Genomic DNA, 57,671 nt, shown 5'->3' on the forward strand with positions numbered 1-57,671 from the left:
TATCTGGTTGATTTACAGATTTTACCTGAGGCAATCAAGAAAACAATCAAAGTTAAAGAATTGTTAAAAGATGGAACTTGTGGTTCTATTAATGAGGCAGTGAGAAAAGTTGAAATCAGTCGTAGCGCTTATTACAAATACAAAGATCATGTAGTATCAGCAAATAGTGACAAGGAGGATCATTTTGTAGTATTATTTATAATCATGCAGGATGATACGATTTTGTACAGTCGGATACTTCGCCGGCTATTAAAAGATCGAAATGAACTTATTTCTTGCACTAAGACGAGAATGTCAGGGAAATTTGCCTCTCTTGTAGTCAATTTTCGCACAGAAGAATCGGATCTCAGTCTGCAATACTTGAAAGAATCTCTACTGGATTTGAAAGGAATTCAGTCATTGCTCATGAAATCAGGAGGAGAATTTAAATGAAGAATATCAATGTGGCACTCCTTGGATTTGGTACAGTGGGAAGTGGTGTAGCTGAGACTATAGCACGGAATGGCAAATTGATAGAAGATGTTATCGGTTGTCATTTTCAGATTACACATGTGCTTGTACGTCATCCGGACAAGTATAAAAATCTTGCGATTTTAAACCAGGTTAATATTACTGATTCCTTTGCTGATATTATTTCAGATAACACCATAGATATTATGATAGAGGTTATGGGAGGAATTCATCCGGCAAAGGAATATATTTTTGAGGCACTAAAGCATCATATCAATGTAGTTAGTGCTAATAAAGATCTTGTCGCATTGTTTGGACCGGAAATTATGCATACGGCTATGGAAAATTCTGTAAATTTCAGCTGTGAAGCCAGTGTTGGCGGAGGTATACCGATTTTAAGGCCTTTGCATGATTCGCTGGCTGCCAATGAAATTGAAAGCATTATCGGTATTGTGAATGGTACGACAAATTTTATGCTCTCAAATATGGATGATGCCGGCATCAGTTACAATGATGCACTCAGGATTGCACAGAAGAAGGGATATGCGGAGGCTGATCCGACCAATGACGTAGCAGGATATGATGCAGCCAGGAAGCTTGCGATTCTTGCATCAATCGGGTTCCATGCAAATGTGACATTTGATGATGTTTTGGTAGAGGGAATCGAAAAAATTTCGCAGAATGATGTCCAATATGCAAGCGAAATGGGATACACAATTAAACTTCTGGCTGTGGCAATCCGTCAGGAGAACGGGATTGCACTGAATGTGTATCCCGCATTCGTTCCCAGAAGTCATCCTTTGGCTTCTGTAAAAGGCTCATATAATGCAATTTATGTGACAGGAAATATTGTTGATGATGTTATGTTTTATGGACGGGGGGCTGGATCTTTACCAACTGCCAGTGCGGTTATGGGGGATGTCATCAGTACGGCAAAACATATTCTGAACCATTCTACTGGAACCGGTATGATGTTGACGGAAACAAAGAGAATTCCATTTTATTCTTCTCTAAAACTTAAAAATTCTTATTACTTCCGCCTTATCGTTGATGATGTGACGGGTGTGCTTTCTCAAATTGCCTCTGCATATGCAGATAATGATATCAGTATCAAGGAAGTTGTGCAAAAAAGCCGTATAGAAGATGCTGCAGAATTAATGATTATTACGCAGCAGACACCAAGAGAAAATATTATTCACGTTGAAAAAGCATTGCAGGTTCTTCCGTGCATGAGACAGGTAGCAAACATAGTGAGGGTTTTGGAAGATGACAGAAAATAAAACTTACATCGTCAGAGTTCCTGCGACAACGGCTAATATAGGGAGTGGATTTGATACGCTCGGCATGTCTCTGGGATTATATAATGTAGTTCAATTTGTGCCGATTCCGGGGAGAGCCCTTGTTGATACGGAAATTAAGGCAGAAGGTGAAGGAGTAGATCAGATTAGTTCCGGACTTGATAATATGATTATTAAAGCAATGTCTGAAACTGCCGAAAGAGCAGGGAAAAACATTCCGGGCGGCCATATGTACCTTATTAACCGTATACCTTTTGCCCGAGGACTGGGAAGTAGTTCTGCTGCCCTTGCTTCTGGTGTATTTCTCGCCAATATGCTTATGGGGGAACCTTTTGAGAGAAAAGAAATTCTGGATATTACGGCCGAGATGGAGGGACATCCTGATAATGCGGCACCTGCTATTCTAGGCGGATTCTGCATGGCTTTGCTGAAAGAAGGAAAAGTTACCGCTGAACGGATAGATATACCTTCTCATTGGAAAGCCGTGGTTACTATTCCTGATTTCGAGTTACATACTGAAAAGGCCAGAGCTGTTCTTCCTAAAAATTATTCCAGAAATGATGCAGTTCATAACATTGGTGCGGTTTCCTTCCTTATGGCTGCCTTCATGTATCAGAAACCGGAATATCTTAAATTTGGTCTTGATGATGTGATTCATGTACCTTATAGGCTGGGCTTGATTCCCGGAGCTGTAAATGTTATTTCTAATGCAGAAAAAGCTGGCGCTTATGGGGCAACAATCAGTGGTTCTGGTCCAACTATTATTGCTTTTTCGCCAAAAGATAGAGCAGAAGAAGTTGGGAAGGCCATGGTTCGTGGATTTGCAGAAGAGAACATCATTTCCCGATATCTTATTCTTGATTTCGATCAGTCTGGCATTATGGCAGTCTGACTTGACAAAAACTTAATTATTGTGTATTCTATTACTTGTAGCAATTGTCGGGACGTAGCTCAGTTTGGTAGAGCGCTACCTTGGGGTGGTAGAGGTCGCATGTTCGAATCATGTCGTTCCGACCATTTTTTTATTTATACATATTCATCTTTTTCTATGGGAGGGAGCGGTTCTATTGAATAGAGTTAAATCTGTAATTCTTTTAACACTCCTCAGTATTGTCCTGATGGCAGTTGGTGGGGCAGTTGGCGGCAGTCAGGGCGCTTTCATGATGCTGATTTTTTCCTTTGCTATGAATTTTTACACATACTGGAATTGTGATAAAATGGCACTAAGAGCCTATAATGCCCGGGAACTCAGTGAAAATGAAGTACCTGAACTTTTTGAACTGGTACGTGAATTGACGGCCAGGGCTCATATGCCGATGCCAAAACTTTATGTAATACCGACTGGTGTTCCGAATGCTTTTGCAACAGGAAGAAATGAAAACCATGCGGCCGTGGCAGTGACAGAAGGAATTCTTTCCATGCTGGACCGTGATGAACTGGCAGGAGTTATAAGTCATGAGTTGTCACATATCCGTCATCGTGATACACTGATTATGACACTGGCGGCTTCTATAGCTACAGCCATCAGCTACATCGCCAATATTGCACAGTGGACTGCTATATTTGGGGGAGGACGGGATGAGAATGGCAATGGAACTAATCCAATTGCTCTCCTTGTCACTGTTTTTGTAGCTCCTATTGCGGCCACACTTATACAACTGGCTTTATCGAGATCCCGCGAATTTATGGCTGATGCTTCCGGAGCGGCAATTTCTGGAAAGCCGATGGCTCTGGCAAGTGCCCTGATGAAACTTGATGCCTATGCCCGCCACAGGGTTATGGCCAATGCAAAACCTGCCACATCCGGTTTGTTTATTATTAACCCTTTAACCGGTGCAGGCGGTATGGCAAATCTGTTTTCAACCCATCCATCTACGGAGGAACGGGTAGAGAAGCTGCGTGAAATTGCAGCAGAAATGCATTCTTATTAAGGAGGTTCATATTTATGGCTAACATCGAAAAAACTCTTGTACTTGTTAAACCGGACGGCGTAAAAAAACACATCTGCGGTGAGGTTATTTCCCGTTTTGAAAGAAAAGGACTGACTATTCACGCAATCAAGATGATTCAGGTTCCGGAAGAACTGGCCAAGAAACATTATGCTGAACATGAAGGCAAAGGCTTCTTCAAAGACTTAATCGCTTTCATTACTTCCGGCCCGGTACTGGCTATGGTTATTGAAGGCGAAAATGCAGTTGCAGCAGTCCGTCAGATCAATGGCGCTACCGATCCGCTGAAAGCAGTTCCCGGATCCATCCGTGGAGATTTCGCTACCTCCATTGATGAGAATGTGGTTCATGCTTCTGATGCTCCGGAAACCGCTGCAAGAGAAATCGGTCTCTGGTTCCCTGAATTAAGCAAATAAGGAGTTTGTCATGGCAAAGGTATATACACGTACAGGTGATAAGGGTAAAACAAGTCTTTACACTGGTGAAAGAGTATCAAAAGGCAGTCTTCGCGTTGAAACTTATGGTACTGTGGATGAAGCCGATTCTGTATTAGGTGAGGCTCGTGCTTTTGCTTCTCATGACAATGTGAAAGAAACTATTTTCAAGCTTCAAAAAGAGCTCTGGCTTCTTATGGCGGATATTGCCAGTGTTGGCAAAGAACCGAATATCACGCCGGAACATGTGACCAATCTTGAACATATCATCGATCAGTACACAGATTCTCTTGCTCCACTCAATCATTTTATTGTCCCGGGAGACACACAGAGCGCAAGCTTCCTTGATGTGGCCCGCACTGTTGTCCGTCGTGCTGAAAGAGATATGTGGCGTCTCAGCGAAAATGAAGATGTTCATGAAGTGGATATCCGCTATCTGAACCGTTTGTCTGATTTATGCTTTACTCTTGCAAGATATGAAGCCGAGGTAAAATAGTTATTTTACAAATGTTGAAGACATTCATCTCATTGAATGTCTTCTTTTTTTATCTTATAATTTTAAATAGATGTTGTGCAGAAGGTTTATAATAAGGTTTGATTACATTTTAAATCGGGAGGAAATCATGGAATTACTGGCACCGGCCGGTTCACCGGCCCATCTTAAGGCGGCGCTTGATGCGGGAGCGGATGCTGTTTACCTTGGCGGTAAATTGTTCAGTGCCAGGAAATTTGCTGGAAACTTTACAGATGAAGAGTTGAAATCTGCAGTTCGGGAATCTCATTTGCACGGTACCTGCGTCTATATAACTTTGAATACGCTGATTGGCGATGTAGAAATGGATAAACTCAGAGATTATCTCTTGTACCTCAATACGATTCCTGTGGATGGACTTCTAGTGCAGGATTTCGGTGTTGCTGCCATGGCCCGTGAATATGCTCCCCAGATCCCTCTTCATGCAAGCACCCAGATGACGGTATCCAATGAAGATGAAGTACGTTTCTTAAAAAAGCTGGGATTTCAGAGAGTTGTTTTATCCCGTGAATTATCTCTGGATGAAATCAGCCGCATTGTTCGTTCGACCGATGTGGAAATCGAAGTTTTTGTTCACGGTGCTCTCTGTGTGTGCTATTCTGGTCAGTGTCTTATGAGCAGTTTCATTGGTGGACGAAGTGGAAACAGGGGAGCCTGTGCCCAGCCATGCCGTATGCCTTATAAGCTTGTCAACAAAGAAGGCTTGATATGTAACCGGAAAGGCGATTATATTTTAAGCCTTAAGGATATGCTTGGTATTCATCGCATTCCGGAATTTATGAAAGCCGGGGTAGCATCACTGAAGGTAGAGGGAAGGATGAAGAGCCCGGAATATGTTTATAATACGATTTCTGCCTACAGGAGAGTCATAGACCTTGTGGAAAGGGGACTAAAGGCCGATACAGATTTACTGGAACTTTCCCTGAAAGAAGAATTTAATCGCGGATATACGTCCGGATACCTTGATGACCACATCGGTAGTGATATGTTTACAGGAAAGGCTCCCGGGAACCATGGTATAGATGCAGGAAACATCGGGACCATTAATAATGAATATTTCATTTTCCAACCTAAATTCACCCCGCATAGGAACCCGGCCGGTGTTTCCTATGAAACGCAGAAGGAAACGATTGCTTTTATTCCTTCCGACGATATAAGACAGGTCAGAAACCTTTCTATAAAAGTCTTTTATTCCGGGGAAAAACCTGCAAAAAACGGCAAGGTATACTGGGTGATGAAACCGGAGAAGAAATCCTTCGAGTTCAGGGACCTCAGGAGAAAAATCCCTTTGCACCTGCAGTTCAATGCTTTTCCAGGAAAACCATTGAGTCTTGTCCTGACGGATGATTTATCAAATGTTGTAAGAATCTGTTCTGAATATATAGCGGAAACCGCTATTTCCAGAGTGACTTCGGACGAAGAAATTAAAATGCAGCTGTCCCGTCTTGGAAATACCTGGTTTACGGTTCAATCTGTTGAAATCAGGAATGAGGGCTGCATGGTTCCCAAAAGCCTGTTAAACCATATGCGGGCTGAAGGAATTGAAAAAATACAGCAGCTTCGTGCCCGGCTTCATGAAGAGACTATTCCCGGAGTGAAGGACGGCCATTTCAGCCTGTCTGCTCCAAAAAAGCGGCTGGGGGAAAAGTATCCGCATATTCTGCTTCGAACATGTTCTCTGAGCCAACTGGAAGAAGCCTGGAAAGAAGGCATTCGTCATTTCATTTTCGGCGGGGAATCCTATGACCATCGGGTTGTTTCCAATGCACAGTATGAGGAGGCATTAGCATTTGCCAAAAATAAAGGATGCCGTCTTTACTTTGCCACCCCCCGGGTTGTACGCCAGAAAAATTTCGAAAAAACAGCATCGATTCTCCCATTTCTGGATTCGTTAAAACCGGATGGAATCATTCTGGAGCATCCCGGCTTTCTGCAGACTATTGAAAATAATCGAATCGAAGCACCAATCATAGCAGGTTCGTCTTTTAATATTTTTAACAGCAAAGCACTCAAAGCGGCAGATGAGTGGGGGATGAGCGGTGCTATAGTGTCCCAGGAAGCGACACTGCCTCAGATTCGGGATATGATTTCCGGAGCTTCTATACCTCTGGCTGCTGTCATTTACGGAAATCAGGAAATGATGATTTCAGAGTATTGTGTAATTAATGCCGTTATGGGGGATAAGGATAAAAATCATTGTCCCGGTTATTGCATGCATGATTCTTTCAGCCTGAAGGATTCTGAAGGAAGACTTTTCCCTATCAAAACAGATGAATGGTGCCATATGCATATCTTAAACTGTAACCGGCTGGATATGCGTCCCTATTTAAAAGAATTGACGGAAGCAGGCCTTACCTCTCTAATTATGGACGTAAGAGGTATCGGGGAACCTCTTCATGTGATTCTGGGAGATTCAGAAAAGTTCCCGAAAGGAAAATATACACGTGCTAACGCGTTTAGTCCTGAACAAAAAGGAGTTACAAGAGGACACTTTTTTAAAGGGGTTTTGTAATGGATAAAGATGTACTTGAAATCCTTGAATTTGACAAAATAAAGAGAATGCTTTCAGAAGCGGCGCCATCCGCACTCTCTAAAGAAGCAGCACTTCAGTTGAAACCTTCTTATGTACCGGAGGAAGTAGAGAAACTTTTAAAGGAAACCGAAGAAGCTTTCCTGCTGCTTCAAAGAGAAATCACGACACCTCTTGGTGAAACCTGCGACATCAGGGATATTCTCCGAAAAGCAGGAAAAGACAGTATCTTGATGCCGAAAGAATTTCTGGACCTTGCCAGTTCTCTGGATACTTATAAAAAAATGCACCATTATTTCGAAGGGGAACGACACCTGCTTTATCCTGAGCTGGAAGGGATAGCCTCTTTAATTGTCACACAGGACAGTTTGATTGGACATATTTTCCAGGTCTTTGATGAGCATGGTGAAATTAAGGATCAGGCATCTCTCAAGCTTTATAGAATTCGAACGCAGAAAGAAACGGTAAAGGCAAGAATCCGCCGGTCTTTTCAGAGAATCATTCAGGACAGGGATACGGCAGGGTATCTGCAGGATTCCATTATTACCCAGAGAAACGGAAGGTATGTAGTACCGGTCAAGGAGGAATATCGTTATAAATTCAGCGGGATTATTCATGATCGCTCTTCAACGGGCCAGACGCTTTTCATGGAACCTATGATATCTGTACAACTCAATAATGATCTTGCAGAATTACAGGCTGCTGAAAAGCAGGAAATTCAGGAAATTCTCCGCCGGCTGACAGGAGAGGTAAAGAAATCCGTTTCCATTATTCGAGATAACTGTCGTATTGCGACAAATATAGAATTTATTTTTGCCCGGGCAAGGCTGGCATTAGCCATGAAAGCGGTGAAGGCTGTGATATCCGGGAAAGGAGTTCTGGACCTGAGAAAAGCTAGGCATCCTCTTATCCCCTCTGACAGGGTAGTACCTGTATCTTTGACTCTGTGCAAAACTTTCCGAATTCTTATAATAACCGGTTCCAATGCAGGTGGTAAGACCATTGCTATTAAAACAGCAGGACTTCTTGCGCTTATGAACCAGGCTGGCCTTTTCATACCGGCGGAGGAAGGATCTGTTCTTCCGATATATGATCATATCTACGCGATTATTGGAGATGAACAGAGCATTCAGGATAACCTGTCCACTTTTTCCAGCTATATCACGCAGATGGTGTCATTTTTACCGACAGCCGGGTCAAACGATCTTGTTCTGCTGGATGAACTGGGATCTGGTACTGATCCAGTTGAAGGGGCTGCTTTGGCACAGGCAGTTACGGAATATCTGCAAATGAACAGTGTTCCCTCTATTATTACATCCCACTTCAGCGAAATGAAAAAGCTTGCTTATGAGACGAAGGGGATTGAAAATGCTTTTGTGGAATTTGATGAGGAAACACTGGCTCCCACTTATCGGCTGATTATCGGAGTGGCGGGAAACAGTAATGCATTTAAAATCTGCAGGCGGTTCGGTATGCCTGATGTGATTCTGGGTCGTGCTGTTATGCTCAAGGAGTCATCACCTCTTCATAAAATGGATGAGATCATGGAAAAGCTGAATATCCAGAGCCGGCAGATGGATGAAGAAAAAGAAGAAGTTGATCATCAGCTGCAGCAGGCGGAAAAGCTCCATAAACAGCTGGTCATCGAACGGGATGACTTATTCCGGAAGAAGGACTCCATTCTTGATAAAGCACGTCAGGAAGCGGAAAATATGAAGCGGGATTTACGAGTCCAATCTGAATCTATTATCAAAGAACTAAAGAAAAATGCTGCAGTTCTGTCAAAAGAACAACTGGGAATGAAAATCTCTTGTGCTCGAGACCGAATTAATCAAATATCTATTCCGTCAAAAGATAACAGGCGTAATCCTCTGCCGGCAGACAAAATAAAAGCAGGCCAGTGGGTTTATATTGATACTATTGACAGCGAAGGTGTAATTGTCAGCGTTAATCGGAATACGGTTTCTGTTGAATGTGGGATGATTAATGTAAAAGTGACAAGAAATCATCTCTTTGAGACAGAAAAACCTTCTAAATTGAAGAAGACAATGGTACTTCCACAAAAATCAAAAAATATTGCTTCTACTGTTGAAACTGTTTATACGAGCCTGAACATCATAGGAAAAACTGTTGACGAGGCTATTCCCGAGGTTGACAGGTTCCTTAATGACTGTTTTATGGCTGGAATCTCTCCTGTTCAGATTATTCATGGCAAAGGTACCGGCAAATTGAGGAAGGGAATTCGGGAGTATTTATCCGGTATTAATTTTGTGCGGGAGTATCGTGAAGCAAATCCAACAAATGGGGGAGCTGGTGTAACAGAAGTATATTTTTAATTCAATTCAAAGATATAAAAATTTTTGCTTATTTCGTTATATTCTTATGGTATAAAACTTGACCAAAGCTTTATTGAGTTATATATTTAAGAAGTGGGAAAATGTAAAATTACAGGTGATACTATGTTTAATTTGCCAAATAAATATGTTGAAATTGACGGATTCAGAATTCCTGCGAATAAAGCAGATGAATACAAACGAATCCGCAATAGTATGGAAAAAGAAGCGGAACGCTTTTTCAGGACTTTCTGCGAAGTTGTTAAAAAAGAAAAACTGGTGGATCTTCTGGGCGAAGGAATTGTGGGATATTCTTCCACCGGAGAAATGCTTGCCCGCATATCACTAGATCCTTTTGAGCTTTCCGCTATGAACGTAGCTCTTCAGAGAAGGAAAATCAAGGAATACATTCTGGCAACCAATGGATATGATGAAGACGACTACCAGCAGCTTTTGAAAGAGTTTGCTGATAGAAAAGCTAAAAGGAAAGCCGGAGAAAAATAAAATAACAGGAAGGACTCTTTTGCTATGATTCATTTAGTCGTGGATAGCACAGCTGCTATACCAAAGGATTTTCTGGATTCTCACAAGAACATCCGGATTATTCCATTATTTATTTCCATTAATGGGGAATATGTTTCGGAGTATGAAGCCACTATTGAACAAGTGATTGACTATTCTGAGAGGACGAAAAAGGCCATTCAGACCAGCCAGCCCAGCACGGGAGATTTTATTAAGATTTTTAATGAAATCGCTCCGGAGGACCCGATTATAGTCATATGCCTCACATCCGGGGTCAGTGGCGCCTATAATGGCGCAGTACTGGCTGCGCGGCAGTCCGGCAGAAAAAATATTACGGTTATCAATTCCAGGACGACTGCTATCGGGATGATGCAGCTTGTTGAAGACGCGGTTGAATTGATTGACCAGGGGCTCACTTTTGAGGAAATTTCAGCAAAGCTTCTCGATGCAGCCGACCATATGCGGACTACCTTTACAGTAGATACTCTTGATTATCTCAGAAGAGGGGGAAGAATCGGCAAGGCGGCAGGTCTCATTGGCAGTATACTGAAAATTAAACCGGTGATTTACCTTAATGATAAAAATGAAGTCGATGTGCTGGCCAAAGTCAGAACCGGTAAAAAGGCGGCTGCGGCGATGATTGATTACCTTCATAAGAATTCCCCCTGCAAACGGATTGGAATCGTACATCTTGAAAATGAAGAGGGCGGCAGGGCTTTACAGGCTAAAGTCCAGGAAGAATATCCGGACGTTGAAGTAACTTTATCAACCGGTACCCCTGTTTTGGCATCTTATCTGGGACCTGGGTTGACGGGAATTATTTTTGAAAGTGCCAAATAATGGGGGACATAAATATGTATAATGTCATTGATGGAGTTTATTTCAAGAATATGCTGACCGGGGCATATCAACTGTTTCAGGAGAAATACGAGATTATTAATCAGCTGAATGTATTCCCTGTACCGGATGGTGATACGGGAAACAATATGCTGAATACATTGAAATCCATGTACAGCATGATTGCTGAAGAGAATACAGATCAGCCGGTGGGAATCCTGGCTGAGAAGGCTGCTGCCGGTGCTATCATGGGAGCCAGAGGCAATTCCGGCGTTATCCTTTCCCAGATTATTCATGGCATCAGTCGCGGACTTCATGGTAAAAAAACCGCATCCTGCGGGCAAATGAGCAAAGCTTTCCAGTATGGCATTCTTTATGCATATCGTGCGGTTACAAAACCGGTAGAGGGGACCATCCTTTCTGTTGCAAGAGGCATAGCCAAAGGCACAAGAGAATTTATCCGTACAGAAACGGATTTCAGTAAAATTCTCGAAGCATCTATTGCTTGCGGCAATGAAGCATTGGCCAGGACTCCTGAACAGCTTCAGATTTTAAAGGATGCCAATGTAGTAGATGCCGGCGGTCAGGGATTGATTTTCTTCCTCATGGGCTGTCTCAATGGGCTGACCGGTCAGGTTGAGGACATCAAAGTCGAAGTAAAACCTGTAATTAGCCGGCTGGAAGCAAAAGGGGAATCCTTCTCCATCGAATATCCTTACTGCACTGAATTTATTATCAGCCCATGCAAAGTAAGAGCAAAAGAAGTACGCAAGAAGCTGAGCGCCTGGGGCGAATCCATGATTGTTGCAGAAGGCGATAATCTTGTAAAAGTCCATATTCATGCCCAGCGCCCCGGTCATGTCCTTGACATGGCAGCAGATTGGGGCACGCTTCATGATATCAAATGCGATAATATGGTTGATCAATTCCATAAGAATAAGGAAAAGCAGCAGAAGCTCGTTAAAAAACCGCTGGGAATACTTACTGTTGTTTCTGGCGACGGGTGGACAGAACTGTTCAGGAAATTGGGAGCTGATGTCGTTTCAGGCGGACAGTCCATGAATCCTTCCGTACAAGAATTAAATAATGGCATGGATAATGGGAATTATGATAAATATATCATCCTTCCCAATAATAAAAATATCATTCTGGCAGCTCAGCAGCTCCAGAAGATGCTGGGCGAAAAGGTCCATATTGTTCCTTCAACCAACCCGATGGAAGGGCTTGCGGCAGCCATGGCATTCTCAGAAGAAAATACACTGGAAGAAAATCTTTCTGCCATGAAGGAAAGAGTTTCCGAAATTACTTCTGCCATGATTACCACCGCCGTCAGAGACAGCATAGTGGGAAAATCAGTCATTCACAAAGATGATTTCATGGGCATTACAAGAAATCATGAAGTTATAGCAAAAAAGGATTTTGCGGAATGCCTTGACGGAGTACTGAAAATCATTATTAATGATGAGACTGAAATAGTGACCGTTTATTATGGAGACACCCTTTCCGAAGAAGAATGTAGAAAAGAACTGGACCGTCTCGAAGAAACTTATCCTGATGTGACTTTCGAAATGTATGATGGCGGTCAGCCGCTTTATCCCATGTTTATTTCCGCTGAATAATTATAAAATAAAAAGGATGAGCCTTAAGGCTCATCCTTTTTATTTTATCTTGTTTGTCAGGAATTCATGAGAAAAAAGGATCAGTTTGCACTGATTGTACCTGCATCATTTGCCGCTTTTGTTTCGGCACCATCAACAGGGCTTGGATAGAAGTACATAATCCGGTCAGGCTGGAAATATTTGCTTGCAAGTCGTTTGGCCAGAATAGGAGTCATAGCCTGCTCAAAATCGACAATTTCAATAGGTGATAATGTGGTATCTTCCACCAGTACAATAATTGCCGGGTTTACCTCAGGCGCATTGGCGGGAACTTCACTCCTGTCCAGCGGGATACTGAAAATAAGGCGAACGGTTGCTACATACTGCTCTTTATAATTGAAAATCGTTCCCCTAAAGGTATTTTCCCATAAAGTCCGCATCAGATCGATACGGTATAAATCCGGTTGTTTTTCTTCCTGCATAAAATAACCTCCTATATGAGCTTTACTCTGTAATTGTTTCTATTTTATCTCATTTCTAAGTCATTGAAAAGTATAAATCCTTTTAACCCGGACATTTAGGGAATCCATGGTTGCTTTCGTTAAAAGTGCGTTGTGAATTTCTGGAAAGGTAGTTGTAGTTATGGTATTATTTAATAGTAAAATTGTTTCTCGAAAATCGGGATGGAGGTGGTGAATGGGCATGAAAAATAAAATTTATCTGGTGCTGGGAGGTGCCAGAAGCGGGAAAAGTGAATTTGCCGAAAAGCTGATGTATCATTCTACAGGGAAAAGAAAAGGATACATAGCAACAAGCCAGATTCTTGACGATGAAATGAAATACAGGGTGATTTTGCACAGACAACGGCGTCCTTCTGACTGGAAAACTTTTGAGGTCATGCATGCCGTTGGGGAACATATGGATACCATACTTGATGAAGCGGATACGGTCCTGTTTGACTGTATTACAATGTATGTTAACAATATCCTGATGGACCACATGAAAGGTATTACTGTTGAGACATTAGGCGTTTCCGATTTAACCCAGTTGCAGCAGGTTCTGGAAGAGGATTTAAATCATATGTTTTCCAAGCTGGCCATAATGGAAGGCAAAGAAATCATATTTGTTTCTGATGAACTTGGTATGGGTATCGTTCCGGCCAATGCAATGAGCAGAGTATACAGGGATCTTGTCGGGCTGGCCAACCAATACATAGCAAAAAGGGCAGACAAGGTATATCTCTCCATTGCCGGAATCACAGTAGAGCTCAAAGAAAGAGGAGTGGAGCTGTTATGACAAAAATTGCAAAAAGAGTTATGTTTCAGGGAACCAGTTCCCATGTCGGCAAGAGTATCCTGACGACTGCATTCTGCCGTATCCTTGCTCAGGATGGTTATAAAACGGCACCGTTCAAGGCGCAGAATATGGCATTGAATTCTTATGTGACCTTATCGGGTGGGGAAATTGGACGCTCCACTGTGGCTCAGGCAGAAGCTGCGGGAACCCTTCCAATTGTCCAGATGAATCCTGTCCTTTTAAAACCAACTGGTAATTCCTGCTCTCAGGTTATACTTCTGGGAGAGTCTGTTGGGAATTACAGCGCTTCCGAATATCAGAATAATTACAGTCAGAAGGCCTGGGAGTCCGTTAAAACAAGCCTTGACTATATGGAAAGCCATTTCGATGCTATTGTCATCGAGGGGGCGGGGAGTCCGGCTGAAGTTAATCTGAAAAAGAATGACATCGTGAATATGCGCATTGCTAAAGAATGCCGGGCGCCGGTGTTCCTGATAGCCGATATTGACAGAGGAGGCGCACTTGCATCCATAGTAGGGACTCTCGAGCTCCTTGACCCGGACGAACGCGAACTGGTAAAAGGTCTTGTTATCAACAAGTTTAGAGGGGATATTACTCTTCTTGAACCAGCCCTGACATTCCTTAAAGAAAAAACCGGTATTCCGGTCGTAGGTGTCATCCCCTATCTTGATAAACTTGGTATTGACGATGAAGATTCCGTTTCCCTTCAGGACCTTCCAAGTGACCACGTGATGCGCGATATACATATCGTGGTCATGCAGACTCCTAAGATCTCTAATTTTACTGATTTTGATGCCCTGAATCACGAACCGGATGTTAATGTTCGTTTCGTACAGCAGGGAGATATGATTGGTGATCCGGATCTGATTCTTCTGCCGGGCAGTAAAAATACGACTGAAGATTTGTTATATCTGAAAAGACAGGGCTATTCCAAAGAAATTCAAGAAATGGCGGCGAAAGGAGTGCCGGTTATTGGCATCTGCGGCGGCTTCCAGATGCTGGGAGAAAAAGTCTGCGATCCGCTTCATGTAGAAAGCAATAATGATGAAGTTGATGGTCTTGGCCTTCTGCCTTATGTAACTTCCATGCATGGCAAAAAGAATACATATCAGGTTACTTTTGATTGTGAATCTCTCCCATTCCTGGACATGGAATTTTCAGGAAAGGGTCTCAGAGGCTATGAAATCCATATGGGTGAAACGACTCTGGTACATCCCGCCCAGTCCCTGTTCCACATCGTTCAGCGCAGCCTGGATCAGGTCGATCTGAAAGATGGCTTTATTAATGAGGCACGTAATGTTTTTGGTACGTATTGCCATGGCCTCTTTGATAATGATGAACTTCGCCGTGCCGTTATCAATGCGCTCCGCCGGAAAAAAGGGCTGAAAGACCTTCCTGTTCAATTTAAATACAGGGCCTATAAGGAGGCAGAATTCGATCGTTTGGCCAAAACTGTAAGAAAGCACTTTAATATGGATAAATTTTATGAAATCCTGAGGAATGAATAATTTGGAAAGCTTGATACATTCTTCCTTCTGCGCCCTGATTCCCATTGTGGCACTGATCATTGATACGATTTGCGGAGATCCCCGGTCGGATTATCATCCGGTAGTGCTTATTGGCAGGCTGATTTCCTTCTATGAAGGACTATTTTATCCTGATCAGAAAAAATCTGATGAAAACATGTTCTTTCGTGGAATGATTACAGTTCTTCTTGTACTGTTCACGGTCGGGTTATTTACTTTCATTCTTGTTTACCTCGCTCGTTGGGGAGGAATCCTGATTTATGCGGCCGTCAGTGCTATTGTATTGTATTTTACCATTACGCCAAGAGCCCTTGCTCGGGATGGCCTGGAAATATATGGACTTCTCAAAAAGGGAGATATTATTTCTGCCAGAAAACGGCTCAGCTGGATTGTGGGCAGAGATACCGAAAATCTCGATGAAAGTGATATCGCAAGGGGTACGGTAGAAACGATCGCGGAAAACACAACAGATGGTATTATCTCACCTCTTTTCTGGTATCTCTTCTTTGGCCCTGTCGGAGCTATGATATATCGAGCCGGAAATACGATGGATTCTATGCTTGGGTATAAGAATGAACGCTATCTTTTCTTCGGGCGCTTTGCGGCCAGACTGGATGACGTACTGAATTATATTCCTGCAAGAATCACATTCTTGCTTTTTGTGGCTGCTGCTGCTCTTCTTAATCTGGATTGGAAAAATGCCAAATCGATAGGATTAAGGGATGCTCCGAAGCATCCTTCTCCCAACGGAGGCTATGCGGAGGCTACGGTTGCTGGTGCGCTCCATATCCGTCTTGGCGGATATAACTATTACGAAGGAAAACCTGAATTCCGGGAATACATGGGGGATCCAGATCGTGTCCTTAAGGCGGATCACATAAAAAAATCCATCCTTATGATGTATGTGGCTACTATTCTGTTTATTGTTATAGAATCAGTTCTTATATTTGCATTCTGGTGATTCAATGAATTCTTTTCTTGTGGGACTTCAATTTTTAACCCGCATTCATTTATCAACACAAACAATCTGGAAGGATGAAGAGTTTGGGAAAAGCGTCATCTGGTTTCCTGTGTATGGATGGATTATCGGGCTTTTCATGTGCCTGATTTATTTCCTTCTCCGGCCTCTGCAGGTACCTTACCTGACGGCGTTCCTGATTGTAATTGGCGAACTTTTTATTTCTGGTGGTACCCTTGCTGATGGTTTGATGGATTCTTCAGATGGGCTGTTTTCAGGCAGATCCAGGGAAAGAAGTCTCGAAATTATGAAAGACAGTCTGATAGGCTCCTTTGGCATGCTGTCTATTATTATATTTATTTTTCTTTATACTCTCAGCCTTGGTTCCAATCAGGAATCCCTTTATCTGATATTGATTGCCTGTCCTGTCCTGGGGCGGTTGAATCTGGTCATAAGTATCTGCGAATATCCCTATGCCAGACCTTATGGCATGGGGAAGGCATTTGCTGCTTATCGTCCCCGGTTCGCAGTTCCACTTGCCACTGTCTTTGCATTAATTCCCGCTCTTTATTTCGGATTTATATATCTTCTCCTTGCTGGCGCCTCTCTTTTGCTGGGGCTCTATTTAAACCGCTGGATTGTCGGAAAAATTGGCGGAACTACGGGAGACACCTATGGATTTGTGACTGAAGTTACGGAAGCTGTTCTTGCTCTTCTGTTTTTATTGTTTACCAGGGGGAATCTATGGCGTATATTGTAAGTTCACCGGGGTCATGCGGGGAATTTATCCAGGGCTATATGAATGGTTCCTCTTTTATGGTGACTTGTCCAATTAACCGGTTTGCTTATGCTTTTGCTGATGAAAGGGGAAGTTTTGAAGTCCTTCCGGCCAAAGCGGAATCAGCAAAGATAAATACATTAAAATATCTTGGCTGCCCTGATAAACAGGTTTCCATTTTATTAAAATCAACTATCCGGAAAGGTAAGGGGATGGCATCAAGCACTGCAGATATCAGTGCGGTGGCCCAGGCAGCGGCCCTGTGTTGTGGAAAATCATTATCGCCCCGTGAAATAGCAGATATTGCACTCGGTATTGAGCCAAGCGATGCAACTTTCTTTGAGGGGGTAGTCCAGTTCGATTATCGCGAGGGCCGTTTGATTCATGAACTTGGACATTGTCCTTCCCTTCAGATCCTGATATATGACTGCGGTGGGGAAATCGATACCATGCAGTTTAATTCCAGAAATGATTTAATTGATCTGCAGAAAAGCAACGAAAAGGATATCGCTCATGCGCTTGAGCTTTTTAAAATGGGTATTCGGGAAAACTCTATCGATCTTATTGGTAAGGCAGCAACTATAAGTGCTTTTGCGAATCAGAAAATTCTCTATAAAAAGCAACTTGATGATTTTTACAAATCAGGGATTTCTCTGGGAGGAAAAGGTGTCATTTGTGCCCACAGCGGTACAGTGCTTGGCCTGATACTTCCAATAACTGTAAATGCAGGGAGCATTCGTTCGGCGTTGGAATCTCGCATTGGGAACCGGATGCAGTTTCTTGATATCGTAGAAATTACCAATCAGGGAATGCAGTACAGAAAGGGCACTAGAAATGACTTTGACAAGTTATAGACATGGAGGCGAAGTTTTTTCATTTTCTCCGGAAGAACGTAATCGCATTTTAGATTTCAGCATTAATATCAATCCAATGGGCCTTTCTCCGAAGGGGAGAAAGGCTATAGAACGTTTCTGGGAAATTGAAACAACGAGATATCCTGATGTAGAGGCAAGAGATGTTACAGAATCTCTTTCGGAATGCTATCATATTCCTTCCGGAATGATTGCCATTGGCAATGGGGCAACGGAACTGATGTATACGGTTCTGCATGTTTTAAAGCCGTCAAAAGTACTGGTACCGGCTCCCTCTTTCAGCGAGTACCGTTTATCAGCCATGGCTGCGTCAATTCCTGTAGAAACGTTCTACCTGATGGAATCTGAACAATTCCGTATTCCCGTGGAAAAAGTTATTTCAATGATGGAAAAACGATCTCTTCTCTATCTGGGGAACCCCAATAACCCTGATGGCAATCTGATCGATTCCTCTACTTTCAGGGCTCTTATGGAAGCTGCCGTTCAAAGAGATAGTTATGTGGTTATTGATGAATCCTTTATCGACTTCGTCGTAGGAGATGTTTCATTTCGAAGTTTTTGTTCTAAATATCCCAATCTGATCATCGTTATGTCCTTGACCAAATTTTATGCGGTCCCTGGACTCAGAATCGGCTGTTCTTTTGCGTCAGAAAATATCACGGCTCTGATAAAAAAGAGCCTGATTCCCTGGAATGTGAATGGTCCGGTCCAGCTGTATATGACCCATGCGGCCCGGGATCAGGAGTATATTCTGGAATCCAGGAAATTCTGCAGAGAGCAGCGGCAAGAATTTGTAAATCAATTATCTCATTTTCATGGGCTATTTATATATCCAGGGATGGTTAACTTTATTTTATGCCGGCTGACCGGGGAAATCAGGGATTCCGGTGAACTGCAGAATTTCCTGTTTCCCTATAAAATCATGATCAGGCAGTGCGGGAATTATGATGGTCTGGACAATTCATTCTTTCGCCTTGCGGTCCGTAGAAAAAATGAAAATCACAAATTTATAGAAGCGCTGAGAAAGGTCTGGATAGAATGATTACTTTTTATTTCGTCCGCCATGGCGAAACGGTCTGGAACAAAGCTGGGAAATTTCAGGGACGGACTGATATCAGGCTGAGCGGTCTCGGGGAGGAGCAGGCTGAGAAAGCTGCTGAATGGTTAAAATTGAAGAAGCTTGATGGTATTGTTTCCAGCCCCCTGATCCGCGCGGCCCGGACTGCTGAGGCCATAGCAGAAAGACAGGGGCTAGCCGTCGAGTATGATTCCAATCTGGTGGAATTATCCTTTGGTCAGTGGGAAGGAAAGACCTTTGATGAAATCAATTCCCAATGGCCGGGCATGATGGATGAAATGTTTCACAACCCCGGTAATATTGAACTTCCCGGCGGGGAATCTTTCAAGCAGTGTCAGGAAAGGTGCATGAAGACAATTGACCGGCTGATTTCCCTGGGTGATGAAAAGACTTATGCAATCGTTTCTCATGGCGCAGCACTTCGGACCATTATTTGCGGATTGATTCATATTCCTCTTGCCTGTTCCTGGAATCTGGCACTTTCCAATGCGTCCATTACCGAAGTGCAGCATTATCCCGAAAATCTGAATGTATTAAACTCTCTTAATTTTACAGCCCATCTGGAGAAAAAAACCTTTGATTCCAAAGAGAAACAGCCCCAGATATTGAGGTAATGAGCCCTTGTTTTCTAGACAAAACTCTTCGGATACTGTATTATTAGATGAAAATGGAAGAGAGTGATTGCGTGATTGATTCAAATTTGATTTCTGACTTTCTCAGGGAACAGTGTGTAGATGCATTGTTTGTTCAGAAAGATGAAAACTGCCGTTACATCAGCGGATTCACCGGGTCAGACAGTTATTTGCTCCTGACTCCCCACGATTTCTATATTTTGACGGACAGCCGCTACATAGAGCAGGCAAAAGTGGAAGCTCCTCGCTGTCAGGTAATTAATTATAAAGGAAAACTGGCTGATTGTATTGCGGAACTTGCCAGAAAACATCATGTCCGGACACTGGGTATTGAATCTGTACTTTCCTACAAATTATATCTTTCCTTTGATGAGGCAATGGAGGATGTTCTTTTTGAATTTTGCCCGGTAGACGAGCTTCGGAGAATTAAATCTGAAGAAGAATTAGAACTGATTGCTAAAGCCTGTTCTATTTCCGATGAAGGCTTTAAAAATACGATTCCTTTTATCCGTCCCGGTGTTACGGAAAGGCAGCTCATGGCTATACTGGAGTGTGAGATGCTCAAAGCCGGCTCTGAGGGAAAATCTTTCGATACAATTGTGGCTTCCGGAGAGCGCGGAGCGTATCCTCATGGTACGGCAACAGAAAAAATCATCAGGAATGGGGAACTTGTTACTTTTGACTTTGGCGCGATTTATAAAGGTTACCATTCCGATATTACCCGTACCGTTTCGATAGGCAATATTTCCGGCCGCCAGCGTTATCTGTATGACAGCGTTCTTGGATGCGTTGAATTTATGGAAGGCATTCTGAAGGCGGGCTGCCGGGCTTGTGATGCAGACGCTGCAGCCAGGGACTATCTGAAAAGGTATGAACTGGACACTTATTTTATCCATGCGCTTGGTCACAGCGTAGGTCTTGAAATTCATGAATCTCCGGTGCTGGCAGCCCGGGATTCCTCTGTCCTTCAATGCAACATGACCGAAACTATTGAACCGGGGGTATATATCCCCGGAACTGGTGGAGTCCGTATCGAAGATACGGTGGTAATAAAACAGAATGGTATTTCCATTCTCACACAATTTCCCAAAACATTTTTAAAATTTTAGCAGGAGGAAAATTTAAATGATTTCTAGTAATGATTTACGCCCGGGTCTTACCGTTGAACTTGATGGCCAGGTTTGGCAGTGCATCGAATTTCTGCATGTAAAACCAGGCAAAGGTGCTGCTTTTGTTCGTGCAAAACTTAAGAATCTTCAGACCGGTTCCGTAGTGGAGCGTAAATTCAATGCAGGTATCAAACTGCAGCCGGCCACTGTGGAACGTAAGCCGATGCAGTACCTCTATGAAGCAGATGGTTCTTACTGCTTTATGGATAGCGAAACCTTTGAACAGATTATGTTGAACAAGGAAGAACTTGGTGACAAGATTAATTTCCTCAAGGAAGAAATGGAATGCACTGTTATGTTCTTCAATGGAAAAATTATCGGTGTGGATATCCCGAATTCCGTAGAACTGAAGGTAGTTGAAACAGAACCTGGCATTCGCGGAGATACTGCGACCGGCGGTTCCAAACCGGCAACTATGGAAACCGGCTATATCGTTTCTGTTCCGCTTTTCATCAATCAGGGCGAAGTTCTTCGCATTGATACCCGTACCGGCGCTTATATTGAACGTGTAAAGTGAGTTTTTGAACACTTATGGAGACTGCAGAAGTTACCAATGAACTGGGAAAAATCCGCATTTCTGATCATGTGATCGCAGTTAACGCACGGAATGCAGCATTAAAAGTTCCAGGCATTGCAGGCATGGGTGAGAGTATTTTCCATAGTTTTTCTTCTGTGATCAGTGATGATATTACAGAAGGGGTCCATGTAGGAATTAAAGAAAATACTGCGGTTATTGATCTTTATGTCTGTGTCAGGTATGGCGATCGCATTCCTGCCATAGCTTTGCGGCTTCAGGAAGCGGTAAAAGAAAGCATTGCCGATTATCTTGGCGTTAAGACTTCAGCTGTCAATGTCAATGTTTCCGAAATTATTTTCGATAAGGAAAAATAATATGGCTCAGGATGAAACGATTGTCATTGTACCGGAAGAAGAAATTTACGAAAAGATAGAAAAGGCGGTACTTGCCATACCTGAGGTCTCCCGCTTTACGGCCGATGGTTTTCAGGATTTAATGAAAGGCATAGGACAGGCACTCGGTTTTCGTGGACATATAGGGCTATTGATTCGCAGGAGTCGTAAAAAGGGCATTAAAGTGGATTTGTCACTGGCTCTTCATAAAGGCTGCCGCGTACATGAAACTGCCCGTTATGTCCAGATGGTTGTTAAAAATCTCCTGGTTTCGGTGACAGATGAAAATATCTATGCTATCGATGTTACTGTTACGGATATTATTGACTAAATGAGGTATCTATGAGCAGAAGAAGTGCCAGAGAGTATGCTTTACAGGTTTTATATTCCCGGGAATTGAACCCGGATACGGAAGCTATAGATTCAAGTGCGCTCAAATTGTCCGATAAAGATAAAGCTTTTGCTGATGCTCTTATCAAATCTGTCGCTGAGCACGAGGAAATTGATGAATTGATTGGAAGTCATCTCAAGAACTGGTCATTAAGCCAATTGAATGTGGTGGATAAAAGTATTTTAAAGCTTGCTGTTGCTGAATACTTTTATATGCAGGATATCCGCTCAGATCGAAATGTCATCATCAATGAGGCTGTAGAAATGGGAAAGCTTTATGGAGGAGATTCATCCTATCGGTTTATCAACGGCGTTTTAAATCAGGTTATGAAAGGGAAATAATGAGCAGGTTTCTTGGCATAGATACCAGCTGCTATACAACTTCGGCTGCAGTCTATGATTCCTCCAGGGGACTGGTAGGGGAAGAACGTATAGTCCTTTCTGTCAATAATGGCAGCAGGGGCTTGTCTCAATCCAATATGGTATTCCAGCATACCAGGAATCTTCCCGTTATTCTAAAAAGACTGTCTCCGCTGTTAACCCAGCTTGAGGCGGCAGGCGTTTCATCTTTTCCCAGAAGGCGGGCAGATTCCTATATGCCCGCTTTTCTTGTTGGGAAAGGCACGGCAGAATCGTTGACGGCAGCACTTCATATTCCTCTTTATGAGTTCAGCCATCAGGAAAATCACGCTTTGGCTGCTATAAGGAATTATCCGGACTTGTGGGGCAGACCATTTTATATGATTCATATGTCCGGTGGTACTCAGGATGTTTTATCCTGCTCCTGGTCAGGAGACTTTATGGAAATATCCCTTCTGATTAAATCAAAGGATATTACAGCGGGGCAATTTATTGACCGGATCGGTGTTTCCCTGGGACTTCATTTTCCCTGTGGCAGAGATTTGGAAAAGCTCGCACAATCCGGTGATAGCTCCTATTTCATTCCCTGTTCTTCAGTGAAAGGATCTTTCAGTTTTTCTGGTCCTGAAACCAGGGTACAGAGAGATATCCTGAAGGGAATTTATCGGAGTGAGGATATCGCCAGAGGTGTACTTGCTCATATTGGAAATGCACTGGAAAAAGAATTGACTGGCTTTCCCTTTGAGCCGGGACGTCCCTTTATTGCTGTAGGCGGTGTCATGTCCAACGCCTACATCCGTCATCGTTTCATGGATATTTGTCAGAAGCTTAATCTGCTGCCCTGTTTTGCAGATATTGCCTACAGCAGTGATAATGCTACAGGGAATGCATTTGGGGCATTTATGAGGTATTCCCATGAAAATATACAGTGTCAATGAATGCGGCGGAATGCTTTCACAAAATATTCAGAAAAACTATATTTTCAGAAACATTGCTGTTCGGGGCATTATCAGGGGAATTCATATCCATTTTTCCGGTGTAGTTTATTTTAATCTGACTGATGAAAAGAGCCGCATTTCCTGCTTTATTGGCAAAGCAGGGGCAGCTTTCCTGTCCAGAAAGCTGGAGAGCGGTATGGAGGCCGCTCTGATTGGAGATATTCGGTACAACTCCGTTTCAGGCTGGCCGGTACTCTTTGTTCATCGTGTTATTTCCACATCGAAAAGTATTTTTCAAGAAGAAAAGGAACATCTGGAAGAACGGTTAAAAAAGCAGGGTTATTTTGATCCGGCAACGAAAAGAAAACTCCCTGGATTTCCTTTCCATATCGGCATTATATCTTCATCCAGCGGTGCCGTTGTTCATGATATCGTTAAAACCGGGTCTTTGCGCAACGACGCAGTAAGATACACTCTTTTCAATACGGCGGTTCAGGGTGAAGGTGCTGCTTTAAGCATCGTGCATGCCATTGTAGAGGCCTGTTCTTCAGATGATACCCCTGATGTCCTGATTCTGGCCCGAGGCGGCGGTGCAGAGGATGATTTAAGTCCTTTTAACGAAAAAGTCGTGCTTGATGCGATTTTTAACTGTCCAATTCCTGTCGTATCTGCGATTGGTCATGAAACTGATACTACACTGGCAGATTTGGCAGCGGATCTTCGTGCTTCGACTCCTACACAGGCTGCAGAATTGGTAATTCCCATGAAAAAAGATATGATCATGGAAATCAGGGAAAATCTTGCCCTGCTTGAAGAGGGTAGGAGTAATTGTATCAATCATGATTTATTAAAAATCAGACAAATGCTTTTAGATTTTCGTTCTCCAATCGTTTATAAAAACCAGGAACAGATTAAAATATCCATTCTTTTAGATTATCTGACTCTCCGGAATTCGACTGAAAGTATATTAAAGGGAAAATACAGGGAGGTGCTGGGGATGATGGTTGCTTTTGACAGTTTATTGATAGAAAGCAGGGGAGGGAAACATCATGAATGAACCGAAAAGCAGGAACTTTGAGGAATCTCTGGAAAAGCTTCGAAATGCAGCGGCTCTGGTACAATCAGGAAATTGTACACTTGATGAAATGACAGCAGCCTATAAGGAAGGTATCAAAGCTGCCAGAGAATGCCTGGCCATGCTCGATCGAACGGATAAAGAATTGCTCAGGCTTTCAGATGAAACTGAAAAAATGCTGAAGGAGGGGATTCATCATGATTCAGGAATTGATGCAGAAAAAGAAGAATCTGATTGACGAGCGGCTCAAATCTTTGCTTAAAGCAGACAGAATGGAACACCAGACTTTGTTTAATGCAATGAACTACAGCCTCCTTGCAGGGGGAAAAAGAATACGTCCGTCCCTCTTTCTGATCGTACTCGATATGCTGGGGATTGACAGCGGCAGTTATGTCGATACGGCCTGTGCATTGGAATGTATTCATACTTATTCACTCATTCATGATGATCTTCCTGCCATGGATAACGATGATTACAGGCGGGGAGTTCTGACAAATCATAAAGTTTTCGGCGCCGGTATGGCTACACAGGCAGGTGATGGCCTTCTCACTTTTGCATTTGAACTTTTGGCCTCTCAGGATATGATTCCTGCCCCAGAGAGGATTGAACTGGTTTTAATTCTGGCCAGAGCAGCAGGTCCATGCGGTATGGTGGGAGGTCAGGCCCATGATCTGGAATCCGAAAACAAGATGCTGTCCTTGGAAGAATTACAGATTCTGGATACTGCCAAGACCGGTTGTCTGCTCACGGCACCCGTAAAAATGGCATTGGTTATTGCAGGAGCCCAACAGGGAGTAAAAGAAGCACTTGAAACATATTCGTATCATTTGGGCATACTTTTCCAGATAACAGATGACCTTCTTGACGTCAAGGGCAGTCTTGATGAAATGGGGAAAATGCCCGGTCAGGATGTGCTGGATCATAAATCTACCTATGCCACTATTCTTGGACCGGATAAGGCTTTCAAGGCAGCAGAAAAAGAAGCCCTGGAGGCCAGAAAGGCTATATGTAATATTCCCTGTGAAACCGATGCCCTTCTTGAGCTTGTGGATATGATTTTAAACAGGTCCAGATAGAATCGGGAATTCCGCATATCTGCAAATCCTGCTGGTTAAATTTTGAGGTTCAACTGTGTCAAATCAAAAAGTAAAAAAAGAGCGGCTCGATGTTCTTCTTGTGGAAGAGGGATTTTTCGAAAGTCGGGAAAATGCTAAAAGGCATATTATGGAAGGAATTATCCTTGTCAATGATGTTCCTGTCGACAAGGCTGGTACGAAAGTTCCAATAGATGCCAGACTCAGAATTAAAGGCCATGTCATGCCTTATGTGGGTCGGGGCGGCTATAAACTGGAGAAAGCCATTAAATCCTTTCATATCGATTTAAAAGACCGGGTCATGGTTGATATCGGTGCATCTACAGGCGGGTTCACCGATTGTGCCCTTCAAAACGGGGCAGCAAAAGTTTATGCTATAGATGTCGGTACTAACCAGCTCGACTGGAAGCTTCGGTCCAACCCAAAAGTCATTAATCTTGAAAAGACCAATATTAAATTTGTAACAGAGAAAACATTGGGTGAAAAAGTAGATTTTGCTTCTTCTGACGTATCTTTTATATCCGTCACAAAGATTATTCCTGCGGTAAAAGAAATTTTGAAAGAGGACGGTTCCCTCGTTATACTGATTAAGCCGCAGTTTGAGGCGGGACGGGAAAAAGTTGGCAAAGGTGGTATTATTAGAGATAAATCGGTTCATGAGGAAGTTATTTCCGATACACTGGATGCCTTTGAAAGAGAGGGACTGTACTGCTGGGGCCTGACATTCTCTCCCATTAAAGGTGGTTCAGGAAATATGGAATTTCTGGCTTGGTTGAGAAAGGATGAGCCCGAGACCCGTTTGGCACCGGAGAAAATTCATGAAATAGTGGAAGAGGCCCATGTCATTCTGAAAGGCAACGCAAATGAAATTCGGAATCTACCCCAACCTTGAAAAAAAGGATTTAAAGCAGCCGCTTTTTCAGCTTTTGCAAATCCTGAAATCTGAAAATATTTCTTATACGCTCCCGAAAGAAATGAAACCCGGAATTGAGTCACTTGGATTTGAAAATGAACGCTATGAACCCACGGTTTCCATGAGGAAGAAAGATGTAATCCTGTCTGTTGGGGGAGATGGTTCTTTTCTGGGAGCTGCCCGTATTTTCAGGAATTCACCGGTCCTTATGGCAGGTATCCATCTTGGAGAACTGGGCTTCTTAAATACCATTACCTGTGAGGATATGGAAAAAAGGATTCATATGATACTAAATCATGATTTTCTGGAAGAGTCGAGGGTTTATCTTTCGTCTTTTATCCTTAAACATGGCATGGAACGGAAAGAACTTCCTGATGTTCTTAATGATGTGGTGATCGGGCATGACCAGATTGGCCGGTTAACACGACTTCGCTTTTTCCTGAATGGTCATTTTATACAGGAATACGCTGCGGATGGATTAATTGTATCTTCGTCGACTGGATCCACAGGTTATTCCTTATCCTGTGGCGGTCCTGTGCTGGGGCCGGAAGATGATCATATCATTGTCATTCCCATTTGTGCTCATACATTGCAGCGATTTCCCATTGTCCTGAAAAATACGGATACTATTGAAATTACGGCTCCCGAGAGGGAAGGGACGCTTCATATCTCTCTGGATGGTGCTTATGATGAAGAATTCGATAATTCGGATCGCCTTATAATCAGGGCATCCTCTAAACCAATTCGATTTATCCGCTTCAGGGATCAGGAATTTTTCTCCAGCATTTCAAGAAAACTGGTTAGAAAAATTTTTGAAAATCAATAATTTATTTCATATTTTATTTGACTTTCCAATTAAATAAAGTTATAATATTTAAGTCATTGTACATGGTGCTATGGCGCAACCGCACGGAAATGGCTCATACAAAATGCAGAAATGCTGCCGTATCCGGCGAGTATAGTAAAGAGGAGGTGCACAAATGTACGCAATCATTAAAACAGGTGGTAAACAGTACTGTGTTGAAGAAGGCAAAGTCATTACCGTTGAAAAGCTTGATGCTGAAAAAGGTGCTGAAGTAACTTTTGAAGAAGTTCTTCTCGTATCCGGTGATGATGTAAAGATTGGCCAGCCCACTGTTGCAGGTGCCAAGGTAACCGGCAAGGTTCTTGAACAGGGCAAAGCTGCAAAAATCCGTATTTTCAAATACAAAGCTAAATCCAACTACCGTCGTCGTCAGGGTCATCGTCAGCCGTTCACAAAGGTCCAGATTGAAAAGATCGAAGGCTGATGATTACTGTAACAATGCATACCAGCCAGGAGGGTCTTTATGACGGATTCCATATTGACGGGCATGCAGACGGTTTTGAAAAGGATGGGGAGTACGATTTGATTTGTGCCTCTGTCAGTGCCATTACCTTAACTATAGCAGCAGGACTTCGTGATGTTCTGCATATGGAAGGAACCTTTGATTCGGATTTTGGGTATATGGATGTTCACCTTGATTCTCCCGGAGATTTAAGGGGACAGGCATTGATCGAAACGATGGTCAATGGATTACAGGAAATTGACAGGCAGTATCCTCATCATTTAAAGATTCTTGATAAAAAGGGGTGAATTTCATGTTACTTTTCAATCTTCAGTTATTCGCTCATAAAAAAGGTGTTTCCAGCACAAAGAACGGCCGCGATTCCAATGCACAGCGTCTTGGTACCAAGATGCATGCAGGACAGATTGCTAAACCGGGCAACATTATCGTTCGTCAGAGAGGTACTCACCTCCACCCGGGCCTGAATGTAAAGCTTGGCAAAGATGATACTCTCTTTGCTACAGCTGAAGGCAGAATTGCATTTGAACGTCTTGGCAGAGATAAAAGACAGGTCAGCGTATATCCTGTAAATGAATAACAGTTAAAAAAACCGCAAGGTCTGATAAATCAGCTTTGCGGTTTTTTTATGCCATTTTCAGATTTTGTATTGACGGACTCGAAATTTTATACTACCATAGTTTTAAATTAAAATTATAGGCCTTTTATGCTTATATGCTATGATAGGGGGAGATTAAATATGATTCAGGTACTGGTAAACGGGGCTGCCGGACGCATGGGAAGTGAGGTTGTCCGTACGGTTGCTGCAGAAGAAGGACTTATTGTCTGCGGTGCAGTCGATCCCGGAGCTGCCGGAAAGGATTTGGGTGAAGTTGTTGGAACTGGCCATAACGGTATTACGATTTCACCTTCCCTTGAGGAAGCTTTTGCAAAAGGAAAACCTGATGTAGTTGTAGATTTTACAAGTCCGAAGGTCATTTATAAAAATGCCAGATATGTATTAGAACAGGGCGTAAACATGGTTATCGGGACCACCGGCCTGACTGCTGAACAGAGAGCAGAACTGGCCGACATAGCTGATAAAACCGGTGCCAACGGGCTTGTTGCGCCGAACTTTTCTCTTGGGGCAGTGCTTCTTATGAAAGTATCTGCAGAAATAGCAAAGTATCTGCCGAATGCTGAAATCATTGAACTGCATCATAACCACAAGTATGATGCTCCCTCAGGAACGGCAAAATTAACGGCCGAAAAAATGGCTGCTGCCCGTACAACAGATTCAGAACCGGATGCAACAAAAGAAAGTCTTCCCGGTGTGAGAGGCGGCAAATATGAAGGAATTACTATTCATTCAGTTCGCCTTCCCGGGTATGTGGCTCATCAAGAAGTTCTTTTTGGCGGTTATGGTGAAATCCTTACACTTCGGCATGATTCTCTCGACAGGAAGTCTTTCATGCCCGGTGTTATGCTTGCCTGCAGAAAATGCATGACCATTAAAGGCCTGGTTTATGGTTTGGAAAATTATTTGGAATGAGGTGCTTTTATGAGTAAACTCCCACGCGTTGCGATTCTTGGTGCTACCGGCGCTGTAGGCCAGGAATTTATTAAACTGATTGAGGAAAGAAATTTTCCTTTCTCTTCTTTAAAACTGCTTGCATCCAAACGTTCAGCCGGCAAGAAACTTACCGTATGCGGCAAAGAATATACTGTAGAAGAAGCAAAGCCGGAATCCTTTGAAAATATCGATATTGCCCTTTTTGCAGGCGGGAGCATCAGCAAGACACTTGCTCCGGAAGCGGCAAAGAGGGGGGCTGTAGTCATTGATAATTCCTCTACGTTCCGTATGGATCCTGAAGTACCGCTTATTATACCTGAAATCAATCCTGAGGATATTTCCTGGCATAAAGGCATTATTGCAAACCCGAACTGCTCCACTATCATCATGCTGATGGCACTGAAACCTATTTATGATTTATCCAGAATCCGTCGGATTATAGTAAGCACTTATCAGGCAGTTTCAGGTGCCGGCAAAGATGGTATTGACGAGCTTCTTGATGAAACTGTGGCTATTGCCCAGGGCAAAGAATATACACCGAAAATTCTTCCCTCCGCCAGCCTCCCGAAACATTATCAGATAGCTTATAACGTAATTCCACAGATTGATATCTTCCTTGAAAACGAATACACCAAGGAAGAAATGAAAATGGTTAACGAAACACATAAGATCTTCCATGATAACAAGATTGCTATTACTCCGACAACTGTTCGGGTACCGGTAGTTAGAAGCCATGCGGAATCCGTTTATATTGAGACAGAAAAGCCTTTAAGTACAGATGATGTCAAAAAGGCAATTGCCGGCTTTAAAGGAGCTGTTCTGGTGGATGATATTAAGAACATGATTTATCCTATGCCTCTTGACACATCCAATAAGACGGATGTAGCTGTCGGCCGTATCAGAAAAGATCTCTATGAACCGAACGGAATCAATCTCTGGTGCTGCGGGGACCAGATTCGCAAGGGGGCAGCCTTGAATGCACTCCAGATTGCTGAATATATGCTGAATCACGATATGATTAAATAAATCTTTAAGATGATATTTTACAGGAGGAGGAAATAAAATGGCTACAGCTAAATTTGGTCGTGTCATTACTGCCATGATTACTCCATTTACGGAAGATGGCAGTGTTGATTATGAAAGTGCGGCTGCACTTGCAAAACATCTCGTTGAGCATGGCTCTGAAGGTATCCTCGTCGGCGGTACTACTGGTGAAGGTGCAACAATGACTACCGAAGAGAAGTTAAAACTTTATAAGGTCATCGTAGACACAGTAGGCAGAAATGCTTCCGGGAAAAAAGTACCGGTCATGGGGAATATCGGGACAATCAGCACCCTTGACTCCATCCGCTTTGGCAGGGAAGCTGCCAAAACTGGAATTGACTGTGCCCTGGCCATTGTTCCTTTCTATGTAAAGCCTAACCAGGAAGGCATGTACCAGCATTTCAAAGCTATTGCAAAACATGTGGATCTGCCCATTGTTCTATATAATGTTCCTGGTCGCACCGGTGTATCTATCCTGCCTGAAACTATCAAACGGATTGTAGATGAATGCCCGAATGTAGTAGGTATCAAGGATGCTACAGGAAACTGGGATCAGGTAACAAAGGAAAAGGCACTTCTTCCGGATGATTTCATGATTTACAGCGGTGATGATGCTTTTACTCTCCCGATTCTTGCCGGAGGCGGCGTAGGTGTTATTTCCGTTGCCAGCCATGTGATTGGTGATGACCTCCTGACCATGATTGATGAATTCCAGAAGGGACATCTGGAAGAAGCGATGAAGCTTCACATTAAGATGTACCCAATTATGAAGGGCATGTTCTTTATTGCCAGCCCGATTCCGGTCAAGACAGCCACTAATTTGATTGGACAGCCTGGCGGACACTTCAGACTGCCTATTGTAGAACCGTCTGAAGCAGAAAAAGCCCATGTTTACCAGATGCTGAAAGATTATGGAGGTCTGGTGAAATAATTTCTGAATAAAAAATTCCTTTCCTCAAGGGAGAGGAATTTTTTTGTGCTTTTCTCACCGCTCGTTTTTGCATTGACTTTTAGAGCATGATAGAATGAAATAAAATTATTTATTTTGAATGCATTTGTAATAAACAATGGAGGGAAACTGTGAAAGAATTAAATCTGCTGCAGAAAAAAATCCTTACAGATGGAGTTATCAAGCCTGGAAATGTTTTAAAAGTGGATAGTTTTTTAAATCACCAGATAGATGTGCCCTTTATCAGCCTGCTGGGACAGAAATTTAAAGAACTTTTTGATGATAGGAAAATCGATAAAATCTTGACTATTGAAGCCTCTGGTATCGGGATTGCCTGCCTGACTGCAATTTATTTCAATGTACCTGTCGTATTTGCCAAAAAATCAGCCGGCTCTAATATGGATAAAGATGTTTATGCTACGGAAGTGAAATCATTTACTCATAATAAGGTGAATCATGTTATTGTTTCAAAAAAATATTTGAATAAAGGAGAACATATCCTTATTATGGACGATTTCCTGGCTAATGGCTGTGCTGTCAAAGGATTGATAGATCTGGTCAATCAGGCGGAAGGAATCGTTGAAGGTGTGGGAATCTGCATTGAAAAAGGATTCCAGGGAGGCGGTGATGAACTCCGTTCTGAAGGCATAGATGTGAAATCTCTTGCAATTATCGATCAAATGGATCCCGTGACTGAGACAATCGTGTTCAGATAAGGAGATTATATGGATGATAAAGAAGATGCCATTTACCAGTTGAAAGGGGACATCTCTATCAGGAAGGTCATACCTTTCGGACTGCAGCATGTATTGGCAATGTTTGTGGCAAATATTGCTCCAATCCTGATCGTGGCAGGAGCGGTAAAAATGGACCCTGCGGAAGCTGCCGCCCTCCTCCAGTCGGCTATGATTGTAGCAGGCGTCGGATCCCTGCTTCAGATGTTTCCTCTCTGGAGACTTGGAAGCGGTTTGCCCATAATCATGGGAATCAGTTTTACCTTTGTTTCAACAGCTTGTGTAATTGGTACAAAGTATGGATATGGCGCCGTCCTTGGAGCCGCATTGGTTGGTGGTGTAATGGAAGGAATCCTGGGCCTTGGAGCTTCATGGTGGAAGAAATTCGTGCCTCCAATCGTATCGGCATCTGTAGTAACTGCCATCGGTTTTTCTCTTCTCCCTATTGGCGCTAATTCTTTTGGAGGTGGTTTTGGGTCTCCTGACTTTGGAGATGCCAGATATCTTGTTGTCGGTTCGGTTACGCTCGTTTCGTGTCTTATTTTCAATATAAAGGCACATTCTTACTATAAGCAGCTTTCAGTCCTTTTTGGTCTGATTGTTGGATATATTACGGCCTATTTTTATGGTATGGTAGATCTTTCACGAATTTTTGAAGTTTCCGCTGTCTCATTTCCAGCATTTATTCCTGTACCATTGGAATTTCATGCAGATGCCGTTCTTTCTATTTTTTTGATTTTTCTTGTTTCTGCAACAGAAACACTTGGTGATACAAGTGCTCTTTCAACTATGGGATTTGGGCGGCCCCCAACGAACCGTGAAGTATCCGGTGCAATTGCGGTTGATGGTTTTATTTCGAGCCTGTCCTCCTTATTTGGATGTATGCCGATTACTTCTTTCAGTCAGAATGTGGGCCTCATTGCCATGACTAAAGTAGTGAATCGTAAAGCCATCGGCTGTGGTGCCGTGATTATGATTCTGGCAGGGCTTATTCCGTCTTTGGGCGTTATCCTTGCTTCGCTTCCTGATGCGGTTCTTGGCGGCTGTACATTGATGATGTTCGGCTCTATTGTTGTAAGTGGGATTCGTATGCTTGGTGACTGCGGCTATTCCCAGAGAAATATGAGCATTGCCGCACTTTCTCTTTCCATCGGATTGGGGTTCACTCAGGTGCCGCAGATTTTCCATATTTTTCCTGATTTATTCAGGAGCGTCTTTGCTGACAACTGTGTGGCAGTGGTATTCATCGTGTCCATGGTCCTTAATCTTGTTTATCCAAAAGATAAGGAAGGACCCAGAATTGTAGAGTAATACAAAAAAAGAACCTGTCTGTGGCTCGTTGAACCACAGCAGGCTCTTTTTAATGTCTTTAAATCTTTATCTTAAGAAGACGGATGGAGTAGAGGATACAGAGAATTGTTACGCCCGTATCTGCGAAAACGGCAACCCACATATTTGCAAAACCAGCAAGACCCATAATCATTACTGCAATTTTTACAATTAGTGCAAAGGCCACATTCTGCCAGGCGGTTTTAATAACTTTACGTGCAAGTCTGACAGCTGTTGGAATGGCTCTGACATCGGAATTCAAGAATACAATATCTGCTGCTTCAATAGCTGCATCGGCCCCGCTCCCCATAGCTGCTCCGGCATCAGCACCTGCAAGTACAGGTGCATCATTAATTCCGTCGCCCACGAAAAGTACTGAACCCTTTTTCTCACGTATTTCTTTCATGATGGAGAGTTTGTCCTGTGGAAGGAGATTGGCATACACATCGGTAATGCCTGCTTCCTTTGCAATATTCTCCGCGTTGGCTTTATTATCACCGGTCAGCATAACAGGGGTAATGCCCATATTCTTTAATTCGTGAATGGAAGCTATCGCGTCATTTTTTAAAGCATCGGCGATGATAATACATCCGAGTAGTTCTTTACCTTCAGCTACATAAATCAGAGTGCCGATACCATTATATCCGGCCATAGCATCAGGTGAAATTCCTGCTTCCTTCATCAGCCGATCGTTTCCGATGTATACATTCTTGCCTTCAAGTTTTCCGGTGACTCCATAACCTGCTTTTTCATGCAGTTCATCGAGAACCGGGAGTTTATATTCTTTGCTGCCAGCTTCTTCAACGATAGATTTTGCAATAGGATGGGTAGAATAGATTTCACCGGCTGCAGCGAGAGATACGATATAAGAATCTTCTTTTGAAGACGTTTTAATGACTTCACGGACTTTGAATTTGCCTTCTGTGATGGTACCGGTCTTATCCATAACAGCAGCTTTGATTTTGGCAAGTGTTTCAATAATTGTGCCGCCTTTGAACAGGATACCATCCTTGGAGGCAGTACCAATTCCTGCAAAGAAGGCAAGCGGTACTGAGATAACCAGGGCACAGGGGCAGCTGATTACGAGGAAAGTCAGGGCCGTATAAATGCATTTTTCCCAATCTGCATCGAAAGCAAGCGGGGGAATGAATGCCACTATTAATGCGACAAGTACCACAACCGGGGTGTAAATTCTGGAGAAACGGGTGATGAAACGATCAATTTTAGGTTTGCTGGCTACAGCATTTTCTACGGAATCCAAAATTCTGGTAACCATGGATTCGGCAAGAATCTTGGTGACCTGCATTCGGATAGTTCCCGTCATATTAACACAACCGGAATCAATGCGGGAACCTTCTTCAGCAGCAACCGGTTCAGGCTCGCCGGTCAGAGCGGACGTATCGATTTGAGTAGTTCCTTCTATAATCATTCCGTCCAGCGGAATTCTATCACCGGGGCGGAGGATGAGAATATCTCCTACTTTGGCGTCTTCTGCAGGAATGGTTTCGGTTTCTTCTCCATTGACGCGAATAACAACTTCAGGACGAAGATCTACAGCATCCATGATCTGTTTTCTGCTTCGACCTGCTGCCAGATCCTGCAGGTATTCACCAATCCGGTAGAAGAACATAACGCCTACGGCTTCGGGGTATTCCTGGATTCCGAAAGCACCAAGGGTGGCAACGGTCATGAGGAAAGTTTCATCAAAGAATTCGCCGTGAGTAATATTTTTCAGTGCATTCCATACGATGGGCCCGCCAAGAATGATATAGGAAATGAAAAAAAAGATATTTCCAGCCAGTTCACTGAAATTGAAAATATTCCCGGGATTATAATGCATCAGCATACCGATTACAAAAAGGATTCCGCCGATAACGAGCTGTCCTTCTTCGCCTGTCAATTTCTTCAGGGCTGACTCTTTTTCGTCCTGTTCATGAGCTGCACTGCGTTTTGGGAGACGTACTTTCTTATGAATTTCAGTGGGGGACTCCACTTCATTGCACTTTTCAGTAAGTAATGGGATAAGGCTGTCCGGATTCTCTGCAGTGAGACGCAGGGTCTTGGTTGCATAGGAAATGGAGGCGGAAAGGACGCCTGGCTGATGATTAATAAGTTTTTCCAGCTTGAGGGCGCAGGCTGCACAGTCAAGAGTGGGAATTTCATAAGTTTCAGTTTTGTACCCGATTTTATCGGATGGAGGGATGATACCGATGCTTTCATCAACACTTCGGCATACCTGCAGCACTTCTTTCAGGAGCTGATCCGGGTTTTCTTTGGAAATGATACATAATTCCTTTGTGGTAAAGGAAATAGCTGCAAAAAATACGGAGGGCATTTCCCTGATTTTCCCTTCCATTTTCGCTGCGCATTCCATACAGTCAAGGTGCTCCATATGGAAAATGTTTTTCGAATATTCTTTACCTAAAAAGTCACAGGTACAGTTATCCAGGGACTGACCGCAAATATCACAGGCCAAATCGGATTTATTTCCTTCGGCACAATGAAAATGACCAAATGCTTTTCTTTCGTCTGTCTTGATTTGTTTTTCATCTTCCATGATATCCGCTTCATTAGCTCTGTATTTATCCATTTCCGGATCATGGGAGTGGTCATGTTTTATTGGTAATTCTTCTTCCTCTTCATGATCATGATGGTGATGATCGTGTTCATGATTGTGGCTGTGCTCATGGTCATGATGACTGTGGTCATGTTCATGGGTATGTTCGTGATTGTGCTCATGTTCGTGATTGTGGTCATGATCGTGATCATTATGGCAATGTTCACAGATGTCTGCATGTTTCAGGTCTTTTTCTTCCTGCATGTTTAATTCCTCCTTGGAAAATATTTTCTTATGCCCAAATTTTAACATCCTTCCAAAGGAGGGTAAATGGTTGATGAAAACACTTTAATTTTTCAAGTATCAGAATCGATGAAAGGGATAAATAAAAACAGCCGACTGATAAGGAAAAACGGAGTCGGCTGTACATTGAATTTTATTTTTTTATATCTGTGGGAATGGCCACAATCGTCTTCTGATGGGTATAATTAACCAGACCGGGAGGACTATCAGGAATTTTTTTAACATATTTGATAAAAGTATAATCCACATCCACTTTACCGGAATCTTTTCCTTTGCTGTTAAAAGCAGCCAGCGCAGCAACTTTCTCTATTGTAGAAAGCGGAACAGACTGGTTATCTGTCTCGATAACGATATGGGAACCGGGAATACCTTTGGCATGGAACCAGAGATCTGATTTCCCGGCTTTATGAAGGGAGAGATATTCATTCCTTATATTACTGCGGCCTATGAATACATGAAAACCATCAATAATCCGTTCTTCTATGTTGAGAGGAACTGTATTTTTGTGGGCAGGTTTTCTTTGAGGCTTCATATACTTATCAATGCCGGAGGATTTAAGTTCGTCCTTGAAGTAATTGAGTTCCTGACGGCTTTTTATTTGCTCTGCGAAAAAAAGTGATTCATTGAGGTAGGCTAGTTTATTTTTACATTCCTTTAATTTTTTCTGGCCAATAGCAGAACGGGTTTTCATTTTATTGTATTTTTTAAAGTAAAGCTGGCTGTTAGCAGTTACGTTCAATAAAGGATTAACCGGGATTTCCTCATTTTCAGGAGGATCTTTAAATAAATTGGCTATGGTTAATTTATCTCTATGATTGATCTTTTCATAGGCGTAAATGGAAAGAAGCGTTCCCCATAGTTTATATTGTTCCATAAGCTTGGTTTCTTTCATTTCCTCAGAAATCTTAAGGATTTTCCTCTCTTCTTTTTTTATCAGGCCTCTCAGATGCTTTGTGTATTCCTGCACTGCTGCCCTGATGGAACCGGCACCGCTTTCTGATGCTTCTGCAAGCCAATTTAGAATGTCTATTTCTTTTCCATTCGTTTTAAGAAAGGAAAGGGGAATCGGCGATATGATCTGTTTTCCATTTTCTCGATATAAGTAGCAGATTTCTGAATCTCGGAGTCCATATGAGAGTTTTATTATTTCTTCTGCCAGTTTATTAGTTTCTTCATTCGTTAATTCATTTATTGGGTTAGTATTTAAAATAGAGCTCCTGAAAGCAAGTTCATTAACCAGATATCTTGAAAAACCGTTAAAAGATGCGAAAAGCCATTCATCTAACGGTATAGGCGCTTTATTACCATACGTCAGAATTCCCAAAATTTCATTTTCGCTGAACTTCATAAAATCCATGCGGGATGAATTCGCTGGCAGTTTATATTTTTCACCGGCAATCAGAAGCCGGTCTGCTTTTTTCCCTCGAAGGCAGGCATCTATAATGATGTCGTTTTCTGTGAGAATGATATTGGGTGAAGCAGGCAGTAGTTCAACCCAGAGGTTACGGGTAACGATTTCTCCACCTGCTTCGATTCGGTCAAAAGAAATACATATGATACGATCCATTGAAATTTGTTCCATGCCGGAAAATCTGGCACCTTCCAGATATTTTCTAAGAGTCATGCAGAACGTCTGAGAGGGAGAATATTGCTTTTTGTTTTTCCCTTGGGAAGCAATATAAATAACCGGTGGATTATAAGTATTTAGAACAAGATTGATGGGACGTCCTTCAGAAGTAAAGAATTCGATGTCCATTATACGGTTGTCAATTTGATGGATCTGACGGATTTGAGATGACTTTAATGTTTTGTTCAGTTTCTTGACCAGAAGATATAAAGCGGCGCTGTCAATCTGCATAACAAACCCTCCTAAAGCAATTTTTATTAGTATAGCATATTTTCATGAATAATCAGTATTTCATATATTTATTGATACAGACAGGATAAGGATGATAAAATAATGTAAAACATAAGAATAATGATAAGTATTTTATAATATAAAGGAGCGAAACTATTTTATGAACAGTATGACCGGATTTGGCAGAGGTACGGCATCAAGCATTGTTGGAACATTAAATACGGAAATCAAATCGGTTAACAGCCGTTTTCTTGAATTGAATATACGAAGCAATCTTTATTCAGCTTTTCTTGAAGATATTGCTTCAAAAACTGTAAAGCAGAAGATATCCAGAGGTAAAATCAACTTATCTCTTTCATTTTCACCGGCAGCTGGCGGTAAAAAGTGGAATGTGGATCTTGATACCAATCTTCTTGGTGCTTATTTGAATACTCTGAATAAATGCCGCCATATGGAAGGAGTCCGGGCCAAGAAACCTTCTGTGTCGGAACTTTTAAATCTTCCTGAGCCTTTTATCAGGGTCAGCCAGGAATCCCTGGATGATCAGGAAATGGAAAAGCTGGTACAGGTGTCAGTCAATGAGGCCCTTCGGAATCTTTTAGAAATGAGGAGCAGGGAAGGAGAAATTCTGAAATCAGATTTAAAGAAAAGAGTCGCCTTTTTGGAGGAAAAAAGACAATTCCTGATTTCCAGGCAGGATGAGGCAGCCAGAGAATATGAAGAAAGGTTGAAAAACCGGATTTCAAAAGCCATCGATGACCAGAATCTCATGATCGATGAAAACCGTATACTTCAGGAAGTGGCAATTTTTTCGGAGAAGGCTGATTATACGGAAGAGGTTGTCCGTTTTGGAAGCCATTTGACTCAGTTTGGTCAAATGCTTGAAAGCAATCAACCTGTTGGGCGTAAATTGGATTTTCTTTTACAGGAAATTAACAGGGAAGTTAATACGACGGCGTCAAAAGCAAGTGACACTGAAGTTATCGACTGTGTTATAATAGTCAAGACAGAACTCGAAAAGGTTCGAGAACAAGTCCAGAACATCGAATAAGGAGAAAATAAATTGGGAGTTTCTTTAATTAATATCGGATTTGGGAATATGGCCGCTGCAGCAAGAGTGATGGCTATCATAAGCCCTGAATCTGCACCAGTGAAACGCATGATTCAGGAAAGTCGTGACAGGGGCGAACTGATTGATGCCACTTATGGCAGAAAGACTAGAGCGGTTCTTATTATGGACAGCGGTCAGATTATTTTATCAGCTGTTCAGCCAGAGACAATTTCACACCGGCTTCTCAATAAAGACACCGCTATTAACGAAGGATTGGATGAGAACTGATCATGGAGACAAAGAAAAAAGACGAAGGTATCCTTCTGGTTGTATCAGGGCCAAGTGGTGCCGGGAAAGGAACCATTTGCAGTGCGATTCGTAAGCTTTACCCTGATTTGAATTATTCCGTATCCATGACTACCAGAGAACCCAGGGTGGGCGAGGTGGAAGGCGAAAGCTACTATTTTCGAACCAATGAACAATTTGAAGAATTAATTAAAAAAGATGCATTCCTCGAATATGCCAGAGTATATGATCATTATTATGGAACACCGAAAAAGCGTGCGCTGGATTTGATTGATCAGGGCAAATCGGTTCTGCTTGAAATTGATATTCAGGGGGCCATGCAGGTAAAAAAACGTTATCCCAAGGGTGTATTTATTTATATCGTTCCACCGTCTCTTGAAATACTCTCCGGACGCCTTCATGGCAGGGGGACGGATACGGAAGAGGTCATTCAGAAAAGGCTGGCCAAGATTACAAGTGAACTGGCCATGGCCCATCAGTATGATTACATTGTAGTCAACGATGTATTGGAAGATGCCGTCCGTAAAACACGCGCAATTCTTGAGGCAGAGAAATGCAAGCTGTCTCGTAATGAAGGACAGATTGAAACGATTTTCAAACAGTATATAAACAAGGAGGTTCCTTTAAAATGATGTGTTTCCCATCCATTGATAACCTTGTCAAGAAAGTTGATTCTAAATATACGCTGGTTACTTTAGCAGCACTTCGGGCCAGAGAGCTTACCGATGGACAGCCGGCTCTTATTTCAGGCACGTCTAATAAAAAGCCGGTAACTGTTGCTTTAGAAGAGGTCTATAACGACAAAATTACATATGCTTTTAAAAAATAATTTTTCGGCTGGAAATTTTCAGCTTTTTGGCTTTGATTCATAAATATTCCTTCAACCAATCAGGAAGAAAATCATCTTTTCCGGAAAGGATTTCAAATGTTAGAGAATCAACATATTGTGGTAGGAATTTGCGGTGGCATTGCTGCTTTTAAAGTTGCCGGTCTTGTTAGTCAGCTTCGTCAGCAAGGGGCAGATGTACATTGTATTATGACTGAACATGCGGCCAAACTGGTTACACCAATTACTTTTGGGGAACTTTCAGGCAATGATGTGACTGTAGATATGTTTGCGAATATAAATAAATGGGATGTGGAGCACATTGCATTAGCGAAGCTGGCAGACCTTTTTGTGATTGCACCTGCAACGGCTGACATTATTGGAAAAGTAGCAAATGGTATTGCGGATGATATGCTTTCTACTACTATCATGGCAACAAAGGCAAAGGTACTATTTGTTCCATCGATGAATACCAACATGTATGAAAATCCAATTGTTCAGGGAAATATTGAAAAACTAAAAAAATACGGTTATGAATTCGTTGAACCGGAATCTGGACATCTTGCATGTAATACTACCGGTAAAGGCCGTTTTCCCAAATTGGAAACCATATTTGATGCCATTGATAAATGTCTCTATGGGAAGGGTCTTCTCAAAGGGCGGAAAATTATCATCAGCGCTGGAGGAACACAGGAAAATATTGACCCTGTCCGTTATATCAGTAATCGATCCAGTGGCCGCATGGGCTATGCAATTGCTAAAGCTGCAGCCATGGAAGATGCTGATGTCACCCTGGTTAGCTGCACTACAGCGCTTCCTGTGCCGTCTGGCGTTAAAATTATTTACGTCCATGATGCCCGTGAACTGGATAAGGCGATGAATGCTTATTATGAAGATTGTGATGCCGCTGTTATGGCTGCCGCAGTCTCTGATTATCGGCCAAAGGTACAGGCAGCACAGAAAATAAAAAAAGAAGCTCATGATTCTTTGACTATTGAATTAACTCAAAATCCGGATATACTTTTTGGCTTGGGGCAAAAAAAGAAAAATCAGTTTCTTGTCGGTTTTGCTGCAGAAACAAATGATGTCATTCAACATGGCAAAGAAAAACTGAAAAGGAAGAATCTGGATATGCTCGTAGCCAATGATGTGGCAATGCCAGGAGCAGGTTTTAACGTCCCGACTAACATTGCCTCTCTCTTATATAAGAACGGAACTATGGAACAATACCCTAAAATGACGAAAGAGGAATTGGGGCATATCATTGTTGAAAAAATAGCAGAGGGACTTAGATAAGTCGCATAGTGCAGATATCCTTGTCCAGGATATCTGCACTATTTTTTATTTCTTCTATATTTAATATGTTTCTTTGGCAGATATACTTCTTGTTTTTACTATGCCCTGGCAAAATATTTGTTAACTGTTGCCAAATTGTGGTAATAACGTTATAATATACTGCAAATGAATAAAACTCATCAAGAGCAGCTGAGGGATTTGGCCCGATGACGCTGCAGCAACCATTCCGAAAAGGAACCGGTGCTAATTCCATCAGCATAAAGCTGGCAGATGAGAGGATAGGCTCTCCCTGCATGGAGAGTTTTTATTTTTGTATTATTTTAAGTGAGGAGGATTTTTAATGTCTAAGAAAGTTTTATTTACTTCTGAATCCGTTACTGAAGGTCATCCTGATAAAATCGCTGATCAGATTTCTGATGCCATTCTTGATGCTATCCTTGAACAGGATCCAAATGGACGTGTCGCTTGCGAAACTATTGTAACAACCGGGCAGGTGCATGTTTTTGGTGAAATTACTACAACTGCCAATGTTCCGATTCCCCGGGTTATCCGTGATACTATTCGCGATATCGGTTATATTGATTCCAAATATGGGTTTGATGCTGACAGTGTAGGTATCAATGTATCTATCGATGAACAGTCACCGGATATCGCCTTGGGTGTCGATAAATCTCTGGAAGCTAAAGAAAACAAAGCTGATAAATATGATATCGGTGCCGGAGATCAGGGTATGATGTTTGGATATGCTTCCAATGAGACGACTGAATTCCTGCCTTTGCCGATTGCTCTTGCTCACCGTCTTGCCCGTCGACTGGCAGAAGTCAGAAAAACAGGAGAAGTTCCTTATCTTCGCCCTGATGGAAAAACGCAGATTACTGTTGAATATGAAGATGGAAAACCAAGTCGTGTAGATACAGTAGTTATTTCCGCACAGCACAATCCGGATGCGACTCATGAACAGATTGAGCAGGACATGTTTGAGCATGTAATCAAGAAAATTATTCCCGCTGAATTTCTTGACAAAGATACAAAATACTTTATCAACCCGACCGGCCGTTTCGTCATCGGTGGTCCGCAGGGGGATGCCGGTCTGACCGGAAGAAAAATTATTGTTGATACTTATGGTGGAATGGCTCGTCATGGTGGTGGATGTTTCTCCGGCAAGGATCCGACCAAGGTTGATCGTTCTGCTGCTTATGCAGCCCGTTATGTAGCCAAGAATCTGGTAGCCGCTGGTATTGCAGATAAATGCGAAATCGAACTTGCTTATGCTATTGGCGTCGCACAGCCCGTTTCTATTTATGTCAATACATTTAATACTGGTAAAATTTCTGATGAGACCATTGTGGACCTGATTCGTAAGAATTTTGAACTTCGTCCTGCCGGAATCATTGACATGCTGAATCTTCGTAGACCAATTTATAAGCAGACTGCTGCCTATGGCCATTTTGGCAGAACAGACGTGGATCTTCCCTGGGAACATACGGATAAAGCAGATACGCTTCGAAAGCAGGCCGGTCTTTAATTCAGCTAATATAGGAATAGTTCGATAAATATGTTAAAATAATGGATAGCTTTCTTGCTGTCCATTATTTTATTTTTGGGAGGAAATCGAATATGCCCGAGATTATTGCAGAAGTACTAATAAATCGCCCTTCCAAACATTTAAATAGAACGTTTTCTTATCGTGTTCCCCCAGATATGAAAAATATCATTCCCGGTTTCCGCTGCATCGTTCCATTTGCTCACCGGAAAGAGGAGGGTATTATCATTTCCCTGCATAAGGAAGATTCTGAGAAGCAGGATTTTAAAATCCTGGATATAGATTCTCTAACGGATTCATTTCCCTGGTTTACACCTGAAATGATTCGTACAGCAAACTGGATTTCAAATTATTATATGTGTACCCTGATTGATGCACTCCGCTTGTTTTATATCGATAAGAAAGCTGTGCGGAAACAGATATATTATGTAATTAACTGGAAAGTAGTCCCGGAAGATTGTGAAATCAGTGCCTTAGTTGATAGAACGGTAACCATTCTTGATGAAAAAGATAGCAAAAAATTATTTGATAAAGATATTTCCAATTATATAAATAAGGGGTGGCTAATAAGAAAGGAAAAGATCAGTTCTACACATAAGGAACCATTGGAACAATGGCTTGTTCCACTCAATGAACCTGACGCTATTGTGAAGAAAAGGAACAGGAAGCAGGCTGAACTCTGGGATATCCTTTCAGTTAAAGGCTCCGTATCTTTTAATAAAGCCCGGGATATGGGTTTTTCTTCTACGGTTATACGTGCATTCTGTCTGAATAAATTCGGTCGCGTAGTTTATCGTCGGAAAAGCACCTATTCTCTCATTAACCTTGATGGCGGAGATGATGCCAGAATTCTAACAAATGAACAACGGGCTGCTATTGATCATATCTGCAATAGCATTAACCGAAATGAATACAGAGGAATCCTTTTAAAGGGTGTAACCGGTAGTGGCAAAACAGAAGTATATTTACGTGCTGCTGAGTATGCATTAAAGATAGGCGGATCGGCTCTTATCCTTGTTCCCGAAATTGCATTAACGCATCAGATGACTTCTTATTTCGCATCCGTTTTCGGAGATAAAGTGGTTTTTATGCACAGTAATCTCAGTAAGGGTGAGCGATATAATAATCGGATGAGGGTGTTTAACGGTGAAAGTACAATAATTATTGGATCCCGGTCTGCGATTTTCCTCCCTTTTCACAATCTCAAGCTTATTGTGGTAGATGAGGAGTATGATACGTCTTACAAGCAGGGAGAAACCCCCCGGTATAATGGTCGGGATGTTGCAAAAGTGATGGCAACCATTTATCAATGCCCCATTGTACTTGGTGCCGCGACTCCATCGATTTCCACTTTTTATGCGGCAAAGCAGGGAAAAATCGATCTTATCCAGATGAATAGCCGCGTATTTAAAACGAAGCTTCCGGAAATAAGAATTTGCGATATGAGAGAAAATCCGCCAATCGATTCTAAAGGAATGATTTCCGGACCTCTTGCGGCATTGCTTCGTGAAACGCTGGCCAATCATCAGAAAGCCATTCTTCTTCTTAACCGGCGGGGATTTTCTACAAGCCTCATGTGTTCTTCCTGCGGCCATGTCTTTAAGTGCCCTAATTGTGATGTATCCATGGTTTATCACAAGGAAACCCATCAGCTGAAATGTCATTATTGTGAAACTGTACATCCCGTCCCCAATGAATGTCCGGTATGCCACAGCCATAAGATTTTATATCTGGGAGCTGGCACGGAACGGATAGAAGAAGAATTGGGCACTCTTTTACCAGAGGGGAGAATTCGGCGATTTGACCTTGACAGCACAAGAAGAAAGAACAGTGCCCGGGAAATACTGGATGATTTCAGAAAAGGTGAATTTGATTTCCTTCTGGGTACCCAGATGGTGGCAAAAGGGCACAATATTCCTGGTGTTCAGACAGTCGGGATTCTTTCCGCAGACAGTATCTTAAACATACCCTCTTATCTTGCCGCAGAGCAGACGTTTAATCTGATTACCCAGTGCGCCGGAAGGGCAGGCCGTAGCAGGGAGCAGGGGAAGGTTATACTTCAGACATATAATCCCGAACATTTTGTAATCCGGACAGCGGCCAGCCAGGACTATGAATCTTTTTATCAACAGGAAATCAGATTCCGGCGCCTGACGCATTTCCCTCCCTTTTTGAAGCTCATGAAAATTACCTGCTTCAATAAGGATGAAAAGAAGGCAGAAAATCAGGCATTTCGTATTTATTCCTGGCTTATAAAGATTATTCCGCAATTGAAAGAACCGGTACATGCTACAACTCCATTTTTTGAACCAGTCAGGCGTGTTAGAAATTTATTTTACATTTCCATTCTTATAAAGGGGCCGACATTGTCTGCATTGAAAAGCGCAATGAGATTTGCCGAAATTTTTCAGGAAAATGATATAATTATAGATGTAGACCCCTTGTAAAAAGTTAATTCTAATACTTTGATCGTATAGAAGGAAGGTATTTTATTTTGAGTACAATTATAACTGCAGGAAACCCTTTACTGAAAAAAGTTGCTGATCCTGTTACCGTATTTGACAAAAAGCTTAAATTTCTCATTAATGATATGAAAAAGACATTGTATGAAGCCAATGGTGTAGGTCTGGCTGCACCACAGATTGCTGTTTCAAAGCGTTTATTCGTAGCGGATGATGGAATTTCCGGTTTTGAAGCCTATATCAACCCCGAGTGGAAGCCCAATGGGGATAAGAAAAACCTGGATACGGAAGGCTGTTTGTCAGTTCCTGATTATTATGGGGAAGTTGAACGATATGACAGTGTCATTGTCCATTATCAGGATATTCATGGTAAAAAGAAAACCAGAAAGGCAGATGGTCTTCTTGCCCGCTGCATCCAGCATGAAACAGACCATCTGAACGGCATCCTTTTTATAGAAAAAGCAGTTTCCCTTCATAAAGGACCTAAAAATGATGAAGAATAAATATCGTATTATTTTTATGGGGACACCTGATTTTGCACTTCCCTCATTGAAGATGCTGTGTGATGAAAGCATGACACCGGTTGCTGTTTATACTCAGCCTGATAAGGTTAATGGGCGAGGTAAAAAGATCAGCTTTTCACCGGTTAAAACTTTTGCACTGGAACATAAAATTCCGGTTTATCAGCCTCTGACGTTGAAAACGCAGGAAGCACAGGATGAAATTCGTCAATTGGATCCTGACCTCATCGTTGTTATTGCGTATGGAAAGATTCTTCCTCAGTCTGTACTTGATATTCCACGTTATGGTGCCATTAATGTGCACGCGTCAATCCTTCCCCGATATAGAGGAGCTGCACCGGTCCAGCGTGTCATTCTGGATGGAGAAAAGAAGACGGGCGTAACCATTATGCAGCTTGATGCAGGAATGGATACAGGAAACATCGTTTCCATTCAGGAATTCTCCATACCGGCTCATATGACGGCAGGAGCACTTTTTGACAGTCTTTCTGAAATAGGGGCAGATGAATTAAAACGGGTCATGAGTAATCTCCCGGAAGCTTTGGCGCATTCCAGAATCCAGAATCATGAAGAAGCTACGTATGCGGAAAAAGTAACCAAAGAAATGGGTCATATTGACTGGTCAAGAACAGCAGCGGAAATTGACTGCCTGATTCGTGGAATGTATCCCAACCCGGGAACTTATACTTTTTATCATGGAAAACGCCTTAAGATTCATTCCGCATTTCCATGTGCAGAGGATTCCGGTAAAGTGCCTGGAACAATCGTAACGGTAAAAGATAGTAAAATTTGCGTGGCCTGTGGACATGGAATGATATGTATTACGGAAATTCAACCGGAAAATCATAAAAAAATGAAAGCATCTGATTTTATTCATGGACACCAGGTGAAAGCGGATGATCAATTCGAAACCTAATCCCTCAGCAAGGAAGCTCGCCTATCAGGCTTTGTATGACATTTTAGAAAAAGGTGCTTATGCAAATATCACGCTGCAGCATGTATTCAAAACATATTCATTAATCGATGAAGAGGCTCATCTCTTGACAGAACTGACTTACGGCGTTCTACGCAGGTATAATTATCTCATGTGGGTTATTTCCAGGTTCAGTAAAGTCAAGGTAAAAAAGCTTCACCCTTCTGTGCGGATTCTTATTTGCCTGGGGCTATATCAGTTAATATATCTGGACAGGATTCCGGAATCTGCAGCAGTAAATGAATGCGTAAAGATTGCCAAAAAAGTTACTCATAAGGGAAATGTTGGATTTATTAATGGTATCCTGCGGAATTATATTCGCAATAAGGAAGATGTTATACTTCCATGCAGGGAAGATGATCCCGTTCTCTGTGATTCACTTCACTGGAATGAGCCTGAATGGCTGATTCAATGGTGGCAGAAAGAATTTGGTGAAAATCTGTCAGCCCGTATTTTTGACGCTTTTAATGAAATTCCCCAATTTATAGTCCGAGTGAATACGCTCAAAATCAGCACTGAACAACTGATTGAAAAACTCCATTCCAATGACATCAGTGCAGAGAAATCCCATTTTATCGATGATGCAATTATTATTACAGATGGGATTCGTTTTATCTGGAAAGTTATCGATGAAGGATTGGGATATGTACAGTCAATTTCATCCATGATTCCTGCCCGGGTTCTTAATCCTTTACCGGGGGAACGTGTTCTTGATATGTGTGCTGCACCCGGAAGTAAAACAACCCAACTTGCAGTTCTTATGAAAAATAAAGGATCAATTGATGCCTGGGACCTTTATCCGCATAAGATAGCGCTTATAAAGAAAAATGCAGAGAAACAAGGTATTTCAATTATCCATGCCGGAGCAAGAAATTCTTCTTTACCGTTCTCGGCGTTGAAAGAGTGCTATGATAAGGTGCTGCTGGACGCTCCATGTTCCGGGCTTGGCGTTCTTGGCCATAAACTGGAAATTCGATGGCGAAGGACGCCAGACAGTATGAGTGATTTTCCGCCCATTCAAAAAAAGCTCCTGGAATGTGCTGCTGACTATGTAAAGACGGGAGGGGTTCTTGTTTACAGTACATGTACACTGAACCCCGCGGAAAACGAAGATCAGATTTTAGAGTTCCTGAAAAAGCATCCTGATTTTCATCCTGCTGATTTCGTATTAACCGGATGTAAGAATTCTGAAAATGGCATGGCCACTCTTTGGCCTTTTGAAATGAACAGTGATGGATTTTTTATAGCCAGGCTAAAGAAGGAGTAAATATGCCTTTTAACTTATGGGGACACACACTTCCGGAAATGGAAAAATGGGTACTGGACAATAATTTTCCACGTTTCAGGGCAAAACAGATTCAAGATTACCTTTATAAACGATATATTTTTGATATAGATGCCATGAAACAGCTCCCGGAATCAATGCGGGCTTACATGAAATCAGAAACAGTTCTTAATAAGCCGGTAATTATGAGTTCTGTTCAATCAAATGATGAAAATACTACAAAAATCCTTTTGAAATTGGCGGATGGTTCCCTTATTGAGACGGTATGCATGCATCATAATTATGGCAATTCAATCTGCGTATCCACGCAGGTAGGCTGTTCTATGGGATGTGTGTTTTGCGCTTCTACAAGGAATGGGCTGGAAAGAAATCTGACCGCAGGAGAAATCCTCGCACAGGTTTATGCATTTAAAGAGAAACTGAATGCGCCTGTTCATTCCATTGTTCTAATGGGATCTGGCGAGCCGCTTATTAATTATGAGGAAGTTCTTCGTTTCATTCATCTTTGCAATGACTCTGGTCTTTTAAATATCAGCCTTAGAAACATTACCCTGTCTACATGTGGTATCGTTCCTCAGATATATCGACTGGCGGATGAAAGATTACCAATAACTCTCGCTATTTCCCTTCACGCTCCAAATGACAGGATTCGGAATGAAATACTCCCTGTAAGTCATCATTTTAAGATAGAAGATGTTATTAGGGCGGCTGAGTACTATTTTCAAACAACAGGACGGAGAGTTACATTTGAATATATTCTGATTAAGAATATCAACGCTTCCCGGGATAATGCAGAAGAGCTTTGTCATCTTGTGGGAAAAATGAACTGCCACTTCAATCTTATTCCCATCAACGGGACTGAACATATTCGCCTGTATCCGCCAAGCCTTGATGAAATCCATGCCTTTCAGGCTATTCTGGAAAAACATGGTAAAAGTACAACCGTCCGGAAACAAATGGGTGATGAAATCCAGGCTGCCTGTGGCCAGTTAAAGCGGCGTTATATGTCAAATCAGTAGATTGTTACCATTTTTGGTATTTATAACTTAAGATTTTGGGAAATAGCTTAAGAATTGAACCTGCTTTTAATGTATTTTTCCCACCAAAACGATTTAGTGCTTCTGTCAGGTTCCTTAAATTGACTATCTATTCAGTTGATGATAGTATTAATTTATTAGAAGGAATCTCTTTCATCACACCAAAGAAGTATGAATTTATTTTCTGTAAGGAAAGGCTCATAATGATACTTTATTATGGCGATTCACAAAGGGGCCTTGTCCGAAAGGCTAATGAGGACGCAATTAATTTAAATATTGATAACCTTTTTATCCTGGCCGATGGAATGGGTGGATATGAAGGCGGTCAGACTGCCAGTACTCTTTCTGTAAAAGCTGTAGGAGAATACATTCAAAATTTTCATTCATCTGCTATCGATGAAACCTGTCTTGAGCATGCTTTTATGGCTGCTAATGAGTCAGTCCTCAAGAAAAAATTTGATAACCCGTCTCTAAAATCGATGGGAACCACTCTTCTTGCCTCAGCCATACAGGATGATCAATTATTTTGGGCTCATGTGGGAGACAGCCGCCTTTATCGATATGCCGCTGGACTCTTGACGCAGGTGACTGTAGACCATTCTTTTGTAATGGAACTTGTGAATGAAGGAAGATTGACGAAAGAACAGATGAGGAACCATCCAAGAAAAAATGAAATCACCCGGGCTGTAGGCATTGAAAAGAATCTTAAAATTGATACCGGGCATTTTACCTTAATCGATGGGACTATGATTCTGATGTGTTCTGATGGTGTCAGTGGTATGCTTGAGGATATTCAGTTGGAAGAAATAATCCGTTCTAATTCTCGTAAGAGCTGGAAGCAGCTGGAAATTATAGGTAAAGAAATAATGAAGCAGGTATATCTGGCAGGAGCCAGAGATAATGCTTCTCTCATATTGATTCAGTATTGGAACACAGCGGAGTAAATTATGACCGGTAAGATTCTTGATGAACGCTATGAACTCATTGATAAAATCGGTTCTGGCGGTATGGCAGATGTTTATAAAGCCAGGGATATACTCCTTGATCGGATAGTGGCCGTCAAAATCCTTCATGATAATTTTGTGGAGGATAATGATTTTATCATTCGCTTCCGTCATGAAGCGCAATCCGCCGGAAAATTATCTCATCCCAATATCGTTGGTATTTACGATGTCGGCTGTGATAAAGATATTCATTATATTGTAATGGAATTTGTGGAAGGGGAAACCCTTAAGCAGTACATTCTTGATCACCCGAATATTCCCATCGATACTGCTGTACGTATTTCTATCGAAATTGGTTATGCTCTTGAAGAAGCTCATGCCAACGGCATTATACATTGTGACGTAAAACCTCATAATGTTCTTTTAACCAAAAATGGCAAAGTTAAAGTAACTGATTTTGGAATTGCCAGAGCTATTAATTCCTCAACGGTCATGGATAAGCAATCCATTCTGGGTTCAGTTCATTACCTTTCTCCTGAACAGGCCGCTGGTGATAAGATTACTGAAAAAACCGATATTTATTCTCTGGGCATTGTTTTGTACGAAATGCTTACTCATCATCTTCCTTTTGAAGGCGAGACAGCTGTAAGCATCGCTCTTCAACATATGCAGGGAGATATCCCGCGCCCCACCAAGTATAATCCGGCTATTTCGCCCATGCTCGAAGAATGTCTGCTGACAGCTTTACAGAAGGATCCTGACAAACGGTATGATTCGGTTGCTGATTTTGTTTCTGAACTCAAAATAGCTCAGGGATTTACAACAACCATGTATAAGCCTGCATCTCATGATTTTACAGCTATGACTCGTCCGATTCCTCAAAAGGCCATGCATAGGAAAGAGCCCGTAAGAGAAAGCCGCTTTACTTCGTTTATCACGAATCTGCCGCAAAAATATATTTGGTTTGGAATGGCATTGCTTTTCATTATCTGTTTCGTGTGGGCTTTTTTCAGTTTTGGAAATTTCTGGAGTTCTGAAAATATTTCCGTTCCTAATGTAGTTGGTAAGCCTGTGGAAGTTGCTGAAACTACACTGAAGAAAATGGATTTAAAAGTTTCTGTTGATGAAATCGTTTCTGAAGATATTCCGGCCGGGCAGGTTATATCACAGACCCCGGCAGCGGGAACTAATGTAAAGGCTAAAAGAATTATTCACTTAACAATCAGCAAGGGTGGAGCATCTATACTCATTCCTGATTTGAATGGTCTTACACTTGAACAGGCAAAAGAGCGTCTTGACAAACTTGGGCTTTCTTTAGGCGCCATCGAAAATGGAAATGATCCGGACAAACCATCAGAGATTATCATATATCAAAGCCCTGAACCCGGTTCAAAAGCTGTTAAAGGTACAAGGGTTAATATAACTGTTAATATGAAGCAGAAGGTAAACATACCCAATGTCGTTGGAATGACTCTGTCTGATGCCAGAAATACATTACTTGCTATGAAATTATCCGTTGGTACCATTAATTCAACTGACGGTGTTACCGCTGCTGACAGCAGTGCACTTGTAGTATCACAGAATCCGGCAGGTGGTGAATCAAGCACAAATAGCGTGGTTAATCTTACAATCGGTGGTAAGAAGAAATCCCAGACCAAATCCGGTACAGTTAATATTTCTATTCCTAAGGGAGGAAATGCAAGACAGGTAGAAATTTATGTATCTGACGATAGTGGAAAAAAGACCATATTCAGTGGCAAGGCTGCACCAGGCAGTACTGTAAGTAAAGCTGTTTCAGGCATGGGCAATGTGCATGTTCAGGTTGTAATTGACGGCTCTGTAGTTCAGGATCGGGAGTTATGATTTATGAAAGGCTTGATCCTGAAAAATCAGAATGGTTATTTTACAATATCCGGTGAAAAGGGAACACTCTGCCTGTGCCGCTCCAGGGGAGCACTCAAACGTAAAACCAATATCCTGGTAGGAGATTATGTGGATTTTGAAACTGATAAAGGTTCCGAAGCTGTCATAACGTCCGTATATCCCAGAAAAGCTGTCCTTCACCGGCCTCCAGTGGCTAATATTGATCAGCTTGTACTTGTTTGTTCGATTCGGACACCGGATTTAAATTATTATCTAATGGATAAGATGGTCGTTTTGGCTGAAAATTCCGGAATAGAACCCCTTTTGGTTATCAGCAAGGCAGATCTTGACGCTGAAGAGGCTGATGTCGCTGTGAAATATTATAGATCTGCCGGCTATCAATCCTGTGCCGTATCTGTAAAAGACTATTCCGGAATAGAACAGATGCAGGATTATTTCTCCGGTCATATTATTGCGTTTTCCGGACCATCAGGCGTTGGGAAATCAAGCCTTTTGAATATTCTCCTTGGCAGAGATTGTTTTATTTCCGGTAAAATCAGCTGTCAGACGGGACGTGGGAAAAATACTACAAGGCATGCTGAACTTATTCAATCATCTCGGGGATATTATCTGATGGACACCCCTGGCTATACACATCTGAGTACAGAGTCAGTTCATGAAACGGATCTTTCCTTTCTTTTCAGGGATTTCCGTTCTTATCTTGGACATTGCAGATTCAATAATTGTATCCATGTTAATGAACCTGACTGTGCAGTACGAAGTGCTGTAGAATCCGGGATAATTCAAAAAGAGCGTTATGAGTCTTATAAACGTTTATTGGAAGAAATAAAAGCAAATCGCAGGAGGTAAACCATGAAAATTGCGCCATCCCTATTAGCAGCAGACTTTTCTGTACTGGCTGAAGAAGTCAGTGATATTGAAGCTGGCGGTGCTGACTATCTTCATTTGGATGTGATGGATGGTCATTTCGTGCCCAATCTTTCTTTTGGCGTACCTGTAATCAAAGCGCTGCGAAAGAGTACTAATCTTCCTTTTGACGTTCATCTTATGGTAGATTATCCGGAAGATTACCTGGACGGTCTGCAGGAATGCCAATCTGCCATGGTTTCCTTTCATGTCGAAGCAGTACCGCATGCAGACAGAATGATTCATAATATCAAGGATCGCGGGATAAAGGCCGGTGCAGCACTGAATCCCGGCACCTCTCTTTCCACACTGGATGAAATTCTTCCGCTTCTTGACTTTATCCTGATTATGTCGGTCAATCCAGGCTTCGGCGGACAGAAATTTATCCCTTATACCCTTGATAAAATCAGCCGCCTGAAGGAAAGGATTTCCGCAATAAAAAAAGATATCCTCATTGAAGTAGATGGTGGTGTGAATGAGAAAAATGCACCGCTTCTGAAAGAGGCGGGAGCAGATATCCTTGTAGCCGGTTCGTCTGTTTTTGGCGCGCCTGACAGAGGCTCCGCTATTAATCATTTAAAAATCTGATGATCTAAAACAAAAAGCGGCTAAAGCCGCTTTTTTGAATCATGGTTCGGAAGATTTTTGATGCTTTTAATTTTATATTCTTTCATTGATTGTTACTTTTTTTATTTTTGAAGTGTTACAATGGAATGGGTCGTTTGAACTGGTGCTATAAAGATTTAGTTTTCTTCTGCATGATTGGAAATCCTGAAGAAGAAAACCACAAAAATAAAAACAGATTATTCTGATCTGGCTTCATTGTGGTATTTCCACAGAAAGGAACCGATTCATGTCAGTATTAGACTCAATAGAACATTACCTCAGCACGGATGGTATCCGCATAACCCTGACTGACATTTCTTCAGCTGCGCGAGAAGCTCAGGATATTCATCATCTGCAGCCAATGGCAGCGGTCGTCATGGGAAAAGTACTTACTGCATCTCTCCTGCTTGCCATGGATTTCAAAAATCATGAAGGGGTCTCATTAAAGTGGGTGACAGGGTCACCACTCGGGACGATTCACAGTGATGCTTATGAAGGACGTTATGTACGAGGTTTTCCTGATAATCCTGACTGCACACTTCCCTTTGCTCCTGATGAAGAAGCTTCTTGTGTATCCAACAATGGCCAATTGTTTGTAACACGATATTCCCTTTTAAAACAGCCCTATGTTTCAGCCGTAAATCTTTCAAAGGGAGATGTGGCTGAATGTATTTCTGAATATATCAATGCTTCCGATCAGACTCTGTCCCATGTGGAAATAGAAACAAAACTGAATAATGACGGGCATATTGCAAGATGCTCAGGTTTTATAGCTCAGCTTATGCCTGAAGGGAATAAAGAACTCTTTCACGAACTGTTCGGCACGGATCAAAAGCTTGATCTTTGGACTGAAGGGGATCATTCACTTGCCGGTCTTCTCCAAAAGGAGAATTATATTCTTTTGGGAAAAGCAGCCATTTCCTATCGCTGTACCTGCAGTGAAGACAGAATCAAAAATTCACTTCTCCGGCTTCCTGCAGATGAACAGCAAAGTCTGCTTGAAGATGAAAAAATTGAAGTTGTCTGCCACTATTGCGGCCGGAAATATAATATTTCCCGGGAAACTCTGAAAAAATGGTTTCAGGAAACAAAAGGAGGAAATATATAATGAGTAAATTAGCCTTTATTGGTGGTACAGGTGTTTATGATCCAGGAATCCTGACTGACCTTCATTCTGAGATTATTGATACACCTTTTGGCCAGGCTAGTTATGAATCCGGAAAATTTGGCAATAAGGAAATCATATTCCTGGCACGGCACGGCATCCATCATACCATTCCACCGCACAAAATCAATTATCGGGCCAATATCTATGCTCTTAAAATGCTGGATGTCAAAGCCGTTGTTTCAACTACAGCCGTTGGTTCTCTGAACCCTGATTATAAGGCTGGAGAACTTGTTCTGGTGGACCAGTTTATTGATATGACAAAATCAAGGGAAGGGACTTTCTATGACGGTGAACATTACGGTGTAGCTCATCTGGATATGACTCATCCGTACTGCGAAACCCTGCGGAAAGCCATCATTGAAGCTGCAGAAAGTGAACACATCACTCTGCACCCCTATGGAACCTATATCTGCACGGAAGGGCCCCGCTTTGAAACACCGGCGGAAATCAGGGCTTATCGCCAATGGGGAGCTGATGTGGTAGGGATGACAAATCTCCCTGAATGTGTCCTTGCCCGTGAGGCCGAAATCTGCTATTCCACAATTTCCATGGTTACAAATTTTGCAGCGGGTATTTCCAAGAACGCACTTTCCCATAAAGAGGTGGTTGACTGCATGAATCATAATCTGGAAAGCTTTAAGAAAATCATTACTATTCTTTCCAAAACCTATGATCCGGATGTGGAATGTGACTGTCACCATGCTGCCAGAGATTTTGGGGGATTCCATTTATTATGAGCGAGAAACTTTGGTCCCTGAAATGGGATAACGGAGTCCTGATTCTTCTGGATCAGACCAGACTGCCTCAATCCATTTCCTACCTGCATTGTACGACAGTTCAGGATACGGCTGAGGCCATCAGATGTCTTGCAGTACGCGGTGCTCCCGCTATAGGTGTGGCGGCTGCTTACGGTATGGTTCTTGCCCTTCAGAATGAACTGAATGAAAATCTGACCGGTAAAGATTTAAGAAAATCGTTTCATGAAGCTGGGGAATACCTGGAGAGCGCCCGTCCTACCGCAGTTAATTTATCATGGGCAGTTAAGGAAATGATTACGCTTTTCGACAAAACGGATGAAAAGAATCTTCTTCCTGTCCTGACGAAAAGAGCCAAGGAAATTGAAATAGAGGATCAGAAATTATGTGAAAAGATGGCTGATCATGGTGCTTCTCTTTTTAAAGACAAAAGCCATTTACATATATTGACCCATTGCAATACTGGCGCTCTTGCTACAGCCGGTATAGGCACAGCCTTTGGCGTCATTTACCGCCTTCATCAGCAGGGGAGAATTGAATGCGTGTATGCGGATGAAACAAGACCGCTTCTTCAGGGGGCCCGTCTGACAGGAACTGAACTGATGGAAAACAGCATTCCATGCCGTCTCATCACCGATAACATGGCTGCCTGGGTGATGGCGCAAAAGAAAATAGATGCTGTCATAGTCGGCGCGGACAGGATTGCTGCCAATGGCGATACTGCTAATAAAGTTGGCACATACAGTCTTGCGGTACTTTGCGCCTATCATCACATCCCATTCTATATAGCGGCGCCATTTTCCACTTTTGATTTTTCCATTTCTTCTGGGAAAGAAATTCATATAGAAGAACGGAATCCTGATGAAGTCAGAAAATACAGGGACTCCTATGGCGCGCCTGCAAACATACCGGTTTTTAATCCGGCCTTCGACGTGACCCCGCATTCATTAATAACGGGGATTATAACAGAAAAAGGCGTACTTAAGCCGCCTTTTGAACAAGCTATAGAGCAGTATGAAAGGAGTTTATGATTATGGCTGAATCGATGATTAGAGATATTACAATGGCAGAAAACGGGGAGCAGCGAATCCGTTGGGTCGCAAAGTACATGCCTGCTTTGAATGCACTCCGGGAAGAGTATATAAAGGACCAGACTTTCAAAGGAAGAACTATCGTGATGTCCATTCACCTGGAAGCGAAAACTGCTTATCTAGCCCTGACTTTGAAAGCTGCAGGAGCAGATGTAATCTGTACCGGCAGTAATCCCCTCTCCACTCAGGATCCCATCGCGGCAGCTCTTGAAAAAAATGGCGTAACCGTATACGCATGGCATGGCTGCACTGATGAGGAATATACCATGTTCCTGAACAAAGCTCTGGATCATATGCCCGATATTATTATTGATGACGGCGGCGACCTGGTACATCTTCTGCACACCACCAGAATTGATGCCAGAAAAAATCTGATTGGCGGATCTGAAGAAACTACAACCGGCGTATATCGTCTGAAAATTCTCGAGAAACAGCATGAACTGAAATTCCCGATGATTGCAGTCAATGATTCGTATTGCAAATATCTTTTTGATAACAGATACGGTACCGGCCAGTCTGCCTGGGATGGTATTATTCGCAGTACAAATCTGACCGTAACTGGCAAAACAGTTGTTATTGCAGGATATGGCTGGTGCGGAAAGGGTGTTTCCATGCGCGCCAAAGGACTTGGGGCCCATGTCATCGTCACTGAAGTAGATCCAATCAAAGCCATTGAAGCAGTCATGGACGGGTTTGAAGTCATGCCTATGGATCGGGCTGCTGAACGGGGAGATTATTTCCTTACTGTCACCGGAGATATCAATATTGTTACTGAAAGACATTTCATGAAAATGAAAGATGGCGCTATTTGTGCCAATGCAGGACACTTCGATTGTGAAGTCAGCCGCAAGGATTTGGAACGGATTTGCATCCG

59 protein-coding genes, 1 tRNA gene and 1 riboswitch (2 of these 61 cut by a window edge) are annotated in these 57,671 nt (G+C 42.3%); of the genes, 57 read left to right on the forward strand and 3 right to left on the reverse strand.

The window, feature by feature from the left end:
* The 12 genes from QZN42_RS01510 to QZN42_RS01565 all read left to right on the forward strand — a co-directional run.
* Positions 1-432, forward strand: the 3' portion of a protein-coding gene (locus QZN42_RS01510) for an amino acid-binding protein (protein WP_296953953.1). 24 nt of this gene lie to the left of the window's left edge; the window shows 432 of its 456 coding nt (coding positions 25-456); the start codon falls outside the window, past its left edge; the stop codon is at positions 430-432.
* Positions 429-1,730, forward strand: a complete 1,302-nt coding sequence (locus QZN42_RS01515) for a homoserine dehydrogenase (protein ID WP_296953954.1) — start codon at positions 429-431, stop codon at positions 1,728-1,730. Before QZN42_RS01510 ends, QZN42_RS01515 begins: the two co-directional genes overlap by 4 nt.
* Positions 1,717-2,640, forward strand: coding sequence for a homoserine kinase (thrB, locus tag QZN42_RS01520; protein WP_296953955.1), 924 nt, complete (start codon positions 1,717-1,719; stop codon positions 2,638-2,640). Before QZN42_RS01515 ends, thrB begins: the two co-directional genes overlap by 14 nt.
* Positions 2,641-2,688: 48 nt before the next feature.
* A tRNA-Pro gene (locus QZN42_RS01525) sits at positions 2,689-2,765 on the forward strand.
* Positions 2,766-2,815: 50 nt separating this feature from the next.
* Complete coding sequence (htpX, locus tag QZN42_RS01530; protein ID WP_296953956.1) at positions 2,816-3,679, forward strand: zinc metalloprotease HtpX; 864 nt, start codon at positions 2,816-2,818, stop codon at positions 3,677-3,679.
* Between the two features lie 14 nt (positions 3,680-3,693).
* Positions 3,694-4,113 (forward strand): nucleoside-diphosphate kinase, encoded by a 420-nt coding sequence (gene ndk, locus QZN42_RS01535; RefSeq protein WP_296953957.1) that lies wholly within the window; start codon positions 3,694-3,696, stop codon positions 4,111-4,113.
* A 10-nt stretch (positions 4,114-4,123) separates the two neighbouring features.
* Entirely contained in the window at positions 4,124-4,627 is a 504-nt protein-coding gene (locus tag QZN42_RS01540) for a cob(I)yrinic acid a,c-diamide adenosyltransferase (RefSeq protein ID WP_296953958.1), read from the forward strand.
* 127 nt (positions 4,628-4,754) lie between these two features.
* The gene (locus tag QZN42_RS01545; protein ID WP_296953959.1) at positions 4,755-7,175 is read left to right on the forward strand and encodes a U32 family peptidase; all 2,421 of its coding nucleotides are present in this window, start codon (positions 4,755-4,757) and stop codon (positions 7,173-7,175) included.
* Positions 7,175-9,529 (forward strand): endonuclease MutS2, encoded by a 2,355-nt coding sequence (locus QZN42_RS01550; RefSeq protein ID WP_296953960.1) that lies wholly within the window; start codon positions 7,175-7,177, stop codon positions 9,527-9,529. Before QZN42_RS01545 ends, QZN42_RS01550 begins: the two co-directional genes overlap by 1 nt.
* Before the next feature lie 123 nt (positions 9,530-9,652).
* Complete coding sequence (locus tag QZN42_RS01555) at positions 9,653-10,030, forward strand: hypothetical protein (protein WP_296953961.1); 378 nt, start codon at positions 9,653-9,655, stop codon at positions 10,028-10,030.
* A 24-nt stretch (positions 10,031-10,054) separates the two neighbouring features.
* Positions 10,055-10,888, forward strand: coding sequence for a DegV family protein (locus tag QZN42_RS01560; RefSeq protein WP_296953962.1), 834 nt, complete (start codon positions 10,055-10,057; stop codon positions 10,886-10,888).
* Between the two features lie 14 nt (positions 10,889-10,902).
* On the forward strand, positions 10,903-12,504 hold the full coding sequence (locus tag QZN42_RS01565; protein WP_296953963.1) for a DAK2 domain-containing protein: 1,602 nt from the start codon (positions 10,903-10,905) through the stop codon (positions 12,502-12,504).
* Between the two features lie 80 nt (positions 12,505-12,584).
* Here QZN42_RS01565 and QZN42_RS01570 read toward each other — a convergent pair whose 3' ends face one another.
* The gene (locus tag QZN42_RS01570; protein ID WP_296953964.1) at positions 12,585-12,965 is read right to left on the reverse strand and encodes a hypothetical protein; all 381 of its coding nucleotides are present in this window, start codon (positions 12,963-12,965) and stop codon (positions 12,585-12,587) included.
* Positions 12,966-13,185: 220 nt separating this feature from the next.
* Here QZN42_RS01570 and cobU point away from each other — a divergent pair, with 220 nt between their 5' ends.
* From cobU to QZN42_RS01700, 26 genes are all read left to right on the forward strand, one after another.
* Positions 13,186-13,779 (forward strand): bifunctional adenosylcobinamide kinase/adenosylcobinamide-phosphate guanylyltransferase, encoded by a 594-nt coding sequence (cobU, locus tag QZN42_RS01575; protein ID WP_296953965.1) that lies wholly within the window; start codon positions 13,186-13,188, stop codon positions 13,777-13,779.
* Between the two features lie 5 nt (positions 13,780-13,784).
* Positions 13,785-15,308, forward strand: coding sequence for a cobyric acid synthase (locus QZN42_RS01580; RefSeq protein WP_296954028.1), 1,524 nt, complete (start codon positions 13,785-13,787; stop codon positions 15,306-15,308).
* Positions 15,301-16,287 (forward strand): adenosylcobinamide-phosphate synthase CbiB, encoded by a 987-nt coding sequence (cbiB, locus tag QZN42_RS01585; protein ID WP_296953966.1) that lies wholly within the window; start codon positions 15,301-15,303, stop codon positions 16,285-16,287. The genes QZN42_RS01580 and cbiB overlap by 8 nt, the downstream gene beginning before the upstream one ends.
* Positions 16,288-16,291: 4 nt before the next feature.
* Positions 16,292-17,044: an adenosylcobinamide-GDP ribazoletransferase gene (locus tag QZN42_RS01590; protein WP_296953967.1), complete on the forward strand. Its 753-nt coding sequence runs from the start codon at positions 16,292-16,294 to the stop codon at positions 17,042-17,044.
* Complete coding sequence (locus tag QZN42_RS01595; protein WP_296953968.1) at positions 17,029-17,916, forward strand: GHMP kinase; 888 nt, start codon at positions 17,029-17,031, stop codon at positions 17,914-17,916. The genes QZN42_RS01590 and QZN42_RS01595 overlap by 16 nt, the downstream gene beginning before the upstream one ends.
* A complete protein-coding gene (locus tag QZN42_RS01600) occupies positions 17,897-18,976 on the forward strand; it encodes a histidinol-phosphate transaminase (RefSeq protein ID WP_296953969.1) in 1,080 nt (359 codons plus the stop codon). Before QZN42_RS01595 ends, QZN42_RS01600 begins: the two co-directional genes overlap by 20 nt.
* Positions 18,973-19,626 (forward strand): histidine phosphatase family protein, encoded by a 654-nt coding sequence (locus tag QZN42_RS01605; RefSeq protein WP_296953970.1) that lies wholly within the window; start codon positions 18,973-18,975, stop codon positions 19,624-19,626. Before QZN42_RS01600 ends, QZN42_RS01605 begins: the two co-directional genes overlap by 4 nt.
* A 71-nt stretch (positions 19,627-19,697) precedes the next feature.
* Complete coding sequence (locus QZN42_RS01610) at positions 19,698-20,753, forward strand: Xaa-Pro peptidase family protein (RefSeq protein WP_296953971.1); 1,056 nt, start codon at positions 19,698-19,700, stop codon at positions 20,751-20,753.
* 16 nt (positions 20,754-20,769) lie between these two features.
* Positions 20,770-21,330 carry an elongation factor P gene (gene efp / locus QZN42_RS01615; RefSeq protein WP_296953972.1) on the forward strand — a complete coding sequence of 187 codons (561 nt, stop codon included), beginning with the start codon at positions 20,770-20,772 and terminating at the stop codon, positions 21,328-21,330.
* A gap of 14 nt (positions 21,331-21,344) precedes the next feature.
* Entirely contained in the window at positions 21,345-21,704 is a 360-nt protein-coding gene (locus QZN42_RS01620) for an Asp23/Gls24 family envelope stress response protein (RefSeq protein WP_296953973.1), read from the forward strand.
* A gap of 1 nt (position 21,705) precedes the next feature.
* Positions 21,706-22,053 carry an Asp23/Gls24 family envelope stress response protein gene (locus tag QZN42_RS01625; RefSeq protein ID WP_296953974.1) on the forward strand — a complete coding sequence of 116 codons (348 nt, stop codon included), beginning with the start codon at positions 21,706-21,708 and terminating at the stop codon, positions 22,051-22,053.
* Positions 22,054-22,064: 11 nt separating this feature from the next.
* Positions 22,065-22,454, forward strand: coding sequence for a transcription antitermination factor NusB (gene nusB / locus QZN42_RS01630; RefSeq protein WP_296953975.1), 390 nt, complete (start codon positions 22,065-22,067; stop codon positions 22,452-22,454).
* The gene (locus tag QZN42_RS01635) at positions 22,454-23,410 is read left to right on the forward strand and encodes a glycoprotease (RefSeq protein WP_296953976.1); all 957 of its coding nucleotides are present in this window, start codon (positions 22,454-22,456) and stop codon (positions 23,408-23,410) included. Before nusB ends, QZN42_RS01635 begins: the two co-directional genes overlap by 1 nt.
* Positions 23,388-24,467 carry an exodeoxyribonuclease VII large subunit gene (gene xseA / locus QZN42_RS01640; RefSeq protein WP_296953977.1) on the forward strand — a complete coding sequence of 360 codons (1,080 nt, stop codon included), beginning with the start codon at positions 23,388-23,390 and terminating at the stop codon, positions 24,465-24,467. Before QZN42_RS01635 ends, xseA begins: the two co-directional genes overlap by 23 nt.
* Complete coding sequence (xseB, locus tag QZN42_RS01645) at positions 24,460-24,723, forward strand: exodeoxyribonuclease VII small subunit (RefSeq protein WP_296953978.1); 264 nt, start codon at positions 24,460-24,462, stop codon at positions 24,721-24,723. The genes xseA and xseB overlap by 8 nt, the downstream gene beginning before the upstream one ends.
* A complete protein-coding gene (locus QZN42_RS01650) occupies positions 24,683-25,561 on the forward strand; it encodes a polyprenyl synthetase family protein (protein ID WP_296953979.1) in 879 nt (292 codons plus the stop codon). The genes xseB and QZN42_RS01650 overlap by 41 nt, the downstream gene beginning before the upstream one ends.
* A gap of 55 nt (positions 25,562-25,616) precedes the next feature.
* A complete protein-coding gene (locus QZN42_RS01655; RefSeq protein ID WP_296953980.1) occupies positions 25,617-26,471 on the forward strand; it encodes a TlyA family RNA methyltransferase in 855 nt (284 codons plus the stop codon).
* A complete protein-coding gene (locus QZN42_RS01660) occupies positions 26,443-27,318 on the forward strand; it encodes an NAD(+)/NADH kinase (RefSeq protein ID WP_296953981.1) in 876 nt (291 codons plus the stop codon). The genes QZN42_RS01655 and QZN42_RS01660 overlap by 29 nt, the downstream gene beginning before the upstream one ends.
* A gap of 154 nt (positions 27,319-27,472) precedes the next feature.
* The gene (gene rplU / locus QZN42_RS01665; RefSeq protein ID WP_296953982.1) at positions 27,473-27,781 is read left to right on the forward strand and encodes a 50S ribosomal protein L21; all 309 of its coding nucleotides are present in this window, start codon (positions 27,473-27,475) and stop codon (positions 27,779-27,781) included.
* A complete protein-coding gene (locus QZN42_RS01670) occupies positions 27,781-28,107 on the forward strand; it encodes a ribosomal-processing cysteine protease Prp (protein WP_296953983.1) in 327 nt (108 codons plus the stop codon). The genes rplU and QZN42_RS01670 overlap by 1 nt, the downstream gene beginning before the upstream one ends.
* A gap of 5 nt (positions 28,108-28,112) precedes the next feature.
* Complete coding sequence (gene rpmA, locus QZN42_RS01675) at positions 28,113-28,397, forward strand: 50S ribosomal protein L27 (RefSeq protein ID WP_296953984.1); 285 nt, start codon at positions 28,113-28,115, stop codon at positions 28,395-28,397.
* A 159-nt stretch (positions 28,398-28,556) separates the two neighbouring features.
* Positions 28,557-29,348 carry a 4-hydroxy-tetrahydrodipicolinate reductase gene (gene dapB, locus QZN42_RS01680; RefSeq protein ID WP_296953985.1) on the forward strand — a complete coding sequence of 264 codons (792 nt, stop codon included), beginning with the start codon at positions 28,557-28,559 and terminating at the stop codon, positions 29,346-29,348.
* Between the two features lie 9 nt (positions 29,349-29,357).
* The gene (locus tag QZN42_RS01685) at positions 29,358-30,395 is read left to right on the forward strand and encodes an aspartate-semialdehyde dehydrogenase (protein ID WP_296953986.1); all 1,038 of its coding nucleotides are present in this window, start codon (positions 29,358-29,360) and stop codon (positions 30,393-30,395) included.
* Positions 30,396-30,432: 37 nt separating this feature from the next.
* Positions 30,433-31,344, forward strand: coding sequence for a 4-hydroxy-tetrahydrodipicolinate synthase (gene dapA / locus QZN42_RS01690; protein WP_296953987.1), 912 nt, complete (start codon positions 30,433-30,435; stop codon positions 31,342-31,344).
* 149 nt (positions 31,345-31,493) lie between these two features.
* A complete protein-coding gene (locus QZN42_RS01695) occupies positions 31,494-32,078 on the forward strand; it encodes a xanthine phosphoribosyltransferase (protein ID WP_296953988.1) in 585 nt (194 codons plus the stop codon).
* 9 nt (positions 32,079-32,087) lie between these two features.
* On the forward strand, positions 32,088-33,407 hold the full coding sequence (locus QZN42_RS01700; RefSeq protein ID WP_296953989.1) for a uracil-xanthine permease family protein: 1,320 nt from the start codon (positions 32,088-32,090) through the stop codon (positions 33,405-33,407).
* A 58-nt stretch (positions 33,408-33,465) separates the two neighbouring features.
* Here the strand turns inward: QZN42_RS01700 and QZN42_RS01705 are convergent, their stop codons facing one another.
* Positions 33,466-36,246, reverse strand: coding sequence for a heavy metal translocating P-type ATPase (locus QZN42_RS01705; protein WP_296953990.1), 2,781 nt, complete (start codon positions 36,244-36,246; stop codon positions 33,466-33,468).
* Between the two features lie 172 nt (positions 36,247-36,418).
* Positions 36,419-38,143 (reverse strand): NFACT family protein, encoded by a 1,725-nt coding sequence (locus QZN42_RS01710; RefSeq protein ID WP_296953991.1) that lies wholly within the window; start codon positions 38,141-38,143, stop codon positions 36,419-36,421.
* A 160-nt stretch (positions 38,144-38,303) separates the two neighbouring features.
* On the opposite strand from QZN42_RS01710, the gene QZN42_RS01715 reads away from it, so the two are divergent.
* The 19 genes from QZN42_RS01715 to QZN42_RS01805 all read left to right on the forward strand — a co-directional run.
* A complete protein-coding gene (locus tag QZN42_RS01715; RefSeq protein ID WP_296953992.1) occupies positions 38,304-39,194 on the forward strand; it encodes a YicC/YloC family endoribonuclease in 891 nt (296 codons plus the stop codon).
* 12 nt (positions 39,195-39,206) lie between these two features.
* A complete protein-coding gene (gene remA / locus QZN42_RS01720; RefSeq protein WP_296953993.1) occupies positions 39,207-39,482 on the forward strand; it encodes an extracellular matrix/biofilm regulator RemA in 276 nt (91 codons plus the stop codon).
* A 2-nt stretch (positions 39,483-39,484) separates the two neighbouring features.
* Positions 39,485-40,132, forward strand: coding sequence for a guanylate kinase (gene gmk / locus QZN42_RS01725; RefSeq protein WP_296953994.1), 648 nt, complete (start codon positions 39,485-39,487; stop codon positions 40,130-40,132).
* Positions 40,129-40,329 (forward strand): DNA-directed RNA polymerase subunit omega, encoded by a 201-nt coding sequence (gene rpoZ, locus QZN42_RS01730; protein ID WP_296953995.1) that lies wholly within the window; start codon positions 40,129-40,131, stop codon positions 40,327-40,329. Before gmk ends, rpoZ begins: the two co-directional genes overlap by 4 nt.
* A gap of 96 nt (positions 40,330-40,425) precedes the next feature.
* Entirely contained in the window at positions 40,426-41,622 is a 1,197-nt protein-coding gene (coaBC, locus tag QZN42_RS01735) for a bifunctional phosphopantothenoylcysteine decarboxylase/phosphopantothenate--cysteine ligase CoaBC (protein ID WP_296953996.1), read from the forward strand.
* Positions 41,623-41,795: 173 nt separating this feature from the next.
* Positions 41,796-41,899: riboswitch (SAM riboswitch) on the forward strand.
* Between the two features lie 63 nt (positions 41,900-41,962).
* Positions 41,963-43,147: a methionine adenosyltransferase gene (gene metK / locus QZN42_RS01740; RefSeq protein WP_296953997.1), complete on the forward strand. Its 1,185-nt coding sequence runs from the start codon at positions 41,963-41,965 to the stop codon at positions 43,145-43,147.
* A gap of 92 nt (positions 43,148-43,239) precedes the next feature.
* Complete coding sequence (priA, locus tag QZN42_RS01745) at positions 43,240-45,612, forward strand: primosomal protein N' (RefSeq protein WP_296953998.1); 2,373 nt, start codon at positions 43,240-43,242, stop codon at positions 45,610-45,612.
* A 47-nt stretch (positions 45,613-45,659) separates the two neighbouring features.
* Positions 45,660-46,130, forward strand: a complete 471-nt coding sequence (gene def / locus QZN42_RS01750; protein ID WP_296953999.1) for a peptide deformylase — start codon at positions 45,660-45,662, stop codon at positions 46,128-46,130.
* Positions 46,117-47,064: a methionyl-tRNA formyltransferase gene (gene fmt, locus QZN42_RS01755; protein WP_296954000.1), complete on the forward strand. Its 948-nt coding sequence runs from the start codon at positions 46,117-46,119 to the stop codon at positions 47,062-47,064. Before def ends, fmt begins: the two co-directional genes overlap by 14 nt.
* The gene (rsmB, locus tag QZN42_RS01760) at positions 47,045-48,388 is read left to right on the forward strand and encodes a 16S rRNA (cytosine(967)-C(5))-methyltransferase RsmB (RefSeq protein ID WP_296954001.1); all 1,344 of its coding nucleotides are present in this window, start codon (positions 47,045-47,047) and stop codon (positions 48,386-48,388) included. The genes fmt and rsmB overlap by 20 nt, the downstream gene beginning before the upstream one ends.
* A 2-nt stretch (positions 48,389-48,390) precedes the next feature.
* The gene (rlmN, locus tag QZN42_RS01765) at positions 48,391-49,425 is read left to right on the forward strand and encodes a 23S rRNA (adenine(2503)-C(2))-methyltransferase RlmN (protein ID WP_296954002.1); all 1,035 of its coding nucleotides are present in this window, start codon (positions 48,391-48,393) and stop codon (positions 49,423-49,425) included.
* 119 nt (positions 49,426-49,544) lie between these two features.
* Positions 49,545-50,387, forward strand: a complete 843-nt coding sequence (locus tag QZN42_RS01770) for a Stp1/IreP family PP2C-type Ser/Thr phosphatase (RefSeq protein ID WP_296954003.1) — start codon at positions 49,545-49,547, stop codon at positions 50,385-50,387.
* A gap of 3 nt (positions 50,388-50,390) precedes the next feature.
* Positions 50,391-52,250 (forward strand): Stk1 family PASTA domain-containing Ser/Thr kinase, encoded by a 1,860-nt coding sequence (gene pknB, locus QZN42_RS01775; protein WP_296954004.1) that lies wholly within the window; start codon positions 50,391-50,393, stop codon positions 52,248-52,250.
* 3 nt (positions 52,251-52,253) lie between these two features.
* Positions 52,254-53,120, forward strand: a complete 867-nt coding sequence (gene rsgA, locus QZN42_RS01780) for a ribosome small subunit-dependent GTPase A (RefSeq protein WP_296954005.1) — start codon at positions 52,254-52,256, stop codon at positions 53,118-53,120.
* A 3-nt stretch (positions 53,121-53,123) separates the two neighbouring features.
* On the forward strand, positions 53,124-53,765 hold the full coding sequence (gene rpe, locus QZN42_RS01785; protein ID WP_296954006.1) for a ribulose-phosphate 3-epimerase: 642 nt from the start codon (positions 53,124-53,126) through the stop codon (positions 53,763-53,765).
* Between the two features lie 265 nt (positions 53,766-54,030).
* Positions 54,031-54,891 (forward strand): Hsp33 family molecular chaperone HslO, encoded by an 861-nt coding sequence (locus QZN42_RS01790; protein ID WP_296954007.1) that lies wholly within the window; start codon positions 54,031-54,033, stop codon positions 54,889-54,891.
* Positions 54,891-55,688, forward strand: a complete 798-nt coding sequence (gene mtnP, locus QZN42_RS01795; protein WP_296954008.1) for an S-methyl-5'-thioadenosine phosphorylase — start codon at positions 54,891-54,893, stop codon at positions 55,686-55,688. The genes QZN42_RS01790 and mtnP overlap by 1 nt, the downstream gene beginning before the upstream one ends.
* Positions 55,685-56,737 carry an S-methyl-5-thioribose-1-phosphate isomerase gene (gene mtnA / locus QZN42_RS01800; RefSeq protein WP_296954009.1) on the forward strand — a complete coding sequence of 351 codons (1,053 nt, stop codon included), beginning with the start codon at positions 55,685-55,687 and terminating at the stop codon, positions 56,735-56,737. Before mtnP ends, mtnA begins: the two co-directional genes overlap by 4 nt.
* 2 nt (positions 56,738-56,739) lie before the next feature.
* On the forward strand, positions 56,740-57,671 hold the 5' portion of the coding sequence (locus QZN42_RS01805; RefSeq protein ID WP_296954010.1) for an adenosylhomocysteinase. Its footprint extends 313 nt past the window's final position; 932 of the gene's 1,245 nt are visible here — the first part of the coding sequence; it begins with the start codon at positions 56,740-56,742; its stop codon lies beyond the right edge, outside the window.

The organism is uncultured Dialister sp., assembly GCA_900314595.1.
In the GTDB taxonomy this organism is placed as follows: domain Bacteria; phylum Bacillota; class Negativicutes; order Veillonellales; family Dialisteraceae; genus Dialister.

Coding starts and splice junctions, on each gene's coding strand:
- QZN42_RS01515 (WP_296953954.1), top strand. CDS start 429: ATGAAGAATATCAATGTGGCACTCCTTGGATTTGGTACAGTGGGAAGT.
- thrB (WP_296953955.1), top strand. CDS start 1,717: ATGACAGAAAATAAAACTTACATCGTCAGAGTTCCTGCGACAACGGCT.
- ndk (WP_296953957.1), top strand. CDS start 3,694: ATGGCTAACATCGAAAAAACTCTTGTACTTGTTAAACCGGACGGCGTA.
- QZN42_RS01540 (WP_296953958.1), top strand. CDS start 4,124: ATGGCAAAGGTATATACACGTACAGGTGATAAGGGTAAAACAAGTCTT.
- QZN42_RS01545 (WP_296953959.1), top strand. CDS start 4,755: ATGGAATTACTGGCACCGGCCGGTTCACCGGCCCATCTTAAGGCGGCG.
- QZN42_RS01550 (WP_296953960.1), top strand. CDS start 7,175: ATGGATAAAGATGTACTTGAAATCCTTGAATTTGACAAAATAAAGAGA.
- QZN42_RS01555 (WP_296953961.1), top strand. CDS start 9,653: ATGTTTAATTTGCCAAATAAATATGTTGAAATTGACGGATTCAGAATT.
- QZN42_RS01560 (WP_296953962.1), top strand. CDS start 10,055: ATGATTCATTTAGTCGTGGATAGCACAGCTGCTATACCAAAGGATTTT.
- QZN42_RS01565 (WP_296953963.1), top strand. CDS start 10,903: ATGTATAATGTCATTGATGGAGTTTATTTCAAGAATATGCTGACCGGG.
- QZN42_RS01570 (WP_296953964.1), bottom strand. CDS start 12,965: ATGCAGGAAGAAAAACAACCGGATTTATACCGTATCGATCTGATGCGG.
- cobU (WP_296953965.1), top strand. CDS start 13,186: ATGAAAAATAAAATTTATCTGGTGCTGGGAGGTGCCAGAAGCGGGAAA.
- cbiB (WP_296953966.1), top strand. CDS start 15,301: ATGAATAATTTGGAAAGCTTGATACATTCTTCCTTCTGCGCCCTGATT.
- QZN42_RS01590 (WP_296953967.1), top strand. CDS start 16,292: ATGAATTCTTTTCTTGTGGGACTTCAATTTTTAACCCGCATTCATTTA.
- QZN42_RS01595 (WP_296953968.1), top strand. CDS start 17,029: ATGGCGTATATTGTAAGTTCACCGGGGTCATGCGGGGAATTTATCCAG.
- QZN42_RS01600 (WP_296953969.1), top strand. CDS start 17,897: ATGACTTTGACAAGTTATAGACATGGAGGCGAAGTTTTTTCATTTTCT.
- QZN42_RS01605 (WP_296953970.1), top strand. CDS start 18,973: ATGATTACTTTTTATTTCGTCCGCCATGGCGAAACGGTCTGGAACAAA.
- efp (WP_296953972.1), top strand. CDS start 20,770: ATGATTTCTAGTAATGATTTACGCCCGGGTCTTACCGTTGAACTTGAT.
- QZN42_RS01620 (WP_296953973.1), top strand. CDS start 21,345: ATGGAGACTGCAGAAGTTACCAATGAACTGGGAAAAATCCGCATTTCT.
- QZN42_RS01625 (WP_296953974.1), top strand. CDS start 21,706: ATGGCTCAGGATGAAACGATTGTCATTGTACCGGAAGAAGAAATTTAC.
- nusB (WP_296953975.1), top strand. CDS start 22,065: ATGAGCAGAAGAAGTGCCAGAGAGTATGCTTTACAGGTTTTATATTCC.
- QZN42_RS01635 (WP_296953976.1), top strand. CDS start 22,454: ATGAGCAGGTTTCTTGGCATAGATACCAGCTGCTATACAACTTCGGCT.
- xseA (WP_296953977.1), top strand. CDS start 23,388: ATGAAAATATACAGTGTCAATGAATGCGGCGGAATGCTTTCACAAAAT.
- xseB (WP_296953978.1), top strand. CDS start 24,460: ATGAATGAACCGAAAAGCAGGAACTTTGAGGAATCTCTGGAAAAGCTT.
- QZN42_RS01650 (WP_296953979.1), top strand. CDS start 24,683: ATGATTCAGGAATTGATGCAGAAAAAGAAGAATCTGATTGACGAGCGG.
- QZN42_RS01660 (WP_296953981.1), top strand. CDS start 26,443: ATGAAATTCGGAATCTACCCCAACCTTGAAAAAAAGGATTTAAAGCAG.
- rplU (WP_296953982.1), top strand. CDS start 27,473: ATGTACGCAATCATTAAAACAGGTGGTAAACAGTACTGTGTTGAAGAA.
- QZN42_RS01670 (WP_296953983.1), top strand. CDS start 27,781: ATGATTACTGTAACAATGCATACCAGCCAGGAGGGTCTTTATGACGGA.
- rpmA (WP_296953984.1), top strand. CDS start 28,113: ATGTTACTTTTCAATCTTCAGTTATTCGCTCATAAAAAAGGTGTTTCC.
- dapB (WP_296953985.1), top strand. CDS start 28,557: ATGATTCAGGTACTGGTAAACGGGGCTGCCGGACGCATGGGAAGTGAG.
- QZN42_RS01685 (WP_296953986.1), top strand. CDS start 29,358: ATGAGTAAACTCCCACGCGTTGCGATTCTTGGTGCTACCGGCGCTGTA.
- dapA (WP_296953987.1), top strand. CDS start 30,433: ATGGCTACAGCTAAATTTGGTCGTGTCATTACTGCCATGATTACTCCA.
- QZN42_RS01700 (WP_296953989.1), top strand. CDS start 32,088: ATGGATGATAAAGAAGATGCCATTTACCAGTTGAAAGGGGACATCTCT.
- QZN42_RS01705 (WP_296953990.1), bottom strand. CDS start 36,246: ATGCAGGAAGAAAAAGACCTGAAACATGCAGACATCTGTGAACATTGC.
- QZN42_RS01710 (WP_296953991.1), bottom strand. CDS start 38,143: ATGCAGATTGACAGCGCCGCTTTATATCTTCTGGTCAAGAAACTGAAC.
- QZN42_RS01715 (WP_296953992.1), top strand. CDS start 38,304: ATGAACAGTATGACCGGATTTGGCAGAGGTACGGCATCAAGCATTGTT.
- gmk (WP_296953994.1), top strand. CDS start 39,485: ATGGAGACAAAGAAAAAAGACGAAGGTATCCTTCTGGTTGTATCAGGG.
- rpoZ (WP_296953995.1), top strand. CDS start 40,129: ATGATGTGTTTCCCATCCATTGATAACCTTGTCAAGAAAGTTGATTCT.
- coaBC (WP_296953996.1), top strand. CDS start 40,426: ATGTTAGAGAATCAACATATTGTGGTAGGAATTTGCGGTGGCATTGCT.
- metK (WP_296953997.1), top strand. CDS start 41,963: ATGTCTAAGAAAGTTTTATTTACTTCTGAATCCGTTACTGAAGGTCAT.
- priA (WP_296953998.1), top strand. CDS start 43,240: ATGCCCGAGATTATTGCAGAAGTACTAATAAATCGCCCTTCCAAACAT.
- fmt (WP_296954000.1), top strand. CDS start 46,117: ATGATGAAGAATAAATATCGTATTATTTTTATGGGGACACCTGATTTT.
- rsmB (WP_296954001.1), top strand. CDS start 47,045: ATGATCAATTCGAAACCTAATCCCTCAGCAAGGAAGCTCGCCTATCAG.
- rlmN (WP_296954002.1), top strand. CDS start 48,391: ATGCCTTTTAACTTATGGGGACACACACTTCCGGAAATGGAAAAATGG.
- pknB (WP_296954004.1), top strand. CDS start 50,391: ATGACCGGTAAGATTCTTGATGAACGCTATGAACTCATTGATAAAATC.
- rsgA (WP_296954005.1), top strand. CDS start 52,254: ATGAAAGGCTTGATCCTGAAAAATCAGAATGGTTATTTTACAATATCC.
- rpe (WP_296954006.1), top strand. CDS start 53,124: ATGAAAATTGCGCCATCCCTATTAGCAGCAGACTTTTCTGTACTGGCT.
- QZN42_RS01790 (WP_296954007.1), top strand. CDS start 54,031: ATGTCAGTATTAGACTCAATAGAACATTACCTCAGCACGGATGGTATC.
- mtnP (WP_296954008.1), top strand. CDS start 54,891: ATGAGTAAATTAGCCTTTATTGGTGGTACAGGTGTTTATGATCCAGGA.
- mtnA (WP_296954009.1), top strand. CDS start 55,685: ATGAGCGAGAAACTTTGGTCCCTGAAATGGGATAACGGAGTCCTGATT.